The sequence below is a fragment of the Gaetbulibacter sp. PBL-D1 genome (assembly GCF_050509525.1).
Classification (GTDB): domain Bacteria; phylum Bacteroidota; class Bacteroidia; order Flavobacteriales; family Flavobacteriaceae; genus Gaetbulibacter_B; species Gaetbulibacter_B jejuensis.
This window is the reverse complement of record NZ_JBNWKB010000002.1, coordinates 1-57,671: the sequence shown is the minus strand read 5'-3', so window position 1 is coordinate 57,671 and position 57,671 is coordinate 1. Positions and strand designations below refer to the sequence as shown.

44 protein-coding genes (1 of these 44 running past the window's edge) are annotated in these 57,671 nt (G+C 34.7%); 30 read left to right on the top strand and 14 right to left on the bottom strand.

The genetic code is table 11. From position 1 onward, the window contains the following. Together ACQ0RB_RS02230 and ACQ0RB_RS02225 are read right to left on the bottom strand one after the other, a co-directional pair. Positions 1-1,438: the 5' portion of a M16 family metallopeptidase gene (locus ACQ0RB_RS02230; RefSeq protein ID WP_430496188.1), read on the bottom strand. The gene continues 620 nt to the left of window position 1, outside the view; the window shows 1,438 of its 2,058 coding nt (coding positions 1-1,438); the start codon lies at positions 1,436-1,438; its stop codon lies off the left edge, out of view. 22 nt (positions 1,439-1,460) lie between these two features. Continuing rightward, complete coding sequence (locus tag ACQ0RB_RS02225) at positions 1,461-2,789, bottom strand: M16 family metallopeptidase (RefSeq protein ID WP_131506474.1); 1,329 nt, start codon at positions 2,787-2,789, stop codon at positions 1,461-1,463. Positions 2,790-2,976: 187 nt separating this feature from the next. Here ACQ0RB_RS02225 and ACQ0RB_RS02220 point away from each other — a divergent pair, with 187 nt between their 5' ends. The 6 genes from ACQ0RB_RS02220 to ACQ0RB_RS02195 all read left to right on the top strand — a co-directional run bounded on the left by ACQ0RB_RS02220 (position 2,977) and on the right by ACQ0RB_RS02195 (position 10,212). Next, the gene (locus ACQ0RB_RS02220) at positions 2,977-3,432 is read left to right on the top strand and encodes a DUF4199 domain-containing protein (RefSeq protein ID WP_430496186.1); all 456 of its coding nucleotides are present in this window, start codon (positions 2,977-2,979) and stop codon (positions 3,430-3,432) included. Between the two features lie 82 nt (positions 3,433-3,514). Next, positions 3,515-4,180 (top strand): 50S ribosomal protein L21, encoded by a 666-nt coding sequence (gene rplU, locus ACQ0RB_RS02215; RefSeq protein WP_262733549.1) that lies wholly within the window; start codon positions 3,515-3,517, stop codon positions 4,178-4,180. Between the two features lie 42 nt (positions 4,181-4,222). Further along, positions 4,223-4,483 carry a 50S ribosomal protein L27 gene (gene rpmA, locus ACQ0RB_RS02210; protein ID WP_129759897.1) on the top strand — a complete coding sequence of 87 codons (261 nt, stop codon included), beginning with the start codon at positions 4,223-4,225 and terminating at the stop codon, positions 4,481-4,483. A 141-nt stretch (positions 4,484-4,624) separates the two neighbouring features. Beyond that, on the top strand, positions 4,625-6,199 hold the full coding sequence (locus ACQ0RB_RS02205) for a tetratricopeptide repeat protein (RefSeq protein WP_430496183.1): 1,575 nt from the start codon (positions 4,625-4,627) through the stop codon (positions 6,197-6,199). Positions 6,200-6,356: 157 nt separating this feature from the next. Beyond that, on the top strand, positions 6,357-9,194 hold the full coding sequence (locus ACQ0RB_RS02200) for a TonB-dependent receptor (RefSeq protein ID WP_430496181.1): 2,838 nt from the start codon (positions 6,357-6,359) through the stop codon (positions 9,192-9,194). Between the two features lie 4 nt (positions 9,195-9,198). After that, entirely contained in the window at positions 9,199-10,212 is a 1,014-nt protein-coding gene (locus tag ACQ0RB_RS02195; protein ID WP_430496179.1) for a phytase, read from the top strand. 64 nt (positions 10,213-10,276) lie between these two features. Here the strand turns inward: ACQ0RB_RS02195 and ACQ0RB_RS02190 are convergent, their stop codons facing one another. The 8 genes from ACQ0RB_RS02190 to ACQ0RB_RS02155 form a co-directional block, all read right to left on the bottom strand. Then, positions 10,277-12,049, bottom strand: coding sequence for a MutS-related protein (locus tag ACQ0RB_RS02190; RefSeq protein WP_430496177.1), 1,773 nt, complete (start codon positions 12,047-12,049; stop codon positions 10,277-10,279). Between the two features lie 107 nt (positions 12,050-12,156). Beyond that, positions 12,157-12,903 (bottom strand): succinate dehydrogenase/fumarate reductase iron-sulfur subunit, encoded by a 747-nt coding sequence (locus tag ACQ0RB_RS02185; RefSeq protein WP_129759902.1) that lies wholly within the window; start codon positions 12,901-12,903, stop codon positions 12,157-12,159. An 8-nt stretch (positions 12,904-12,911) separates the two neighbouring features. Continuing rightward, positions 12,912-14,924 (bottom strand): fumarate reductase/succinate dehydrogenase flavoprotein subunit, encoded by a 2,013-nt coding sequence (locus ACQ0RB_RS02180; protein WP_418512477.1) that lies wholly within the window; start codon positions 14,922-14,924, stop codon positions 12,912-12,914. Between the two features lie 10 nt (positions 14,925-14,934). Then, positions 14,935-15,609, bottom strand: coding sequence for a succinate dehydrogenase cytochrome b subunit (locus ACQ0RB_RS02175; protein ID WP_430496175.1), 675 nt, complete (start codon positions 15,607-15,609; stop codon positions 14,935-14,937). 102 nt (positions 15,610-15,711) lie between these two features. Next, positions 15,712-16,581 carry a hypothetical protein gene (locus ACQ0RB_RS02170; RefSeq protein ID WP_430496173.1) on the bottom strand — a complete coding sequence of 290 codons (870 nt, stop codon included), beginning with the start codon at positions 16,579-16,581 and terminating at the stop codon, positions 15,712-15,714. 47 nt (positions 16,582-16,628) lie between these two features. Continuing rightward, complete coding sequence (locus ACQ0RB_RS02165) at positions 16,629-17,843, bottom strand: alpha/beta hydrolase-fold protein (protein ID WP_430496171.1); 1,215 nt, start codon at positions 17,841-17,843, stop codon at positions 16,629-16,631. Between the two features lie 101 nt (positions 17,844-17,944). Further along, entirely contained in the window at positions 17,945-18,787 is an 843-nt protein-coding gene (locus ACQ0RB_RS02160) for a helix-turn-helix domain-containing protein (RefSeq protein ID WP_430496169.1), read from the bottom strand. Further along, complete coding sequence (locus ACQ0RB_RS02155; protein ID WP_430496167.1) at positions 18,787-21,630, bottom strand: VPS10 domain-containing protein; 2,844 nt, start codon at positions 21,628-21,630, stop codon at positions 18,787-18,789. The genes ACQ0RB_RS02160 and ACQ0RB_RS02155 overlap by 1 nt, the downstream gene beginning before the upstream one ends. A 267-nt stretch (positions 21,631-21,897) precedes the next feature. Between ACQ0RB_RS02155 and ACQ0RB_RS02150 the strand changes: the two genes are divergently transcribed. Further along, the gene (locus ACQ0RB_RS02150; protein WP_430496165.1) at positions 21,898-23,190 is read left to right on the top strand and encodes an aminopeptidase P family protein; all 1,293 of its coding nucleotides are present in this window, start codon (positions 21,898-21,900) and stop codon (positions 23,188-23,190) included. 27 nt (positions 23,191-23,217) lie between these two features. Here ACQ0RB_RS02150 and ACQ0RB_RS02145 read toward each other — a convergent pair whose 3' ends face one another. Further along, entirely contained in the window at positions 23,218-24,546 is a 1,329-nt protein-coding gene (locus tag ACQ0RB_RS02145) for an aspartate kinase (protein ID WP_430496163.1), read from the bottom strand. Between the two features lie 107 nt (positions 24,547-24,653). Here ACQ0RB_RS02145 and ACQ0RB_RS02140 point away from each other — a divergent pair, with 107 nt between their 5' ends. Next, positions 24,654-25,310: a hypothetical protein gene (locus ACQ0RB_RS02140; RefSeq protein WP_430496161.1), complete on the top strand. Its 657-nt coding sequence runs from the start codon at positions 24,654-24,656 to the stop codon at positions 25,308-25,310. On the opposite strand, the gene ACQ0RB_RS02135 is transcribed toward ACQ0RB_RS02140, so the two are convergent. After that, positions 25,307-26,425 (bottom strand): glycoside hydrolase family 26 protein, encoded by a 1,119-nt coding sequence (locus tag ACQ0RB_RS02135; protein ID WP_430496159.1) that lies wholly within the window; start codon positions 26,423-26,425, stop codon positions 25,307-25,309. The two genes, ACQ0RB_RS02140 and ACQ0RB_RS02135, sit on opposite strands and share 4 nt — an antisense overlap. Before the next feature lie 80 nt (positions 26,426-26,505). On the opposite strand from ACQ0RB_RS02135, the gene ACQ0RB_RS02130 reads away from it, so the two are divergent. The 3 genes from ACQ0RB_RS02130 (at position 26,506) to ACQ0RB_RS02120 (ending at position 27,913) form a co-directional block, all read left to right on the top strand. After that, on the top strand, positions 26,506-27,282 hold the full coding sequence (locus tag ACQ0RB_RS02130) for an alpha/beta fold hydrolase (RefSeq protein ID WP_430496157.1): 777 nt from the start codon (positions 26,506-26,508) through the stop codon (positions 27,280-27,282). A 60-nt stretch (positions 27,283-27,342) separates the two neighbouring features. Further along, positions 27,343-27,603 carry a DUF1660 family phage protein gene (locus ACQ0RB_RS02125; protein WP_134198240.1) on the top strand — a complete coding sequence of 87 codons (261 nt, stop codon included), beginning with the start codon at positions 27,343-27,345 and terminating at the stop codon, positions 27,601-27,603. A 76-nt stretch (positions 27,604-27,679) separates the two neighbouring features. Continuing rightward, positions 27,680-27,913, top strand: a complete 234-nt coding sequence (locus ACQ0RB_RS02120) for a hypothetical protein (protein ID WP_430496154.1) — start codon at positions 27,680-27,682, stop codon at positions 27,911-27,913. Here ACQ0RB_RS02120 and thiL read toward each other — a convergent pair. Further along, the gene (thiL, locus tag ACQ0RB_RS02115) at positions 27,897-28,949 is read right to left on the bottom strand and encodes a thiamine-phosphate kinase (protein ID WP_134198239.1); all 1,053 of its coding nucleotides are present in this window, start codon (positions 28,947-28,949) and stop codon (positions 27,897-27,899) included. The genes ACQ0RB_RS02120 and thiL overlap by 17 nt on opposite strands. Positions 28,950-29,125: 176 nt before the next feature. Between thiL and ACQ0RB_RS02110 the strand changes: the two genes are divergently transcribed. From ACQ0RB_RS02110 to ACQ0RB_RS02055, 12 genes are all read left to right on the top strand, one after another. After that, entirely contained in the window at positions 29,126-29,455 is a 330-nt protein-coding gene (locus tag ACQ0RB_RS02110) for a HesB/IscA family protein (RefSeq protein ID WP_129759923.1), read from the top strand. 21 nt (positions 29,456-29,476) lie between these two features. Beyond that, positions 29,477-30,925, top strand: a complete 1,449-nt coding sequence (gene sufB, locus ACQ0RB_RS02105) for a Fe-S cluster assembly protein SufB (protein WP_262733567.1) — start codon at positions 29,477-29,479, stop codon at positions 30,923-30,925. 17 nt (positions 30,926-30,942) lie between these two features. Beyond that, positions 30,943-31,368: a hypothetical protein gene (locus ACQ0RB_RS02100; RefSeq protein WP_262733568.1), complete on the top strand. Its 426-nt coding sequence runs from the start codon at positions 30,943-30,945 to the stop codon at positions 31,366-31,368. A gap of 3 nt (positions 31,369-31,371) precedes the next feature. Further along, on the top strand, positions 31,372-32,124 hold the full coding sequence (gene sufC, locus ACQ0RB_RS02095) for a Fe-S cluster assembly ATPase SufC (RefSeq protein WP_430496151.1): 753 nt from the start codon (positions 31,372-31,374) through the stop codon (positions 32,122-32,124). A 66-nt stretch (positions 32,125-32,190) separates the two neighbouring features. Beyond that, on the top strand, positions 32,191-33,504 hold the full coding sequence (gene sufD, locus ACQ0RB_RS02090; RefSeq protein ID WP_129759927.1) for a Fe-S cluster assembly protein SufD: 1,314 nt from the start codon (positions 32,191-32,193) through the stop codon (positions 33,502-33,504). A gap of 6 nt (positions 33,505-33,510) precedes the next feature. Next, positions 33,511-34,728, top strand: coding sequence for an aminotransferase class V-fold PLP-dependent enzyme (locus ACQ0RB_RS02085; RefSeq protein WP_430496149.1), 1,218 nt, complete (start codon positions 33,511-33,513; stop codon positions 34,726-34,728). Positions 34,729-34,782: 54 nt separating this feature from the next. Beyond that, positions 34,783-35,601 (top strand): META domain-containing protein, encoded by an 819-nt coding sequence (locus ACQ0RB_RS02080; RefSeq protein WP_430496147.1) that lies wholly within the window; start codon positions 34,783-34,785, stop codon positions 35,599-35,601. A 46-nt stretch (positions 35,602-35,647) separates the two neighbouring features. Then, on the top strand, positions 35,648-36,070 hold the full coding sequence (locus ACQ0RB_RS02075; RefSeq protein ID WP_129759930.1) for a SufE family protein: 423 nt from the start codon (positions 35,648-35,650) through the stop codon (positions 36,068-36,070). A gap of 1 nt (position 36,071) precedes the next feature. Then, positions 36,072-36,395 carry an SUF system Fe-S cluster assembly protein gene (locus ACQ0RB_RS02070; RefSeq protein WP_129759931.1) on the top strand — a complete coding sequence of 108 codons (324 nt, stop codon included), beginning with the start codon at positions 36,072-36,074 and terminating at the stop codon, positions 36,393-36,395. 14 nt (positions 36,396-36,409) lie between these two features. Further along, complete coding sequence (locus ACQ0RB_RS02065; protein ID WP_430496144.1) at positions 36,410-38,245, top strand: ABC transporter ATP-binding protein; 1,836 nt, start codon at positions 36,410-36,412, stop codon at positions 38,243-38,245. 53 nt (positions 38,246-38,298) lie between these two features. Continuing rightward, entirely contained in the window at positions 38,299-38,811 is a 513-nt protein-coding gene (locus tag ACQ0RB_RS02060) for a DUF2480 family protein (protein ID WP_335972755.1), read from the top strand. Between the two features lie 73 nt (positions 38,812-38,884). Continuing rightward, the gene (locus ACQ0RB_RS02055; protein ID WP_430496142.1) at positions 38,885-39,823 is read left to right on the top strand and encodes a DUF3078 domain-containing protein; all 939 of its coding nucleotides are present in this window, start codon (positions 38,885-38,887) and stop codon (positions 39,821-39,823) included. A 48-nt stretch (positions 39,824-39,871) separates the two neighbouring features. On the opposite strand, the gene hflX is transcribed toward ACQ0RB_RS02055, so the two are convergent. Then, positions 39,872-41,092, bottom strand: a complete 1,221-nt coding sequence (gene hflX / locus ACQ0RB_RS02050) for a GTPase HflX (protein WP_129759935.1) — start codon at positions 41,090-41,092, stop codon at positions 39,872-39,874. 99 nt (positions 41,093-41,191) lie between these two features. Between hflX and ACQ0RB_RS02045 the strand changes: the two genes are divergently transcribed. The 7 genes from ACQ0RB_RS02045 to ACQ0RB_RS02015 form a co-directional block, all read left to right on the top strand. Next, positions 41,192-42,130 carry an endonuclease/exonuclease/phosphatase family protein gene (locus ACQ0RB_RS02045; RefSeq protein ID WP_430496140.1) on the top strand — a complete coding sequence of 313 codons (939 nt, stop codon included), beginning with the start codon at positions 41,192-41,194 and terminating at the stop codon, positions 42,128-42,130. Positions 42,131-42,362: 232 nt separating this feature from the next. After that, positions 42,363-47,909 carry a gliding motility-associated C-terminal domain-containing protein gene (locus ACQ0RB_RS02040; RefSeq protein WP_430496138.1) on the top strand — a complete coding sequence of 1,849 codons (5,547 nt, stop codon included), beginning with the start codon at positions 42,363-42,365 and terminating at the stop codon, positions 47,907-47,909. Between the two features lie 25 nt (positions 47,910-47,934). Continuing rightward, positions 47,935-48,840 (top strand): PorP/SprF family type IX secretion system membrane protein, encoded by a 906-nt coding sequence (locus tag ACQ0RB_RS02035; RefSeq protein WP_131506506.1) that lies wholly within the window; start codon positions 47,935-47,937, stop codon positions 48,838-48,840. Between the two features lie 20 nt (positions 48,841-48,860). After that, positions 48,861-50,768 carry an OmpA family protein gene (locus tag ACQ0RB_RS02030; protein ID WP_262733578.1) on the top strand — a complete coding sequence of 636 codons (1,908 nt, stop codon included), beginning with the start codon at positions 48,861-48,863 and terminating at the stop codon, positions 50,766-50,768. A gap of 46 nt (positions 50,769-50,814) precedes the next feature. After that, on the top strand, positions 50,815-55,113 hold the full coding sequence (locus tag ACQ0RB_RS02025) for a choice-of-anchor L domain-containing protein (RefSeq protein WP_430496136.1): 4,299 nt from the start codon (positions 50,815-50,817) through the stop codon (positions 55,111-55,113). 25 nt (positions 55,114-55,138) lie between these two features. After that, on the top strand, positions 55,139-56,044 hold the full coding sequence (locus ACQ0RB_RS02020) for a PorP/SprF family type IX secretion system membrane protein (RefSeq protein WP_131506506.1): 906 nt from the start codon (positions 55,139-55,141) through the stop codon (positions 56,042-56,044). Positions 56,045-56,064: 20 nt separating this feature from the next. Then, the coding region (locus ACQ0RB_RS02015; RefSeq protein WP_430496134.1) for a carboxypeptidase regulatory-like domain-containing protein at positions 56,065-57,671 on the top strand (1,607 nt) is incomplete at its 3' end.

The window sequence follows — 57,671 nt, the reverse complement described above, 5'->3', positions numbered from 1 at the left end:
GCATTGCTATATCATAGTTTGGTTTTTCAACAGGGTTTGCATATGCATCGTAATATTTAATTGGAATACCTGTTTTTTCAAGGTTTTCTAAAACATCACTTCCTTTACCTACAACTACTACACGAGCATTTTCAGTTTTAAAGTATTTGTTAGATACTCTTTGTACGTCTTCAACAGTTACATCGTTGATTTTTTGAAGATAAGTAGTATAAAAATCTTTAGGTAAGTTGTTTAACTTAATGTTTAAAGCATAGTTAGCCACAGTTTGTGGTTGCTCTAATCCCATAATAAAGTTACCAACATATTTTGCCTTAGCGTCTCTAAGTGTTTGTGGGTCTACAGGTTCAGTTTTAATACGATTGATTTCTTTTAATGCTTCAACTACAGCACTATCAGTTACCATGTTTCTAACTTTAGCAGAAGCGTTGAAACGTCCTAAACCATATCTGCTAGCTCCAAGACTAGAGTAAGCTCCATAAGTATATCCATGCTCTTCACGAAGGTTTTTAAACAAATAACCTTCTCCACCACCACCTAAGATGTTGTTTGCAATTAAAGCTGCATGATAATCTTTATCATTCATTTTTAAATCAACATTGTTAGTTACAGTAATGCTTGATTGTGTAGCTGTTGGGAAATCTACAAAATTGATTTGAGTGTATTGCGCATTTGGAGCAGCAGGAAGGACTTTATTAGAAACGTCAATAGATTTTTCCCATCCATCAAAGTGAGCTTCAATTTGCTTTTTAATAGTTCTGTAGTCAATATCACCTATAACAACTAAATAAGCGTTGTTAGGATTAAAATACTTTTCATAAAAAGCAACTACATCTCCAAAAGTTATATTGTTAATAGTTTCTTCAGTTATGTATTCACCATAAGCATGATTTTTTCCATAAGCTAGTACGTTACGTACACGACTACTAATAGCGTCAATACTTTTTTCTTCTTGTTTTAGGCTTTCAATTAGTTTTACTTTTTCTTTTTCAAACTCCTCTTCAGTTAATAAAGGATTAATTGCAGCATCTGCCATTAATTCTAAAACACGATCAGAGTATTTTGATAAAGAGCTAGCGAATCCACCACTAAACCCAAAGTTAAGACTAGCACCTAAAAAGTCTATTTCTTCATTAAACTCATCTTTAGAAATAGAAGTAGTACCATTTCCTAACATGCTCCCTAAGATGCTTTCTACACCTGCTTTTTGACCAGTAGCTATTGGGTTGTTGTCAATACGTAATGAATACGATACTCTTGGTAATTTATGATTTTCAACAACCAATACTTTTAATCCGTTTTTTAATTCAAACTCACTAGGAACTTCCAACGAAATTTTTGGTTCTGGTCCTGCTTTAGGTGGTTTAGAACGGTCAATTTGAGCAGTAACACTTACTGTCACAAAAAACAGTACAATTAATACAGATAGTTTTGTTTTCATGTTATTATATATCGTTTTCATCTTAGTTTTCGTCTTTTTGAGGTAAGTATTCCAATTCTACACGCTGATTAGGGCTAAGATATTTTTTTGCCACATCACGAATTTCTTCTCTAGTAATTGATCTGTAAATATCAATTTCTTTATTGATTAAATTTACATCTCCATAAAGTAAGTAGTAGGTAGCTAATGAGCTTGCAATACCTGCAATACTTGAGTTAGAGTTTACAAATTGATTTTCAAATTGATTGATAAGTTTTTGGTAATCACGCTCAGAGATTAATTCAGTTTGCATTACAGCAATTTCCTCATCCATTTCAGTTAAAAGTGTTGTTAAATCAACTTCTCCTAATGGAATAGCAAATAAAGCAAATACACTGTAATCCATTTGACCAAGGTTTACAGCTTGTACAGCTAAAGCTTGTTTTTGTTCGTCAACCAACTTTTTGTACAACACAGAACTTTTCCCTCCACTTAAGTAAGAAGAAATCATGTCTAAAACATAAGCATCTCTTGTTCCAAAACCAGGAGTTCTGTAAGTAGCTATAATTGCTGGTACTTGAATGTTTTTGTCAAATGCTTGAGCTTTAATAGTTTCAGTAATTGGAGTTTCTTTAGGGAAGTTTCTTACTACTTCAGGACCTCTTTTTACTTCACTGAAATAATCGCTAACCATTTTCTTGGTTTTATTAATGTCAATGTCTCCAGCAACAACTAAAACCGCATTATTTGGTCCATAATAATCTTTGAAATACTGATTAAACTCTTCTAATGTAGAAGCGTCTAAATCTTCCATGTAGCCAATATTAGGGTCTTTGTATGGGTGAACTTTAAACAAGTTTGATCCAATAGCCTCTAAAATTCCACCATAAGGAGCATCATAACGTTGGCGCTTTTCTTCTTTTACAACTTCGTTTTGAGTATCAACACCTACTTGGTCAATAACTGGGTGAAGCATTCTTTCAGACTCTAACCATAATCCTAACTCCAATTTGTTTGAAGGAAAAATTTCATAGTAGTACGTTCTGTCTTGAGAAGTATTAGCGTTAAATGTACCACCATTTGCAGGAATAATTTTCATAAATTCCCCACGCTCAATGTTTTCAGACCCTTCAAATAAAAGGTGCTCAAAAAAGTGTGCAAACCCTGTACGAGGTGCATCAGGAGTTCCTCCAACATCTTTTCCACCTACGTTGTACATAACTGAGGTGATAACAACTGGAGCAGTATTATCTTGATGCAAAATAACGTGCAATCCGTTATCTAGATCAAATTCTTCAAATTCAACTTCTTGTGCAGATGTAGCAAAACCAGCCAATACAAATGCAGCTAAAGTAAATAAGCTTTTTTTCATTGTGAGTTTGTTTTTAGTTTATAATATAAATTGTAAGTCTTCGAGTTGCGAAAAATGTTACAAGTTTCACAAAAATAGTAAATCATACCACGCATTGTGTGAAATAAATGTAAAAAAGAGATATAAAATTATTTATATACGCAAATTTTCACGAAATTTAAAGGACTTGATTTCAAACATTTATATTATGAAAACATCTTTTTCGGTAGCATTAAAATATGGAATTTTTATTGCGGTAACTTTAATAGCCTATTTTTTGTTTGTAAGATTGTTTAATCTTCATGAGAATATTTGGTTAAGACTTTTTAATGGGCTTATTATGGCCTCGGGTATTTATTACGGCATAAAATATTATAAGTTATCTGTTAGTGACAGCTTTACTTATATTGACGGTTTTAAAACAGGATTAATTACAGGTTTTGTAGGAACAGTTTTATTTACAGCTTTTATGGCTATTTACATGTTTCATATTGACCCAAAATTTACTGAAGCGCTTTTAGGAGAATGGTTTAGTAACTATGGAGAAGGCACTGGAATTTTAGTGTTTATTATCTTAATTGAAGGATTGGCTTCAACCGTTGTGCTCACCTTAACATTCATGCAATTACTCAAAAAAAGCTATAATATCTCTCAAAAAGCATAAAAGGTTTGTAGATTAAAGATTTAGGCGTATATTTGCACTCATTTTTGAGTAAAATTATTAACACAAACTTAAACGTTACGCTATGTACGCAATTGTAGAGATAGCAGGGCATCAATTTAAAGTTGAAAAAGACCAAAAAGTTTTTGTTAACCGTTTAGCAACAGAAGAAGGTGAGAAAGTTTCTTTCGATAACGTTCTTTTAATTGGTGATGGTAACAATGTAACTGTAGGCGCCCCAGCTATAGACGGAGCTCAAGTAGGAGCAAAAGTCGTTAAGCACCTAAAAGGTGATAAAGTTATTGTTTTCAAAAAGAAAAGAAGAAAAGGTTACCGTGTAAAAAATGGTCACAGACAAGCCTTATCTGAAATCGTTATTGAAAGCATCGTAGCTTCAGGAGCTAAGCCAGCTAAAAAAGCTGAGAAAGCTGCTCCAAAAAAAGAAACTAAAAAAGCTGAACCTAAAGTAGAAGCTAAAGCTGCACCAAAAAAAGCAGCAGGAAAAGCTGACGATTTAAAGAAAATCGAAGGTATTGGTCCAAAAATCGCTGAAACTTTAATTGAAGCTGGTATTGCAACTTATGCAGATTTAGCAAAAGCTAAACCTGAGCAAATTTCAGAAATCATCGCAGAAGTTCGTGGTAGTCATGTACCAGACACTTGGCCAAAGCAAGCTAAATTAGCAGCTGATGGAAAATGGGATGAATTAAAAGAATTACAAGACAAATTAGATGGTGGTATAGAAAAATAATTTCTGTATCATTTAATATTAACAATATAAAACCTTAATACAATGGCTCATAAAAAAGGAGTAGGTAGTTCCAAGAACGGTAGAGAATCAGAATCGAAACGATTAGGTGTTAAGATTTTTGGTGGTCAAGCTGCTGTAGCTGGAAACATCATCGTAAGACAAAGAGGTACAGCTCACAATCCAGGAGAGAATGTGTATGCTGGGAAAGACCACACTTTACACGCTAAAGTAGATGGTATTGTAAAGTTTGAAAAGAAAAAAGGTGGTAAATCTTACGTTTCTGTAGAACCTTTCGAGGCTTAAGAAACAGTTCTTTTAAAAAATTAAAGCGGCTAGATGTATTTCTAAGCCGCTTTTTTATTTCATAACATTAATATCATACAAACAATAAGTTTGGGTAACACTTGTAGCGTTTCTTTATAGGTTTATAAAATAGTTTGCATTTTGTCTACTTATAAACAAACCATTACAATATTTGCTTTTTTTATATCTGTGTCTCTTTGTGCTCAAATGTCAATCAATACTACAAATGAGATCGACACTAAGTTATATGATTTAAAAAAGGAACTTGAGTTGGCTAAAACCAGTTCCAACACTTCAAAAACAGCACAAGTGCATGTTAAACTAGGAGATTTTTTTAGTCGCTTAGAACTCTATAGTGAAGCGATAAAGAACTATCAAGCGTATCTTAATATTCATAAAACTAAAGATTCAGGACTGGTTTATATTCAAAATGCACTTTCAACAATAAACCTTGATTTAAAAAAGTATAGTGAAGCCAGCAAGTATGCGTACAATAGCTTAACAATTTCTGAAGACATAAATTACTCAAGAGGAAAAGCACAAGCAAATGCATTATTGGGTAGTGTAGCTGAAAAACAAGGTAATTATGAAAAGGCTTTAGAATTTCAAAAGTTAAGTCTTTCCATTTTTAATGTGCTAAACGATAGTACAGGTTTAGCAAGCACCAATGAAAATATTGGTAGCATTTATGAAGACTTAGAGCAGTATGACTTAGCATATCAATATTTTAAAACTGCAAATACATTTGCTAAGAATAGTGAAACCGACCTTCAAATTAACATCATTAATAACCTTGGTGATGTCAATCGTAAAACAGGTAATTATAGTAAAGCGCTTGGGTATACTGAGCAAGCTTTAATGCTAGCTCAAAAAACTAATAATGAATCTCAAATAGAAAGTGCTTTAAAAGATTTAGCAAGAACTTATGCTGATTTGGGAGATTATGAAAAAGCATACAGTTACCTTAATAACCAAAGCATAGTTAACGAACAAGAACTTAGACAAAACAATGCCGAAATAGTAAGTGCAATGCAAGTATTATATGAGGTAAAAGAAAAGGAAGCCGAAGTTAAACTTCTAAACAAACAAAACCAGATTAATAAAGTAAGACAGTATATTATCTTAACTATTACTGGAGCCATTATTTTAGCGCTTATAGTTGGGTTTTTGTACTGGAAAAAGAGACGAAAACACGAGAAACATATTTTAGAATATCAACAACAGTTACTACAAGCCGACTTAGACAAAAAAACAGCCGAAGAACAAGCTCTAAAACGCGAAATAGATATAAAAGTGTCTTCGTTAACTAATTATAGTTTACACATTGCGCATAAAAACAAAATGCTTTCTGATGTTTCAAAAACACTTACCAAATTAAAAGGAAGAAATAGTGAGCTAGTAAAAACCAAATTACAAGAACTAGCAAGTGAAATTGAAGCTGACTTAAACAATAATAATGAGTGGACAGAACTTATGGGTTATTTTGGTCAAATTCATCCAGCGTTTTTTAAAATTTTAAAACAATCGGCTTTAGAAAAGTTGTCGTCTTCTGAAATGCGCTTATGCTTATTACTAAGATTAAATTTATCATCTAAAGAAATCGCAGAGATACTTCGTATTACTTCTGATAGCGTTAGAATTGCTCGATACAGACTAAGAAAAAAATTGCCGTTAGACTCCAAAGACGATTTGCAAGCCTACTTACTCAATTTATAGGAAATGTTTTCCAAATCTTTATCGAGTGTTAAGTAATTGTAAATGTTGCTATGTTTTATAGGTGTTTTTCAAGGGTTAGTTACTATTTGTTAACACATTCTAAAGCTACAAAACATGGCTTAGGTCTAGTTTTGTCTAAAACAAAATTAACCTATCAATGAAACATTTATTTACTTTACTATTATTTATATCTGTACCCTTTTATGGGTTTTCTCAGTCAGGAAATCTACAAGGTATTATAACAGATGACAACGGAATTACAGTTCCAGGAGCAACTGTAATGATTGAAGAGCTTAAGAAAGCTGTCGTTTCCGATTTTGACGGTAAATTTACTATGGTAGATATACCTGAAGGAACGTATAACCTTTTAATTAAATATTTGGGTTATGCCGATTTTAAGAAAGAAGTAACAGTGACTGCTTCTCAAACAACAGAATTGAACATTACACTAACATCAAAAAGTACTGAGCTTGATGAAATAGAAGTAGTGGCTTATGGTTTTGGAAGTCAAGCCAGAGCACTAAACACTCAAAAAAATAAAACAAACATTACCAATATTGTATCAACTGATCAAATTGGGAAATTCCCAGATGCCAATATTGGTGATGCTGTAAAGCGTATTCCTGGTATTACAATGCAGGTTGACCAAGGTGAAGCGCGTAACATTATTGTTCGTGGTCTTTCTCCTCAATTAAATTCAGTAACATTAAACGGAAGTAGAATTCCTTCGGCTGAAGGTGATAACCGTAACGTACAAATGGATTTAATTCCTTCAGACATGATCCAAACTATTGAAGTAAATAAAGCGGTTACTCCAGATATGGATGGGGATGCTCTTGGTGGTTCGGTAAACCTTATTACTAAAACGTCACCTCAAGGATTCCGTTTATCTGCAACAGCAGGTTCTGGTATTAACTTTATTACTGACAAGAGAATTTTAAACGGATCTTTCTTAGTTGGAGACCGTAGCAAAAACAATAAGTTCGGATGGATGGTTTCAGCATCTATCAACGATAACGACTTTGGAAGTGACAATGTCGAAGCAGAGTGGACTGATGAGTTTGAGTTTAACAATGGAGATGAAGATAACCTTGAAGAAGTTGACGTAAACCCTTATGCAAACGTATTTGAAATTAGAGAGTATTTAGTACAACGTGTGCGTAGAAGTTTTTCAGCTAATTTAGATTATAAGTTAGATAAGAATAACACAGTTTACTTTAAATCTATCTATAACTGGAGAGACGATAGAGAAAACCGTTTTAGGTTAGAACACGAAATTTTAGATGGTGAAGATATTGGAGCAGGAGATTTTTCGGTTGATGCTAATGGAAACTTAACGATGTTTCCTGTAGAAGCTAAGCGTCAATCAAAAGGAGGAATTGACAGCAAGCGAAATAAAAATGCAAGATTAGAAGACCAACGTATGCAAAACTACAGCTTAGGTGGTGAGCACTTGTTTGGTAAAGTTCAAATGGATTGGATGGCTTCGTTTTCAAAAGCTTCAGAAGAACGTTTAAATGAGCGTTATTTAGAGTATGAAAGTGAATATGCAGTTAACTTTAATAATAATCAAGACAAACCATTGTTTTCACCTGTAAGTGCAACTGATGCTAATTATGAAGATTTTGAGTTTGGTGAATTAACTGAAGAAAACCAATATACAGAAGAAAAAGACTTTAACTTATTTGTTAATGCACAAGTACCAATGTCTGTTGTAAACGGTAGGGATGGATTCTTAAAATTTGGAGCAAAAACCAGATTGAAAAACAAAAATCGTGAAAACGACTTTACAGAATATGGTGACGAGACTGGAGCTTTGGAGTTTTTAGGAATGGTACCAACAAGAAACTATTCTGATTCTGATTTTCTTGCAGGAGGTCAATACCAAGTAGGTAATTTTGCAAGCCCTGAATTTTTAGGAGGTCTAAACTTAAATGACTCTAACTTGTTTGAAGCTGAAAACCTTCCAGAAGAATATATTACTGCAAACTTTGATGTAAACGAAAACGTATATGCTGGTTACGCAATGTTAAACCAAGATTTATCAGATAAGTTAAGCGTACTAGCAGGTGTAAGATTGGAGCATACTTCTATTGAAAGTGAAGGAAATGAACTTGAGTTTGATACTGAAGGAGATGTTTCAGGGATTAACGTTGTAAAAGACAAAAACTCATATACTAATATTTTACCAGGTGTTCATTTTAAGTATAACCTTAACGACAACACAATATTACGTTTTGCGTGGACGAATACTTTAGCTAGACCTAATTATGTTGATTTAGTACCTTATAGAGAAATCAATAACGAAGACGAAGAAATTTTCTTAGGAAACTCTGAGTTAGACCCAACAACATCTATGAACTTTGATGTTATGGCTGAGCACTATTTTAAATCAGTAGGTATCATTTCAGGAGGATTATTCTATAAAGATATTCAAGATTTTGTGTACACTTTCCAAAGTGAAAACGAAGATGGATTCGAAGTATACCAGCCATTAAATGGTGACGATGCATCAGTATTTGGAGCTGAGGTTTCTTTTCAACGTCGTTTAGATTTCCTTCCAGGATTTGCAAAGAACTTTAGTGTTTACTTAAACTATACGTACTTAACATCTAGTACAGATGGTATTCGTAATGAAGATGGTGAAGAGCGTACAGACTTAGATTTACCACAAACAGCACCTAACATGTTCAATGGTTCTTTAGGGTATGCAGGTAAAAACTTTAGTTTACGTTTATCAGCTAACTATTCTGATGCTTACATTGATGAAATTGGTGGAAATGCGTTTGAAGATAGATATTATGATGAGCAACTTTTCTTAGATTTTAATGCAAATGTTGCTATCAACAAAAACTTGAGTTTATACCTTAACATCAACAACATTACCAACCAACCATTACGTTATTATCAAGGTGTAAGTAGTAGAACTATGCAAATGGAATACTACGAAAAGCGTTTAACATTTGGTTTAAAGTATGATTTGTTTAAGAAGTAAGAAGATGAAGAACACATTTATATTAGGCACTATTGCTTTAGTACTGTTTTCTTGTGGAAACGGATTGCCAGAAGTGGCGCCAACACTAAAAACCGAAAAACTACCACACGATAGTGATGATCCAGCAATATGGATAAATCGTGAAAACCCTGAGCAAAGTATTGTATTTGGTACAGATAAAGATGAGGTAAATGGAGGTGTATATGCTTTTGATTTAGATGGGAAAATAATTAAAGAAAAATCTATAACAGGCGTAAGCTATCCTAATAATGTTGATATAGAATATGGTTTTAAATTGACTGATTCTACTGAAACAGATATTATGATGTTTACTGAAAGAGAGAAAAACCAAATCCGTTTATACTCAGTTCCAGATATGAAACCTTTAGATAATGGAGGTTATAAAGTGTTTACTGATGAAACTAATATAGAAATGAAAAGACCTATGGGAATTTCAATCTATAAAAACCCAAAAACAGGTGAAGTTTCAGCTTTTGTAAGCAGAAAAGCAGGACCAACTCAAGGTTATCTTTATCAATATGCTTTGGTAAGTGATTCATTGGGAGTACATGCTAATTTATTGAGAAATCTAGGGACTTTTAGCGGACAAAAAGAAATTGAAGCTATTGCTGTTGACGATGCTTTAGGATATGTGTATTATTCTGATGAAGGTGTTGGAATTAGAAAATACCATGCTGATCCAAAACAAGGAGATAATGAAATAGCATTGTTTGGTAGTGAGTATTTTAAAGATGATATTGAGGGTATTGCTATAGCAACTTACGGTGGAGATAATGGATTTTTAATTGTGTCTAACCAGCAAGATCACAGCTTCAATATTTTTAAAAGAAGTGATAATAGTTTTGTTAAAACGATAAACTTAGGAACGATAGAAACCGATGGTTGCGATGTAGTAACAGAATCCCTTGGTGAAAAATTTCCAAACGGATTGTTTGTATCTATGAATGACCAACAAGATTTTTTCTATCATGCCTTAGATTCTCTAAAGTTAAAATAATCGCTGAGTTATTTTTTTAAATTGATTAAGAGCCCTTTCCTAATTTTTTGGAAAGGGTTTTTTATTAAACAATTTCCATCTTCTTCAACAGGAAACTCGCGTTCATGTTTTGGCAAACGCCTTTCTTAAGTTTGTAGTCAAAAAAGAGTTCGTCGTTTTTAATTTCAGCATCAAAGAAGTAGTTTTTTACAGCTTCTAATTCGGTTTCAATTTCGGTAAGACTTAAATCGTGCGTTGCAATAATTCCTGTTGCTTTTTGGCCAACTAATTTTTCTACAAACTTTCTTGAGCCAATGGCTTTATCAGTAGAATTGGTACCTTTTAAGATTTCATCTAAAATCACAAAATAGTTTTTATCTTCAGCAATAGTGTCTACAATAAATTTTAGTCGTGTTAATTCACTAAAAAAGTATGAACTATCATCTGTCAACGAATCTGTAGTACGCATACTTGTAATGAGTTTAATCGGCTTGTATTTGCTTTTCTTCGCACAAATAGGCAAACCAACATTTGCCATAACAATATGCAATGCAACCGTTCTTAGAAATGTACTCTTACCAGCCATATTTGCGCCTGTAACGATGAAAAACTGCTCTTGTAACAATTCTAAATCGCTATCAATTCGTTTTTCAGCATTTAATAAAGGATGTCCTAAACTTTCGGCTTTAATCGTTATGTTCTCTGAAGTAATTTTAGGATAACTAAAGTCTTGATGATTGTAGGCATAGTTACCCAAAGTGTTGTACGCATCAAAAAACGTAACGACCTCAAACCAATCTTCAACCTTGTGCGCATACTTGCTAATCCATTGCTCTATGCGATACGTTTGCCTTATATCCCAAAGTAAATACCCATTTCCAAAAATGGCTGAGATGAAGTTATTTCGGTTATCTAAAGCGTCTAAAGCTTTTGAGAATTTTGTAAATATCTGTGAGGCTTTTTCACCTTCAGACTGTATTTTTTGTTGCTGTTGTTGCAATAACTCAGACTGAAATTCTTTCTGTTCAATTTCTTTCAGTAATAAAGCATATTGCCTAAAAGTGTCTTTAGCTTTTTCGGTGTTTTGGGCAACATTATTGATTGATTTTAAAAATCTTCCAGTAATCACTAAGCCTAAAAGCAACCAATATCCAGCATATTTTATTGGAATAATTTCAGTAAATCCTAAGACCAAAAGTGCTACTGAAGCAACACTAAAACCAATTGTTAACCAATATAATGTTGCGTTTAAAAATGGTTTATAATCCTTTAGCCATTCAATAATAGATTTTGCAGAGTGCTCCACTTTTACACCTTGCGCTACACCAGAATAGTATTGCCTCCATTCGGGCTCATCAGCTAATTCTTTAATCACATTTTGTCTTGCTTCAATATTAGTAATATCGTTTGCCAACAAACAATTAACAAGCGATTGCGTGCCTTCATTTATAGTTGTTCTATTTATGTACTGAAAGAAAGAACCTCTTCCAAACAAATCGATATCTAAACTATAGGCATGAGCAGGATTTTGAAATACTTTTCCATCTGCTCTATCATAAAAATCACCTGAAGCTATTTTAATTTCATCTTCATTAATAGTGGCTAATCGTTTGTGTAGTTCGCGTTTGGTTTTAAGATCTGTATGTCTGGATAGTAAAAACAGAAACACAGCAATGCCAACCACAGCTATAATTGCTGCAACTTGCCAATTTTGATAGGTTAGATAGATACCAAAGCCAGCCAACAAAAATACAGCAAGCCTAAGCACACTGTATAATCCCATTTGTTTATAAATGCGTTTTGATTCTGATTTATGATGCTCTAAATGAGTTCTGTAAAATTTATTTGGGTCTTGCATTTAAATTTTTATTCAAAATAAAATCCCAAGATATAAATTTACCTTGGGATTTTTTGATTTTATATAAGTTTGCAGACTTCGACAAGCTAAGTCTGACAGCTTCAGTTTTAGCCTTTAAAAGCCGCTTTTAAATATTCGCGGTTCATACGAGCAATGTTTTCAAGAGAAATACCTTTAGGACACTCCACTTCACATGCACCTGTATTAGTACAGTTACCAAAGCCTTCTTCGTCCATTTGCTTCACCATGTTTAGTACACGATCAGTTGCTTCAACTTGACCTTGTGGTAATAATGCAAACTGCGACACTTTAGCTCCAACAAATAACATCGCAGACGAGTTTTTACAACTCGCTACACAAGCACCACAACCAATACATGTTGCAGCAGCAAAGGCATCATCTGCATCGTGCTTATTTACAGGAATAGCGTTAGCATCAATCGTATTACCAGAGGTATTTACAGAAATAAATCCTCCTGCATGTTGTACACGATCAAAAGCACTTCTATCTACAACTAAATCCTTAATTACAGGGAAAGCTGTAGCTCTAAATGGCTCTATAGTTATAGTATCACCATCCTTAAACATACGCATGTGTAACTGACATGTTGTTACACCTCGATCTGGTCCGTGAGCTTCACCATTGATATATAGAGAACACATACCACAAATACCTTCACGACAGTCATGATCGAAAGCTACAGGTTGCTCACCTTGCTCAATAAGTTGTTCGTTTAAAACATCTAACATTTCAAGGAAAGACATATCTGGTGAAATATCACTTACTGGATAATCTACCATTTTTCCTTTATCGCTTGCGTTCTTCTGACGCCAAATTTTTAACGTTAAATTCATAGTCTTTCTTATTTATATGAACGTTGTTTTAATTCAATATCTTTAAATTCCAAGTCTTCTTTATGAAGCACTGCATCTTTAGGTTCTCCTTTGTATTCCCAAGCTGCTACATACGTAAAGTTTTCGTCATCACGTTTTGCTTCACCTTTTTGAGGACCATCTTCTTCAACAGATTCTTCTCTAAAGTGACCTCCACAAGATTCTGTTCTATGTAAAGCATCTTTAGCAAATAATTCTCCTAACTCTAAAAAGTCTGCTACACGACCTGCTTTTGCAAGTTCTTCGTTGTATTCATCAGCTGTTCCTGGAACTTTTACATCTGCCCAGAACTCTTTACGAAGTGTTGAAATCTCTTCAATAGCTTCTTTTAATCCTTTTTCGTTACGAGACATTCCTACTTTGTTCCACATGATTTTTCCTAATTTCTTATGGAAGTAATCTACAGAATGTGATCCGTTGTTGTTGATTAAACTTGCTATTCTATCTTTTACATTTTTCTCTGCTTCTTCAAACTCTTTAGTGTCTGTAGAAATAGGTCCTGTTCTAATATCATCAGCTAAATAATCTCCAATGGTATATGGTAACACAAAGTAACCATCAGCTAAACCTTGCATTAATGCCGAAGCACCAAGACGGTTAGCGCCATGATCAGAGAAGTTAGCTTCACCAATTGCATATAATCCAGGTACGGTTGTCATTAAGTTATAATCTACCCAAATTCCTCCCATTGTATAGTGTACCGCAGGATAAATCATCATTGGTGTTTCGTATGGGTTTTGATCTACGATTTTTTCGTACATCTGGAATAAGTTACCATACTTAACTCTTACAACTTCTTGACCTAATTTTTTAACCAGAGCAGCATCGTTTTCATCTAAACCTTTAATGTGCGCTTGCTCTTTTCCGTAACGTTGAATTGCCGAAGCAAAATCTAAATAAACAGCTTCTCCAGTTGCATTTACTCCGTAACCAGCATCGCAACGCTCTTTAGCTGCACGAGAAGCAACATCACGAGGTACAAGGTTACCAAACGCTGGATAACGACGCTCTAGGTAATAATCTCTATCTTCTTCAGCTATTTGTGTTGGTTTTAATTTACCAGCTCTAATAGCTTCTACATCTTTCATGTGTTTTGGTACCCAAATACGACCATCGTTTCTTAAAGATTCAGACATTAACGTTAGTTTAGACTGATGATCTCCAGAAACCGGAATACATGTTGGGTGAATTTGTGTATAACAAGGGTTAGCGAAGTAAGCACCACGTTTGTGAGCTTTCCAAGCTGCAGTAACATTACTTCCCATCGCATTAGTTGATAAGAAGAATACGTTACCATAACCACCTGTTCCTAAAACAACAGCGTGCGCTGAATGTCTTTCTATTTCTCCTGTAATTAAGTTACGTGTTATAATTCCACGTGCTTTACCATCTACGATAACAACATCTAGCATTTCGTGACGGTTGTACATTTTTATTTTTCCACGACCAATTTGGCGGTTCATAGCAGAGTAAGCACCTAATAATAACTGCTGACCTGTTTGACCTGCTGCATAAAATGTACGCGATACTAATACACCACCAAAAGAACGGTTGTCTAAAAGTCCTCCATACTCACGTGCAAAAGGCACACCTTGCGCCACACATTGGTCAATAATATTTGCTGAAACCTCAGCCAAACGGTATACGTTTGCTTCACGAGAACGGTAATCACCACCTTTTACAGTATCGTAAAATAATCGGTATGTAGAATCACCATCTCCTTGATAGTTTTTTGCTGCATTAATACCACCTTGAGCCGCAATAGAGTGCGCACGTCTTGGTGAATCTTGAAAGCAAAATGCTTTTACATTGTAGCCTAGCTCTGCTAAAGTTGCAGCAGCAGAACCACCTGCTAATCCTGTACCAACAACAATAACATCAATAAGACGCTTGTTTGCTGGGTTAACAAGATTGATATGATTTTTATAATTTGTCCATTTGTCTGCAATTGGACCTTGAGGTATTTTAGAATCTAAAGCCATATTAGATATTTTAATGTCCTGTTAAATGATGAAACAATGCAATAAAGATGAATCCTGCTGGAATACCTATTGCATAAATTTTACTAAATGTTTTCAATCCTTTTGTGTACTTGTTGTTAGCACCAACCGATTGAAATGCCGAATTAAAACCATGCAGTAAGTGCAATGCTAAAAACACAAATGCTACTACATAAGCTCCAACACGAAGTGGACTATGGAATTTTTCTACTAATTCGTGAAAGTATCTGAACTCACCATTGTGCATACCAGACATATCACCAACAATATATTTTGTATTAATCTCCGGAATCCAGAAATCAATAAAGTGAAGCACTATAAATGCTAAAATTGCTAAACCACTCCAAATCATGTTACGGCTCATCCATGATGAATTTGCAGCTCCATTGTTTTTAGCGTAGCTTATTTGTCTTGCTTTGTTGTTTTTAATTTCTAGTACAAAACCCATCACAAAGTGAAAGATTACACCAAAAATTAATACAGGTTGCAATAAATACTGTACAGCCCAAAATGTTCCCATAAAATGAGAAGATTCGTTAAATGCGTCTGCACTAAAAACAGAAAGAATATTAATTGCAAAATGCTGTAATAAGAAAATCATAAGGAAGAATGCCGAAAGTGCCATGGCAAATTTTCTTCCAATCGAAGAATTTAGAATTCCGCTCATTGTTGAAGTTTAATTTTTATCCCAACAAAGATAAGCTACATTGCTGTTTTAGACAAAGCTCAAACGTTATAATTGTGTATTTAGAATGATTTTAAACAGAAATTAATTTGAAACCATAGGAATTAACCCACGAAGTCCCATATCAACCACTTGCTCTCCAGCACTTGGTTCGTATTTTCCATCAGCGTTAACTTCGGTCCATTCAAAACTGTTGTTTATTGAAAATGATAATGTTACTACAATATCTTGGGTTTCATTTCCTGTTATGGTAAATCCATTTTCAAACTCACCAGTAACCACACAAGACCCTTGAGGTATAGGTGATGAGTCAAATAATGGGTTTGGAACTGTTGTAGCACCTTCTGGAGCTTGCCCTTGGGTAACAAACCCTTCGGCTTCAAAAGCCCAAAAACCTTGTAATCTGTTTCCGTTTACGTCTATGGTTTCACCATTCAAATCAAAAGATGTGATGTAGGTATTGTAGCCTACAAAACTACCTAAGGTACCAGTATAATCTGTACCATTTAATAGAAAATCAATTTCTCCTTCTTGGTAAGCTAATGAAACACGAACCCACTCATAAGTTCCTGCTGTGATATCACTTAGAGGCATAGTTAAAAAGGTTTCATTGTCACCAGCAAACTGAGCATTTTGGAAGTTAATTGCATTGTTTCCTCCAGCAGTTGTTTCGTCTCCTGAAAAAATAACTTCACCATCACCAAGCGCTGTAAATGCTCCAGGAGCCAATTCAATATAGTTGGCACTCATACGGTTTACGTTTGGCGACTGTGCAGCATTTCCTGATGGAATAGTTGCTGGTTCTCCAATGTTGTTTAATCGTTCTTGGTTTGGGTCAAATTTTAGTTTTATGACTAAATTAGGGTTGTTTGCTTGTTGGTTGTCATCATTATCTTCACTGCAGGCAAACAATAGTAGACACATTAAACAAGTAAAAAGATTTAGAGTTTTCATAAGATTTGGTTTTTCTTTATAACTCTAAAATACTAAGAAAAGTACGTTTAATCCAATTTTTTTAAATGCTCTGTGAACGTTTCAAGATAAAAGGCATAGTCTTCAGGATGCAATGTTGCTTTATTTTTTTCTAGAACGTTTAAGGCTTTTTTGTAGTATAATTTTGCATTTTTTAAGTCTCCGTTTTTTTCATAAGCTTCTGCTTTACTATCATGTAAGTTTGCATCATTTGGATAGAGATTTAAAGCCCAATCAAAAACCTTGAGAGCAGCTTTTGGATCTTTATTTAAGCAATCATAACCAAACATATTAGCTTCATCAACAGTGGGCAAAACTTCAAATCCTGCCCAATTGGACAAGTCAGAATAAAATGCTTTAAGATGACTTAAAAAGCTTTGTTTATCATCGTTTAAATAATTTTGTTTTTGAGTTTCACTCATTACCCAAAGGTCACCAAAAGCCATCAGTCCTTGTGATATTGTTGGTAAAGGTGAAGTAGAGTGGTTTTCATCTTGAAAGACTTTGTAGTTGTATTTAAGACCTTTTGGTTTATGATAGGAAATAACATCATCTAATTTTTTTAATGATGCAGCAAATCTATTTTCCATATTTCCAACAGTTCCAGCGCTTACAAAAATGAATTTGTTGAGCGTGTCGTGAGTTTTGAAATAAGCATCAAATCGATGCACTAATTGCTCATAATCGTAGGAAACGTTTGGACTAATTGCAATAATGCCTTTGAACATTTCGGGATGCGATAATATAGAATTCAGCACAAAAGTTCCGCCTAAAGAATGACCTATAGCTAAACGCAAAGGCTTTATTCTATATGACGATTCAACAAGCGGAAACACCTCTTGTAGTAAATAATTTTCCAATAGGTAAGCTTTACCAATTTCAGTGTTTTCCCAATCGGAAACAGTGCGTTCATCGATACTTTTTGGTGTAAACTCTCTAGGTCTATGTTTGGTTTTAATACCAACAATTATAAACTCGGTAAGTTCACCAATTTGAGCCAAATAATCTGTAATACCACTAGTCATATCAAACATGGCATCAAATTGTGCGTCAAATAAATAAATTGTAGGATAAGTTTGTTCTTGCGATGCGGTGTATGAATAGGGTAAAAACACTCTTATTTCGCGAGCGTCTTCAAAAACTTTAGATGCGATTGAATGTGTTTTTGAAGTTCCTGAATATTCTTGAGCTACTGTTGAATGGCTTAAAAAAAGCACGATAATAAATGTAATTGTTCGTTTCATTGATGGGATGAGTTTTATAATCATAAAGCAAAACTAGCAGTTGTTATGATTAAAAAATTGTAGAAATGGGACAATGCCTTAATCTTTAAATCTTGAAATGTTTACGAATTTAAAATAGTCCAAAAGGTATCTTCAGTACCAAGGTGAGATAGATTGCCAAAAAAGGCTTTTGGGTTAAACCCTGTTACTTTTTTAAAGTGTTTGATAAAATCGGCTTGATCATAATAGTCGTTTTGATAAGCCAAATCGGTTAAAGCTGGTTTATGCTTTTGATAAATGTCAATAGCTTTTCTAAATTTTATGAGCGTAGAAAACGCTTTAGGAGAACAATTTAGGTGTTTTTGAAATAAACGCAACAAGGTTTTTCGGTTGATTCCTAAAGTATTTGAAACCTCTTGTATGTTTAACTCTGTTTTAAATAGTAAATCAACAGCTTTTAAAAATAACTCGCCTTGAAAATCAGTAATTTTAGAGCTGAAAAAAGTGTCTAATAGTTTTGTTTTTTCATGAGTTGAATTAGTGCTGTAAACCTGAGTTAGTACTTGCTCAAAGTCTTTTCCGAAATAATCAAAATTCACTTTTGGAGTCTCTGTGACAACTGTTGATAAGGGTTGTGACAAAAAATGATTCAACCCTAGAGGTTGAAATACAATTCCTATTTTATCAAAAGGCGCTTCTATAATTCCTGATCTTGCAGTTAAATGAATACCAGTATAAATAATCTCAAAAGACTGTTTTGCACAAGGTGTTACTCTTGACTCTGAACCAGAGAAACTAATTTTAGATTGCTTATATACTGTTATAGCATTTCTATAATGTGGATAAAAAATATACGACTTAACAAAACCTTCAGTATTAGAGGTGTTAAAATAATAATATGCAATGTATTGCTGTAAAGCCTTATTATTTGGTTTTACAGTAAAATAGTGTTCGTTTTCATGCATTATTTTATTTCAAACTTAGTACTTGTGCCATCAATTTGAATAGTATAAGTTCCTTTTGGTAAATAGTACTTTCCATTTTCAGATTTGTTAATGTCTAAGCTAGAGTTTTCTTTTTCTAATGCTTTTTTGCCTCTTTCGGTTATAGTTAAATCGTAGCTAGCGTAATTGAATCCTTTACTTGAAGTGACTTTAATAGTATTTAATTCAGAATTATTTTCTGATACAATTTTTATGTTCTTAGGTTCAGATGAGTTTGAATAAAATGCAATTTCAATTTCAGGTTCAAAAGTATCGTACCATTGTCCCCAAGAACTTCCCCAACGCGAAGAGTGTCTTACATCGTTTACATCAAATAAGGTGATAGCATTGGTTTGCATTTTAGAATTCATTTGCTGTAAATGCGCAATATTGGTTTTATAGATGCTACGACCATGCGTTCCTAATAGTAAATCATTTGCTTCAGGTTGAATAACAATATCATGAACAGCAACATTAGGTAAGCCATTACTAAACGCTTCCCATGAGCTTCCCATATCAAAAGAGACATAGGCTCCATTATCGGTTCCTAAGTACAGGATGTTTTCGTTTTTAGGATCTTCTTTAATAACGTTTACTGGAGAAGCAGGAATGTTTGAACCAATATTTCTCCAAGTTTTTCCATAGTCGTCACTCATATAGGCATACACATTAAAGTCGTCCCAACGATAACCATTCAACGTAGCATAAACACGTTCTTTTTTGTGTTGCGAAGCAATAACACGACTTACCCAAAGGTCTTTAGGGAATGTGCTTGATATGTTTTGCCAACTTCCGCCAGCATCTTTAGTGATTTGCACTAGACCATCATCACTACCTGTATAAATTAGTCCGAATTGAAAAGGAGACTCGCTAATAGTTGTTAAGGTTCCGTAGGCAACATTTCCTTTTTTTCCACCATTAGTTAAATCACCACTTATGGCTTGCCAATCGGTTCCTTGATTCATGGAGCGCATTAACTTGTTTCCTCCTAAATACAAGATGTCTTGATTGTGAGGTGATAGTAAAATAGGCGTTTGCCAGTTAAAACGATAAGGGTTTTCTCCTAATTCGTGTTTTGGTTGAATGTAAGCTTGGTCGTTAGTTTCTAGATTCAATCTAAAATAGTTTCCAAATTGATAACCAGTGTAAACGATGTTGTGGTTTCTACTGTCAATTTGTACTTGCATACCATCTCCTCCCATGATACTTTTCCATGGATATTGACCACTTTGATGCCAACTTTTATCTTCTCTTGCAGTATGAGACCCAACCCAAACACCATTGTCTTGCAATCCTCCATAAACGTTGTAAGGACTTGCATTATCTACATTGATAGTGTAAAACTGGCCTACTGAATTTACATTGAGTTTTTCCCAACTTTCACCATCGTCATAGCTCATGTTTAAACCACCATCATTACCATTAATTAAATGACCAGATTTTTTAGGGTTTACCCAAAGTGCTTGGTGATCGCTATGAACGTTTTCCGCACTAATAGATTTAAAAGTTGCCCCACCATCTTTTGATTTTAAAATTGGTACACCTAAAATGTAAATACTATTTACATCTTGTGGGTCAACACGTATTTCTCCAAAATAATAACCATAACTATAGTATAAATCGTCAATATAATCTTTGTGAGTTTTTTTCCAAGTTGCTCCACCATCTTCACTTTTGTAGACTTCAGCTCCAACAACAGGAGTGTCAAATAACATGGAGTTAGCATCTTCAAGATATCTTGCTAAGTCAATTGGTTTTACAGTACCACTGCTTACCAGTTGCTTTACGTTTTGTGCTCTGTACTTTTCTTGAAAACCGTTGGTTTTTAAATACTCGTTTAGCTTTTTGTCGTCAAGTTTTAAAAATGCATCAGTGGTCATGGTTTTAAAATCGTCTTTTGAAAGCGTGTTTGAAGTTTCTTTTTTAACTTCAGAAGCTCGTCGGAATTGATTGTCATGCAATGCATAAACGACATTGTCATTAAACACAGCTAAACCAATTCTACCTACTCCAGTTCCTGTTGGGAAACCACTTTTTTCAGTTGAAATTTTAGTCCAGGTTTCTCCAGCATCAGTACTTTTATATATTGCAGAATTATTTCCGCTTCCATCAAAATTCCACGCTTTTCTGTCTTTAGTCCATGATGCAGCATACATTATATTGAAATTGTTAGGAGAATGTTGAACATCAATAATTCCACTCATATCGTCAACAAATAATTTTTGAGACCATGTATTTCCACCATCAGTAGTTTTGTAAATTCCGCGTTCTTGATTAGGAGAATATAAATGTCCTGTAACACCAATAATAACTTCGTTAGGATTATTAGGGTTTATAAGAATTCGCCCTATATGATGAGAATCTTTTAAACCTACATTGGTCCAGTTTTTACCATTATCAGTCGATTTTAAAATTCCAATTCCAGCATAAGATGAACGAGAGCTATTATTTTCTCCTGTACCAACCCATATAGTTTTGTTGTTCCAGTCTACTGCAATATCTCCAACGTTTTGTGTGTTTGCATTATCTAGAATTGGTGTAAAGGTTGAACCGTTGTTTGTTGTATGCCAAACACCTCCTGAAGCATAAGCCACATAAAACTCGGTTGGGTCATTAGGGTTGACATCAACATCAGTAACACGACCACTCATTACAGTAGGTCCAATGTTTTCAAAAACAATGTTTTTAACCAATGAGTTTTGAGTTAATTTGTTTTTTTGTTGAAGCGCTTTTTCAACAACATCAGCATTGGTTGAAGGTTGTTGGCTAAAGCAAAAAAGAGAAAAAAAGGCTGTGCTTAAGAAGAGCGTGTTTTTAAATTTCATGATGTTGGTTTTCTTGGAATGAAAATTAACGATAATACTGCTAGTTGCAAAATTTGGATTAAAAGTTTAACAGAATATCATAACATGCTTGGGCTTGCGTTTTTGTTTGCTTATTTTTGAAAAAATGAAACGTTATTGTCTAGTTGAACTTGTCGAAGCTAAAGCTTTAATCTAATAGAAAAATAGTTAGATAAACTCAGCGTGACTGATAACTAAATATTAATAAGATTCCCATTTTCAAGGGAATAAAAAAAATAAATTTTTCTTATGAAATATCATCCAATAGATAGTAAACTTTTTATAAAAAACCGTAAAAATTTTATGTCACAAATGAAACCAAGTAGTTTGGCGGTTTTTAATAGTAACGACATCTACCCAGTAAGTGCAGATAGCACGATGCCTTTTGAGCAACATAGAGATATTTTTTACCTCAGTGGAGTAGATCAGGAAGAAAGTATTTTAGTGCTTTTCCCTGATTGTCCAAATCCTAAACATCGTGAAATGTTATTCTTAAAAGAAACCAACGCGCATATTGCAGTTTGGGAAGGTGAAAAACTAACTAAAGAAGCCGCTTTTACAACTAGCGGAATCAAAACCGTGTATTGGTTACAAGACTTAGAGAAAATTATGTTCGAAGTCATGACGCAATGCGATACCGTTTACATAAATACTAATGAACATTACAGAGCCAATGTAGAAACCGAAACACGCGAAGACCGTTTTACTAAATGGCTTAAAGACAAATATCCTGCACATTCAGTAGCCAAGAGTAATCCTATTTTACAGCGTTTACGTTCGGTAAAAGACCCAATAGAAATTGAACTCATGCAACAGGCTTGTAATATTACCGAAAAAGCGTTTCGTAGAGTATTAGGTTTCGTAAAACCTGGTGTTTGGGAGTTTGAGATTGAAGCTGAAATGATGCACGAATTTTTAAGAAATCGCTCTAAAGGTTTTGCATATACACCAATTATCGCTTCAGGAAACAATGCCAATGTGTTACACTATATTGAAAACAACCAACAATGTAAAGATGGTGATTTAATTTTGTTTGATACTGCTGCTGAGTATGCTAATTATTCAAGCGATTTAAGTAGAACCATTCCTGTAAATGGTAAGTATACCGAACGTCAAAAAGCAGTTTACAATGCGGTGTTACGTGTAAAAAATGAAGCGACTAAACTATTGGTTCCTGGAACTATTTGGGCAGACTACCATGTGGAAGTTGGTAAACTTATGACCTCTGAATTATTAGGTCTTGGACTATTGGATAAAGCTGATGTACAGAACGAAAATCCTGATTGGCCAGCGTATAAAAAATACTTTATGCATGGTACCAGTCACCATATTGGTTTAGATACGCATGATTATGGTTTGCTGCACGAACCAATGCAAGCCAACATGGTATTTACCGTAGAACCTGGTATTTATATTCCAGATGAAGGGTTTGGTATTCGTTTGGAAGATGATGTAGTGATACAAGAACAAGGAGAACCTTTTAATTTAATGGGTAATATCCCAATTGAAGCAGAAGAAATTGAGGAGTTGATGAATTCATAAACAAAAAAACGGCAATTTGCCGTTTTTTTAATTTAATATCACTTCTGTTTCGAAAACATATCGATTTAACTTCCGTAAGGTTTCTTGTTTATCACTTGTATTAATCAACAGCGATATATTATTATTACTTCCACCATAGGCAATCATACGCACATTAACGTCTTGTAATATCTGGAACAGTTTAGGTGTATCAGGATGAAACACAATGTTGTTGCCTACTAAACAAACAATAGTTCTGTAGTCGTCTATTTCAACTGAGGCAAATTTTTGTAATTCTTCAGAGATGTGTTGTAGGTGAGAGGTGTCGTCAATAGTTAACGACACTGCAATTTCAGACGTGGTAATCATATCAATTGAAGTTTCGTATTTTTCAAAAACCTCAAAGACTTTTTTCAAAAATCCGTGAGCTAACAACATACGAGCCGATTTAATCTTTATAGCAGTAATACCATCTTTAGCTGCTATGGCTTTTATACCTTCACCATGAATGGTATTTGTAATTAAAGTACCATGAGCTTGTGGAGCCATAGTGTTTTTTAAACGCAACGGAATGTTTTGCTCTCTAATTGGCATAACCGTTTGCGGATGCAATATTTTAGCACCAAAATAAGCCAACTCAGCAGCTTCATCAAAAGACAAGTTTGAGATGGCTTGCGTGTCTTCAACATAACGTGGGTCGTTATTATGAAAACCGTCAATATCTGTCCAAATTTGTACTTCTGTAGCATTAATTGCAGCTCCAATAATAGTTGCAGTATAATCGCTTCCACCACGTTGTAGGTTGGCAACTTCACCTTCAGAATCCAAACAAATAAAACCTTGTGTAATGTAAATGTCTGCTTGTGGTAATTGCTCAATACAACGAGTTAAGTTTTGTTTGATGTAAAAATTATCTGGTTCATGGCTTTTATCGATACGCATAAAATCGAGCGCTGAAATCAACTGTGCATTAATACCTTCCTGTTGTAAAAATCTACTAAACAAAAAAGTAGATAAAAGCTCGCCTTGAGATACGATTTTGTTATACAAAAGTTCAGTGTGAGTTTCTTTAGCCCAAAGACTCAAAGATTTAAAAACGGATTGAACATAAACTTGAGCTTCATTATGCAATTGCAAATCTTGTAGTAAGCCATTAACTACATCCACATATTTTAAACGTAAATTCTCAATAAGTTGAGGTGTTAGGTTGACATTATTCTGTTTTATTGCTTCAGAAATCGCTACAAGCGCATTAGTTGTTCCAGACATTGCTGAAAGTACTACTATCTTTCTGTTGCCATCATTAATGATGTTTTTTACGTTGGTCATATTTTCAATAGACCCAACTGATGTTCCGCCAAATTTTAAAACTTGCATAGTCTTGTTCAATTAATTTTGAAGCAAAGCTATATTCAAAACATTTTAAACACATGAAATTTAAAAAATTAAACTAAATTTGCACACACTGTTAAATAATTAACAAAATGAAAACTATTGCAGCTTGTGTTGAAGAGCTTTTAGTAGCGCAACCTTTTTTAGAAGAAGCCTTGTCTAGAAATATAATTAACTATTCCGCTTTGGCAGAAGAATTGGCAGATCCTGTAAGTGAAATGCTTAGAAAGCCTGTAAAAACAGGAGCGATAATGATGGCGTTAAGACGTTATAGTCCACCAAAAGATCTAGGAAATTCACCACGATTAAAACGCGTTATAGAAAGTTTGGGAGACATTACTGTGAGGTCTAATTTAAGTGATTTTACATTTCAAAATTCTAAAACACTTATACTAAGTCATTCTAAAGTTTTGCAACATATTGATGCGCAAAGTAATGTGTTTTATGCGTTTACTAGAGGAATTCTAGAGAGTAATATTATCATTTCGAGTTCTCAAAATGCTTATATAAAAGAAAATTTTAAAGATGAAACCTTGCTAGGTTTAAAAGAACATCTTTCAGCAATAAGCATTAGTCTTCCTGAGAACAATTCAAAAGTTACTGGATTATACTACCAGATTTTTAAGCGATTAGCTTGGGAAGGTATCGCATTGTACGAAGTTGTATCGACTACCAACGAGTTTACTGTTTTGGTGGAAGACGATGTGGTTGACAAAGCCTTTTCGGTAATCAAACGTCTAAAAAGTTAGTCGTACATCTTTTTAAGGTCGTTTTCAAACAGTGTAAACTCATCGTTGTAAAAAGCTTTAAAATTTTCTTCGCTTACTTGTCCAGGAAATGGTGCATAGTAATGTGTAGGACTGTTTTCGTCGTTTCTCCACACAAGTACATAAGACAGCTCTAAGCCGTTCGTTTTTAAAAGCTTTAGTAAGGTATCTGTCCACCAAGTCGTGTTAGGAATAGATTCTAATCCTGTTTCGGTAAAAGCAGCTAGTTTGTGTTTCTTTTTAGCGTAATCCGAAACAATTTTCAGTTTTTTGGCAGCAATTTCCAAATCATATCTATCGCGACCTAAATCGGCATAGTTATCCATTCCAACCATATCTACCCATTCATCACCAGGATAACGTTCTAAAAATTCTTCTTCGGTAGTAAATCTGTTATCAGGAGAAAAAGCATAAATAAAATTATGAACACCCAATTCATCCCTCAAGTAACTAACGGTAAATTGCCATAAACTAATAAATTCTTCTTTTGAGCAATAAGGTTTTCCCCACCAAAACCAATCGCCATCAAACTCATGGAAAGGTCTAAAAATAACAGGAACCGATTTTCCATCAGCTCCTTTCAGGTTGTTTGCCCAATACCCAATTCTTTTAAGGATATTTTTATACTCATGATGTGCTTCACCACCAGGAATAATATATTTTACAGCAGGTTTTGAGATAGAATCCTTCCAATAAAAACCACCTCCAGAAACAGGATTATTAAAATGCCATGCAATTGTGGTAATTCCTCCTCTGTTATAAGTGTCTTCTACATTTTTTTTCAAATCGTACATTGCTTGTTGAACTTTTCGTTCACTAATTCCTGATACATTGTAAAAATCAACACCTATAACTGCTGGATGAGAACCCACAACAGATTTTACATCACTTCGGTTCTTGTCACCTTTCCAGCCATGACCATATTCAGTGGCATGTTGGTGTCCAAAGAGAATGTGTTTTTTAGAAGTTTCTTTTAAATTATTAAAAAGATTTATGGTTTCGGCAGTAGCGTTTTTGTCTATTAAATGATTGGTTGGTTTTTTTGAACAACTAAACATTAATAATGATAAAAGAACAAATAGCGAAAGTGATTTCATAATAAAATAAGGTATAGGTTCAAAATTAAAGGTTTTAAGTATTCTCCCATAACACTATCTTTGCATTTCTTTATAGAATAATGACAATAAAATATAAGAACATAAATTTATACTTTACTGATGAAGGTAAAGGCGAGGCAGTAGTCTTGTTACATGGTTTTTTAGAAAACTCTACTATGTGGACTAATTTAGTTCCTGAGATTTCCAAAAACCATAGAGTTGTGACCATAGATTTACTGGGTCATGGACAAACAGATAGTATCGGTTATACCCATACTATGGAAATGATGGCTGAAGCAGTAAAAACTGTATTAGAACATTTGCAGATTGAACAAGCAAAATTTGTTGGTCATTCAATGGGTGGATATGTTGCTTTAGCTTATGCAGAAAACTACACTAGTGATGTTACAGGTTTGTGTTTAATGAATTCTACCGCTCAAGAGGATAGTGACGAACGTAAGCTAAACAGAGACAGAGCTATAAAAGCAGTTAAACAAAATCATAGAGCCTTTGTGAGTATGTCTGTTGCCAATTTGTTTGCTCCCGAAAATCGAGAAACGTTAAAAGAAGCAATTGATTTTGTTAAAGAACAAGCTTTGGAGACTTTGCTTCAAGGTATTGTTGCAGCATTAGAAGGCATGAAAACGCGTAAAGACAGAACACGGTTTTTTAATTCGCTTCCTATAAACAAAATGCTTATAGTTGGACGTAAAGATCCTGTTTTAGAGTTTAATACAACGGTATCTCATGTTGAACATTCTGATGTAAAAATTGTTGAATTTCCTGATGGACACATGAGTCATATCGAAAACACGAAAGAATTAACTTACAATATTTTGCATTTTATCGAAAATTAGAGCTTTTAAACAGTTTTTATTTTGTTTTTTTCTAAGTTAACAGTCCCAAATCTCGATAACATGAAAAAAACTACAACTAACCCAGCCTCTAAACTTGTTTGTGATATAGTTGGTCACAAATATGAAGTATCAAAAAAAGTAACTTCACATGTAAAAGAATATACGTGTAAACGCTGTAAAAAGCAACTTACCACAAATAGCAACGGAAATTTAACTGAGCTTACGCCTAAGTACAAAGAAATCAATACTATCCTTGAAGAGATTTACACAAGAAGGATGATACGTTTAAAGTCAAAAACACTCAGTTCATCGATATATTAACAATTGCTTGTAAGTTTTTACTTGATTTTCATATATTTAGAAATCCTCTAAAGTAATAACTAAAATAGCAAGTCAAGTGAAAAATCTCTACTGTTCTTTATTTGGTCATGAGTACAAAATAGCTAAAAAAGTTACGTATCATGTAAAAGAATACAAGTGCAAAAACTGTAATGCACAAACGACCATTAATGGTAAAGGAGAAATGATTCCTTTAACACCAAAATACAAAGAAATAAATTCGGTTTTAGAGCGTATACACAACCGAAGAGTTCACAACAAAAAACAAAAAGCGCTTATTCCTGATTATTAAGAGCGTTCCAACCCTTAGCAACTATTGGAATTTTAGCTTCTGCTCTAGTTACCAAATGCATTCCGCTGCTTTTTTCTGTAATAAATCCTATAACGCTCAAATTTGGGTTTGCTTTAATTTTAGGGTAATCGTCTTGAGAAATCGTCATTAAAAGTTCATAATCTTCTCCGCCATTTAAAGCTACAGTTGTACTGTCTATATCAAACTCTTCGCAAGTTGAAATTACTTGAGGGTCTAAAGGTATTTTGTTTTCATACAATTCAACACCAACATCGCTGTGTTTGCACAAATGAATAATTTCAGAAGACAAACCATCGCTTATATCAATCATAGATGTAGGTTTTACTTCCAAGTCTTTTAGAAGTTTTACTATGTCTTTTCTAGCTTCAGGTTTTAATTGACGTTCAATAATGTACGTGTACATGTCCAAGTCTGGTTGGTTTTGAGGGTTCACTTTAAACACTTCTTTTTCGCGTTCTAAAATTTGTAAACCCATGTATGCGCCACCTAAATCACCAGTTACAACAAGTAAGTCGTTAGGTTTTGCTCCTGATCTATAAACCACTTCATCAGCTGCAACTTCACCAACAGCAGTAACCGAAATAATTAAACCAGTAGTTGAAGAGGTGGTGTCACCACCAATAACGTCAACACCATAAACAGCAGCAGCAGTTTGAATACCACTATACAACTCTTCGAGCGCTTCAACAGGGAATCGATTAGAAACAGCAATAGAAACCGTAATTTGTGTTGCATTGGCATTCATAGCATACACATCAGAAAGGTTGACCATTACACTCTTGTAACCTAAATGTTTTAAAGGCATGTAGCTAAGATCAAAATGCACATTTTCAACTAGCATATCGGTTGTAAGCACAATTTGTTTAGACTTAAAGTCTAGCACAGCAGCATCATCACCAATACCTTTAATGGTTGATTTATGTTTAACATCAAAGTGTTTTGTTAAATGATCTATAAGTCCAAATTCTCCTAATTCTGAAAGTGGAGTACGTTGTTGGTTTTTATCTTCTATCATGCTGCAAATTTAAAGATTATGAAGTAAAAACTTATGCCATTTTATAAATTAATGAGCAAGCAGCTGTGTTATCTGTTTAGCTTATGCAACTATTTGCTAATATAATGTTAGGTTGTATGGTAAAACCCTTCTTATATTGTATATTTGCAGTCAATTTAGACGTAATTAAAACAATTATGATTAAAGTATCAGATACAGCTAAAAAGAAAGTTGTAGAGTTAATGACCGAAGATGGTTTCAACTCAGCAACAGACTTTGTTCGTGTAGGTGTTAAAAGTGGAGGTTGTTCGGGTTTATCATACGATTTAAAGTTTGATAAAGCACAGAATGAAGAAGACAAGGTTTTCGAAGATAATGGTGTAAGAATAATTGTTGATAAAAAAAGCTTTTTATACCTTATAGGAACAACTCTTGAGTATTCAGGAGGTTTAAACGGAAGCGGATTTGTATTTAACAACCCTAATGCTAATAGAACATGTGGTTGTGGTGAATCATTTTCACTGTAATTTTTTGAAGCGAGATAACTAATGAGTAAGTATACCGAAGACGATTTAAGAGAAGAGTTAAAAACCAAGGAATATGAGTACGGATTTTATACAGATATAGAATCTGATACTTTTCCTGTAGGTTTAAACGAAGATGTTGTTCGTGCTATTTCTAAAAAGAAAGAAGAACCAGAGTGGATGACTGAATGGCGTTTAGAAGCCTTTAGAGTTTGGGAACAAATGGTTGAACCAGAATGGGCAAATGTAAACTACGAAAAACCAGATTTTCAAGCCATATCTTATTATTCAGCACCTAACAAAAAGCCTAAATACGAAAGCTTAGATGAGGTTGATCCTGAATTATTAGAAACGTTCAATAAGCTAGGGATTTCTTTGGATGAGCAAAAGAAACTTGCAGGAGTAGCAATGGATGTTGTTGTTGACTCAGTTTCTGTTGCAACAACCTTCAAAAAAACATTAGCAGAAAAAGGTATTATTTTCTGCTCAATTTCTGAAGCAATTAAAGAACATCCAGAACTTGTAAAAAAACACATAGGAACGGTTGTTCCAAAAACCGATAATTTTTACGCAGCGTTAAACAGTGCAGTGTTTAGTGATGGGTCGTTTTGTTACATTCCTAAAGGTGTACGTTGCCCAATGGAATTATCAACCTATTTCAGAATTAACCAAGCAGGAACAGGACAATTTGAAAGAACACTTGTGGTTGCAGACGAAGGTAGCTATGTAAGTTACCTAGAAGGTTGTACAGCTCCAAGTAGAGATGAAAACCAGTTGCACGCAGCAGTTGTTGAGCTTATTGCGATGGAAGATGCTGAGATAAAGTATTCAACAGTTCAAAACTGGTTCCCAGGAAATGCCGAAGGTAAAGGAGGCGTTTTCAATTTTGTAACCAAACGTGGATTGTGTGAGAAAAACTCAAAAATTTCTTGGACGCAAGTTGAAACAGGAAGTGCTGTTACTTGGAAATATCCAAGCTGTGTGTTAAAAGGAGATAACTCAGTAGGTGAGTTTTATTCTATTGCTGTAACTAATAATTTTCAGCAAGCAGATACAGGAACTAAAATGATTCACTTAGGAAAAAATACTAAGTCAACCATTATTTCCAAAGGTATTTCAGCAGGAAAATCTCAAAACTCTTACAGAGGTTTAGTTCAAATAAGTTCTCGTGCAGACAATGCTCGTAATTTTTCACAGTGTGATAGTTTGCTAATGGGTAATGAGTGTGGAGCGCACACATTCCCATATATTGAAGCTAAAAATAAATCGGCTCAAATAGAGCACGAAGCAACAACCAGTAAAATTGGTGAAGACCAGATATTTTACTGTAACCAACGTGGTATCGATACTGAAAAAGCAATCGCCTTAATCGTAAACGGTTTTAGCAAAGAAGTATTAAACAAGTTACCAATGGAGTTTGCTGTTGAAGCACAAAAGTTATTAGAAATAAGTTTAGAAGGCTCAGTTGGATAAACACTAAAAACAAACAGATGAAAAAAATCTTTTTAGCACTTTTAGTATCTGCAGTATTGTTTTCATGTAAAAACGATTCTAAGAACGACACAAGTTCTACCGAAACAACTACCGAAAATGTTGATGGTAAAACAGCAAAGCAAAATGATGGATTGACGCTTGTGGTTGGGGAGTTTGTATACTATGCTGATGCTGCTGTTATTCAAACCAATACTACAGTGTATGGAGTTGTTATCGATAAAAAAATGCATGAGCTAAACGATGTGGCTCAACAATACAAAAAAGAAGCTACAGATTATGTGACTGTTGAGGTTAGAGGAAAAATAATTCCGAAACCACAAAATGAGGAAGGTTGGGATTACAGAGTCGAAATTAAAGAAATACTAAAAGTTTCTGCTTCTAAAGCAGATGAGAATAACGTTATAAAATTAGGAACAAAATAAGATATGTTAAAGATAGATAACTTACACGCAAGTGTTGAGGACAAAGCAATACTAAAAGGAATTAACCTAGAGGTTAAAGCAGGAGAGGTACATGCTATTATGGGACCAAATGGTTCAGGTAAAAGTACTTTGGCATCAGTAATTGCTGGAAGAGAAGACTATGAAGTTGAAGAAGGTGAAATCATTCTTGAAGGTGAAAATATCGATGAGCTAGCTGCTGAAGAGCGTGCACATAAAGGTATTTTCCTATCCTTTCAATATCCTGTTGAAATACCAGGTGTTTCGGTTACCAATTTTATGAAAACAGCCATCAACGAAACACGTAAAGCAAAAGGACTTGAAGAAATGCCAGCTAATGAAATGCTGAAATTAATTCGTGAAAAATCTGAGCTTTTAGAAATTGACCGTAAGTTCTTATCACGTTCATTAAACGAAGGTTTTTCAGGTGGAGAGAAAAAGCGTAATGAAATTTTCCAAATGGCAATGTTAGAACCTAAATTGGCTATTTTGGATGAAACCGATTCTGGTTTAGATATTGATGCTCTTCGTATTGTTGCAAATGGAGTAAACAAGTTAAAGAATAAAGACAATGCTGTAATTGTTATTACGCATTACCAACGTTTATTGGACTATATCGTTCCAGATTATGTACATGTTTTACATAACGGACGAATAGTAAAATCAGGACCAAAAGAATTAGCTCATGAGCTAGAAGAAAAAGGTTACGATTGGATTAAAGAAGAAGTTGGCGCATAAATGCCAGTAATCAGTTAACAGTAAGTGGTAGTTGATATCACAAACTGAAACTGCAAACTGTAAAAAATGGAATTAAAAGATAAATTAGTCTCATCGTTTTTTGCTTTTGAAGATCATTTAGAAGATGCTTCTCCAATTCATGATATAAGAAACGAAGCTATAAAAACATTTGAGCAAAAAGGATTTCCTACTAAAAAAGAAGAAGCTTGGAAATATACTTCTCTTAATAGTGTTTTAAAACACGATTACAGCCTTTTCCCAAAGACTGAAAACACTATTGAGTATAAAGATATCAAGCCTTACCTAATTCATGATATTGATAGTTATAAAATTATTTTTATAGATGGTAAGTATTCTTCACACTTGTCTCAAACCACACACGATGGTATTGACGTTTGTTTAATGTCTGCTGCTTTGGCTAAGCCTAAATACAGATTAGTTATTGAAAACTATTTTAATAAAGCTGCAACAAAAGACAGTTTACCATCACTAAATACAGCATTTTCTAGTGAAGGAGCATACATTCATATTCCTAAGAATAAGTTGGTTGAAAAACCAATTCAAATCGTGCATTTTTCAACAGGAAATGAAGCCGCTTTAATGTTGCAGCCACGTAATTTAATTGTTGTTGACGAAAATTCTCATGTGCAAATCATAGAACGTCATCAAAGTCTTACAGATAACCCTGTATTAACCAATTCAGTAACTGAAATTTTTGCAAACAAGCGTGCCATTGCTGACTATTATAAAATACAAAACGATAATCAAAACGCTTCATTAATTGATAATACGTTTATCAAGCAAAAGCAAGAAAGTCATGTGTCTGTACATACGTTTTCATTTGGAGGAAAACTAACAAGAAACAATCTTAATTTTTACCAAAATGGCGAGCGTATAGATTCTACTTTAAAAGGCATCACAATTATTGGAGATAAGCAGCATGTAGACCATAATACTTTAGTGCATCATATAGAACCAAATTGCGAAAGTCATCAAGATTACAAAGGTATTTTTGGAGATAGTGCTACAGGTGTGTTTAACGGTCAAGTTGTTGTTGAAAAAGAAGCACAAAAAACCAATGCTTACCAGTCTAACAACAATATTTTAGTTAGTGACAAAGCAACCATCAACTCTAAACCTCAATTGGAGATTTTTGCTGATGATGTAAAATGTTCACATGGTTGTACTATTGGTCAATTAGATGAAAGTGCTATGTTTTATATGCGTTCAAGAGGAATACCAGAAAAAGAAGCTAGAGCGCTTTTAATGTATGCATTTAGTAACAATGTATTGAATTCGGTAAAAATCCCAGAAATAAAACAACGCATTACTAAGCTTATCGCTAAAAAATTAGGCGTTAATATTGGGTTTGATTTATAACGGTTTATGTCTTTAAATGTAGCTGACATACGAAAAGACTTTCCAATACTTTCAAGAAAAGTCAATGGCAAACCATTAGTGTATTTTGATAACGCTGCAACTTCGCAAACACCACAACAGGTAATTGATTGTATTGTTGATTATTACAGTGGCTATAATGCTAATATACATAGAGGTGTTCATACACTAAGTCAGGAAGCAACTGACAAATATGAAGAAGCTAGACTGAAAATACAAGCGCATTTTAATGCCAAAACATCTCACGAGATTATTTTTACTTCTGGTACTACGCATGGTATTAATTTAGTAGCTAATGGGTTTTCATCACTATTAAAAAAAGGTGATGAAATTATTGTTTCTGCCTTGGAGCACCATAGTAATATTGTACCTTGGCAAATGTTGTGTGAACGCACAGGAGCAACGCTAAAAGTCATTCCAATGAACCAAGATGGTGAGTTGGTTATGTCAGAATTTGACAAGCTATTATCTCAAAACACCAAATTGGTATTTGTTAATCATATTTCAAATGCTTTAGGAACCATTAATCCTATTGAAACTATCATTAAAAAAGCGCATCAAGTAGATGCAGCAGTTTTAGTTGATGGAGCTCAAGCGTGTCCACATATTAAACCAGATGTTCAGGCTTTAGACGTTGATTTTTATGTCGCTTCAGCGCATAAAATGTGTGGTCCAACAGGAGTTGGTATTCTTTACGGAAAAGAAAAATGGTTAAACCTGTTGCCTCCATATCAAGGTGGTGGCGAAATGATTGCTGAAGTTACTTTTGAAAAAACAACTTATGCCGATTTACCTCACAAATTCGAAGCAGGAACACCAAATATTTGTGGAGGCATTGCTTTTGGAGCTGCAATTGACTATATGAATGCAATAGGTTTTGATGCTATTGCAAACTACGAGCATGAGTTACTTGAGTATGCTACTGAAAAGTTACTAGCTATCGATGGACTTAAAATTTACGGAACTTCTAAGCACAAAACATCAGTTGTTTCTTTTAATTTAGAAGGAATTCATCCTTATGATGTAGGTACTATTCTAGATAAACTAGGTATAGCTGTTCGTACAGGTCATCATTGTGCACAACCTATTATGGATTTCTACAAAATTCCTGGTACTGTTAGAGCTTCATTTGCATTTTATAATACTAAAGAAGAGATTGATGCTTTAGTAGAAGGTGTCAAAAAAGCACAAAAGATGTTGTCTTAACAACTTTGGCTTCTTTTTTGTATTATTAATGGTCTAAACCAAAATACAATCAAGATGAAATTAATTTTACTCATATTAAACCTAGTACTATTGAACTCTTGTGGAGCATCTAAACAAGAGTCGCTAACAAATAGTAATGAGAATGCTATAAATAGAGAAAAAGTCATGTTATCAGGGGCTTATAAAATAGTAGCCATTGATGAAAACGATACATTACCTGACGATTTGACCATTTCCTTTGATAATAAGACAAATAAAGTATCAGGATATTCTGGTTGTAATCAATTTATGGGTGATTATACGTTTGAAAATGATTCAATTACCTTTGGACCTCTAATGTCTACAAAACGATTTTGTATGGACAGTATTAATACAATTGAACGAAAAATATTAAGTGCATTATCTAAAACCCAAACATTAGTTTTTGCAAATGAAGAGTTGAGTTTTATGAGTGGAGACACAGTGGTATTAAAAGCTTCTAAAACCGAAACAAAGTCTAATAAAGTTGCACAAGAAAGCGATTATATAATTGAGTACTCTGCAACTACAAGAGGATTTCATAATTCGTTAAAATTTCAAAATGGTATTATGACAACTCTTAAAGGAATGGATTTAAAAGAAGCTAAAAAAACGTGTTCTGAAGAAGACTTAGCTGCTTTAAATAAATTGATTCAAGAATTAGATTTAGAAAAATTAAACACACTAGAAGCACCTTCAAAAGCACATCAATATGATGGTGCTCCAATAGGACGATTAATGATTGAATATAAAGGAAAAACCTATCAAACACCTGTGTTTGATGCTGGAAATCCTAATAAATATGTTGCACCTTTAATTGAGAAATTATTGGTAATTGCCGAAAAGGGTAAATAATTGAAAAGCTGTATAACTATTCGTATTTTTGCATAAAAGAAAGACTGTGACAATACAAGAGATACAAAACGAGATTATAGACGAATTTTCAATGTTTGATGATTGGGAAGAACGTTACCAATACATGATAGATTTAGGTAAAACACTTCCACTAATTGATGCACAATACAAAACCGACGATTTTATTATAAAAGGTTGCCAAAGTAAAGTTTGGGTACATGCCAATTTAGATACAGATAAAGTTGTTTTTACTGCAGATAGTGATGCTATTATTACCAAAGGTATTATCGCTATTTTAATTCGTGTATTCTCAAACCAACATCCAAAAGATATCATAGAAGCTAATACAGATTTTATTGATGAGATTGGACTAAAAGAACATTTATCGCCTACTAGAGCTAATGGTTTAGTAAGTATGATAAAACAATTAAAAATGTATGCAGTTGCGTACCAAACACAATTAAATTAATATGGAAACCACAATAGATACAAATGCTTTGGGCGAAAAAATAGTAAAGGTTTTAAAATCTATTTTTGATCCTGAAATTCCTGTAGACATCTACGAATTAGGTTTAATTTATGACGTTTTTGTTAACGAAGATTATGATGTAAAAATCCTAATGACTTTAACAACACCTAATTGTCCTGTTGCCGAAACATTACCTATGGAAGTTGAAGAAAAGGTGAAATCAATAGACGAAGTAAAATCTGCTGAAGTAGAAATTACTTTTGATCCGCCTTGGAGTCAAGATTTAATGAGCGAAGAAGCCAAGTTAGAACTTGGTATGCTTTAATAAGGTTTTTATAAATGCCAAGACGTACGCCTACTTCATTAAAAGACGATAAAAAAACTAATCTTAAGTCGTCTTTTAATGCGCTTGTTTACATTCCAAGGTTTTTTAGAGAAATCTGGAACGTAAACAAAAAACTTTTTTTACTTGCTGCCTTTTGCAGATTAATTGGTGCATTGCTTCCTGTTATTATTTTATGGGTTGGAAAACTCATTATAGATGAAATTATTCTTCAAACCTCATTAGAGGTTACAGATTACACCCAACTTTGGACCTATGTTGCTGTAGAATTTACGCTAGTTATTTTATCAGATTTGGTAAGTCGTGCTATTTCACTAACTGATGGTTTACTTGGCGATGAATATAATATTGCAACTTCGGTTACTATTATAAAAAAGACCAATCAAATTAACATTAGTCTGTTAGAGGATGCCGATTTTTACGATAAGCTAGAACGTGCCAGAACTCAAACCACAGGTCGTGTTGGTCTTATGTCTAACGTGTTAGGACAAGCACAAAGCGCCATTTCTATTGCAACACTTGTGGCTGGTTTAATTTATTTTGAACCGTATTTAATCATCTTGTTGGTGTTGAGTATAATTCCGTCGTTTATTAACGAAGTTCGCTTTAGTCAACAACAATATTCATTGGCTAGAAGCTGGACAGCAGAACGCAGAGAATTAGATTACTTACGATTTATTGGTGCCAATGATAAAACAGCAAAAGAAATAAAGCTTTTTGGACTTACAGATTTTGTTGTAAATCGATTTAAAAACCTTTCAGAAGAATACTATGAACTCAACAAAACCCTTGCTATAAAACGTTCGGCTTTAGGTTTTGTGTTTAACGTTTTGGGTTCATTAAGTTATTATGGCGCTTATGTGTTTATCATTTATCGTGTGCTTTCTGGCGCTATTACACTAGGTGAACTTACGTTTCTTTCTGGGTCTTTCAATAGGCTTATGAAAAACCTTCAAGACTTCTTTTCAAAATTCACACGTATTTCTGAAAGTGCTTTATACCTTAAAGATTATTTTGATTTCGTTGATATTTCTGTAGCTTCAAAAACCAAAGAAGATGTGCCATTACCAAAACAGATTAAACAAGGTTTTGAGTTTAAAGACGTGCATTTTTCGTATCCAGGTTCTGAAGTTGAAATATTAAAAGGCATTTCGTTTACATTACAAGCTGGTGAAAAACTAGCGTTTGTCGGTCAAAATGGTGCAGGAAAAACCACATTAACCAAACTATTATTACGTTTTTACGAACCAACTTCTGGAGAAATTTTGTTAGATGGTATTAATATAAATCGCTTTAATAAAGCCGAATACCAAGAGTTTTTTGGAGTGATTTTTCAAGATTTCTTTAAGTATGAATTTACTGTAAAAGAAAACATTGCTATTGGTGATATTGACGAACTGAACAATCAAGAAAAAATTGAAAATGCTGCCGAATTAAGTTTAGCAAATGATGTGATTTCAGAGTTAAAACACGGTTACAACCAACAATTAGGAAAACGTTTTGTAAACGGCATGGAACTTTCTGGTGGACAATGGCAAAAAGTAGCTTTAGCAAGAGCGTATATGAAAAATGCCGAAGTAATGATTCTAGACGAACCTACATCAGCACTTGATGCCAAAGCCGAAAGTGATGTGTTCACAAGGTTTATTGGGCTTACCGAAGGAAAAACAAGCATTATTATTTCACATAGATTTAGTACAGTTAGACAAGCCGATAGGATTTTGGTTCTAGAAGAAGGTCGTGTTCTTGAAATAGGAACTCATGAAGCGTTAATGGCAAACAAATCGTTATATGCTGAATTATTTACACTTCAGGCAGAAGGTTATCAATAGCTTTCAACATATTAAACACTCGATTTTCGAGTAAAACAATTTATCTTTGTAGTATGGCAGAAGAAATTATAAACAGAGTCGCAAATAGTAAACTTGTTACTATAGATTTGGAAGACTACTATCCAAAAGGGCAACGCGTGTTATTTGATATAAAAGACTGGTTGTTTCAAGAGCTTATTTTAAAAGAATCTGATTTTAGAGCTTTTGTTAAGGAACACGATTGGTCACAATACCAAGATGCTTATTTAGCATTAACGTGTTCTGTAGATGCGATAATTCCTTCTTGGGCGTATTTACTTATTACATCGCATGTTTCGGCTTATGCCAAAAAAATTGTAGTTGGTGATTTGGTGACTTTAGAAACAGCAATTTATCAAGATATTATATCGCAATTAGATGTTTCAGACTATTCTGAAAAACCTCTTATTATAAAAGGATGTGCCAACAAACCTATCCCTGAATCTGCTTACACATTGCTTATTTCAAAATTACAACCTATAGCAAAATCTATTATGTATGGTGAAGCTTGCTCAACTGTACCTTTATATAAGAAAGGTAAAATGTGACTTTTGTAATAAAGTTGAGTCTAAGAAAAAGACTATTTTTGTACAGTAAAAATTTGATTTAAAAAGAAGTATAATGAAGAAACTATTATTTACAATTGCTTTAATTACAGTAGCGTTTACAACTAACGCTCAAACAATGGAAGAACTAAAGGCTGAACAAGCAGCAAAAAAGGATTCGATTGTAGCTATACAAGGTAGAGTTAATGCTCTACAAGCTCAAATTGATGCGCTTCCAGGATGGAGAGTAGGTGCTTTTGGTACAATTGGAGGAAGCATTTCTAACTTTAACAATTGGTATGCACAAGGAACACCAAATAACTCATCGGGTAGTATAGGTGTGTCTTTTAACGGTTATGCCAATTTAATTCAAGAAAAATATTTCTGGAGAAATGCATTAACTGCAAACCTTAACTGGATTAAACTTGATGATAAGGATACTGATTTAGATGATGATGATTTTAACCCAATAACAGACGTGTTTAACCTATCATCTTTATATGGTAGAAACATCACCAACAAATTAGCAGCTTCTGCATTATTAGAATACAGAACGACACTTTTAAACAACTTTAACGATCCTGGATATTTAGATCTAGGTGTTGGTTTTACTTGGACTCCTGTTGATAATTTAATAGTTGTTGTTCATCCTTTAAACTACAACTTTGTATTTGCTGATAATGATGCAATTTTTGATTCATCACTTGGTGCTAAAATTGTAGCAGATTATACAAGACAAATAGGGGCTGTAAACTTTAAATCTAACTTATCAATGTTCCAAAGCTACAAGAGCTCAGACCTTTCTAACTGGACATGGACAAACTCTTTTGGTTACACACTATGGAAAATGATTGGTGTTGGTTTTGACTTTGGATTAAGAAGCAACAAACAAGAAGCGTTAAACTATGCTTTAGGTAATTTTGATCCTTTATCTGGAGATGACGAGCCTTCTTTTGGTAATGTAGATAATGATTTACAAACCTATTGGACATTAGGATTAAGCTATAAATTCTAATTGAAATAGAATATAATATTAAAAAGCACGCTAACTAGCGTGCTTTTTTTATGATTCAAAATCTTCGTTGGAATAATCTGGATACAAAAAGTGATTGTAAGGGAAGCGTGTGATATGAATTTTTCTAACTTCATCATAAACACGTTTTCTAAAGTCTTCTAGGTTCTCTTTATTCAATGCTGAAATAAACAAAGCGTAATCACCTATTTTATTCATCCAAGTGGTTCTCCACTCTTCAAGAGAGTAATGTGCTTTAGTGCGTTCTTCCATTAAATCGTCTTCATCAAATGGTTCGGCTTCATAGGCATCAATTTTATTAAACACCATTATAGTAGGTTTGTCAGAGCTATGAATTTCATCTAATATTTTATTTACCGATTCAATATGCTCTTCAAAATTAGGGTGCGAAATATCAACCACATGAAGTAATAAATCAGCTTCTCGAACTTCATCTAAAGTACTTTTAAAACTTTCAACTAATTGAGTTGGTAGTTTTCTAATGAATCCTACTGTGTCAGTCATTAAAAACGGAAGGTTTTGAATAACTACTTTTCGTACAGTAGTGTCTAGCGTTGCAAATAGTTTGTTTTCGGCAAATACTTCACTTTTACTTACAACATTCATTAAGGTAGATTTTCCAACATTGGTGTAACCTACAAGTGCAACTCTAACCATTTGACCTCTGTTACCTCGTTGCACAGACATTTGTTTGTCAATGGTTTTTATCTTGGCTTTAAGCAACGCAATTTTATCACGTACAATACGTCGGTCAGTTTCTATTTCGGTTTCACCAGGACCACGCATACCAATTCCTCCTTTTTGTCGCTCAAGGTGAGTCCACATTCCTTTAAGTCTAGGTAGTAAATATTCGCATTGAGCAAGCTCAACCTGTGTTCTTGCATAACTGGTTTGTGCACGTTGTGCAAAAATATCGAGAATTAAATTGGTTCTGTCCAAGACTTTGCAGTTAAGTATTTTACTTATGTTGCGCTCTTGGGCTGGAGATAATTCGTCATCAAAAATTGCGGTACCAATTTCATTTTCATTAATAAATTCTTGTACGTCATTCATTTTACCAGACCCAATAAAAGTTTTTGGGTTTGGCATATCCATTTTTTGGGTAAAACGTTTTACCACTTCGCCACCAGCAGTATAGGTTAAAAACTCAAGCTCATCGAGATACTCTTTGGATTTCGATTCGTCTTGTTCTTTAGTAATTACACCTATTAAAACTGCTTTTTCTAACGTTATGTCCTTTTTTTCTAGCATATATTAATTTAAAGCACAAAGTTACACAATTGTTTGCAGTTTAATTTTCTTATTTTTAGAGCTTCCTTTAGTCTATTCTTTTAAGCAAAACCACATTCAATGCAATACACGATAGCGTTTTATAATATTGAAAATTTATTCGACATTCATAATGATCCATTTACTAATGATGATGATTTTTTACCAACTTCGGATAAAAGATGGACTCAAAAAAAATACGATAGGAAAATTTACAAAATTGGATCGGTAATTTCACAGATTGGAACTGATGAGAATACTACACCTCCAGCAATTATTGGTTTAGCTGAGGTTGAAAATAAGCGTGTATTAAAAGATTTGCTTGCGAGTAAAGATTTGCAATCCATTAATTACGATTATGTGCATTATAATTCACTTGATGAACGAGGAATAGATGTTGCTCTTATATATAATAAGGATGTATTTACTGTAAACTCTTCTGAAACCTTCAATGTTTTCATCACAGATGAAGATGGTGAAATAGATTTCACTAGAGATGTTCTTTTGGTTTCTGGTATGTTGGGAGGAGAGGAAATACATATTATAGTTAACCATTGGCCATCAAGAAGAGAAGGTGAAGAAGCATCATCATATAAAAGAGTGTTGGCTGCTCAAAAGAATATTGAAGTTGTTAACCGTTTAAAACAAGAGAATCCAAATTCAAAAATTATTGTTATGGGCGATTTTAATGACAACCCAAATGATGATAGTGTTGAAGAGTTAGTGGCAGGTGCAAACCTTTATAATCCAATGCAAAATTTAAGAAGCATTGACAAAGGAAGTCTTAATCATGATTTTAATTGGAATGTTTTTGACCAAATAATGGTATCGATAAATTTTCTTGAGACTAAACCAAATACATTAAAATTTTCTGACGCCAATATTTTTGACTCAAAATTTTTAACACAATATAATGGTAAGTATAAAGGTCAGCCTTACAGAACTTTTGTTGGAAAAAAATACAAAGGCGGATTTAGTGATCATTTTCCAGTATTTATTGAGTTAAGAAAAACAGATTAAAAAAGTGCTTAATCATTTTATCGGAGATAAATGCATTTAATCTATTATCATAATGTTAATGGGTTGTTAAGATACTTTTTTTTTATCTTCGGTAGCTTATCAGGTATTGCTTAAATACTATGATTGTTTATAACCCCAGATTAATTTTTATAAACATAGTATTAAGGTATTAACAATCAATATCTTGAGATTATATAAAATAATTTGTTCAATTATTAACTGCTAAAACCAAATGAAAAAAATTACTATTTGGCTAAGTTTAAGCTTTTTGTTGGCATTTTGCCAAACATCAATAGCGCAATTTAGCTGCGATTCCCCTATTATGATAACCGATGGTTATACAGCTGACGGGATAACTACACCAGGAACAGCTGGAATTGAAGATTGGAATGACCCAAATCCAGATTCATGTACTTCAAATGCATTCTACTGGGATGATGATGTGTACCTTTTTGGGTATACCGCTGGAGCTAACGATGAAGAAATATCTATGACTATTTTTACCAGAAATGGTTGGAATGGTATTGGGATCTTTTCTGATTGTAATGGTACTGCTCTAGAAGGGTGTTTAGCATCTGCAAGTTCAACAACAGGTAATGTGTCTCAGACAGTTTTAGCAAATGTTGGAGCAGGTGAAACCGTTTACATTGCAATTGGGCAATGGGGATCACCAAATGACTTAGATTTTGATGTTACAGCGTTTAATGCTGTAGAATTAGTAGACCCTCCATCTTGTTCTACTTTTACCACTCCAGTTGACGATTCGATTGATGTACTTGAAGATACAGCTATCAATTGGACTCAAGCTACTGGTGGAGCAACAGGATATAGAATTTCTATAGGAACATCTACAGGAGGTGTCGATATTGTAAATGACCTAGATTTAGGAAACGTGTTAACTTATACACCAAGCACTCCGTTAGCTTATAGTACTGAGTATTTTGTTAATGTAACACCATATAATTCTAATGGAGATGCTCAAGGATGTGCTGAGTTAAGTTTTACAACTAGAGAAGAGCCACCAGCAGGTTCTATTTGTAGCAACCCAATAATGGTAACCACACCATTACCTTATGTAACAACAGATGATACTTCTAATTATGGAGATGATTACACTGGAGGACCAGGAGCTAACTGTGGTTCAACTTCAGGATATTTAGGAGGAGATGATGTTGTGTATTCATATACATCAGCAGTTGATACTTCAATTGATATTGCATTATCAGGTGTAGGTACTTATACAGGTATCTTTGTATATACAGATTGTGCTAACATAGGTTCGCAATGTGAAACAGGAGCTGTAAATGGATTTGCCGGAGGAGATATGCTGATAGATAATTACACTGTTACAAGTGGAACAACCTATTATATAGTAATTTCAACATGGCCATCGCCTCAAAGTACACCATATACATTAACAATTACTGAAAACACTTGTGTAGACGCTGAGGCAATATTTTCAACGGTTAGCGATTGTGCTAATGGTGATCAATTTTTAGTAGAAGTTGATTTAACTAGTTTAGGTTCAGCAGGGACAATTACAATTAGTGACGACCAAGGTAGTACACCACAAACAGTTGATGCAGTAGGAGTTTATACTTTTGGCCCATATGCACACGGTACACCAGTTATTATGACAGCAGCAAATGATGATGATTCAAACTGTACATTGGTAAGTACTAGTTTAACTGAGAACTATTGTTTAGACAATATCGTAGATTGTGCAGTAGGACCAGTAAATACGACATTCTGTTACTTTAATAATATTGACGACGATCCATCAGTAGCAACTTTTAGTTATACAAGTACAGATGGTAGCCAATTGAACCTGACGATAAATGCAGGTCAAATGGAAAGTTGTTGTGATGAATTAGTTGTAATAGATTCAGATGGGACAATACTATACAACCAAAATACACCAAACCCAGCAGGATTGACATTCCAATCTTCTGGAGATACAATATCATGGTATGTTAATTCAGATGTCTCAGTAAGTTGCGAAAGCAATGGTTATACACCATTTGATGTAACAGTTGCTTGTGCAACTTGTGAAAATCCAGAAGCTACTTTTTCAACGGTTAGCGATTGTACTAATGGAAATCAATTTTTAGTAGAAGTTGATTTAACTAGTTTAGGTTCGGCAGGAACAATTACAATTAGTGACGACCAAGGCAGTACACCACAAACAGTTGATGCAGTAGGAGTTTATACTTTTGGTCCATATGCTCATGGTACACCAGTAATAATGACAGCAGCAAACGATGATGATTCAAACTGTACATTGGTAAGTGCTAGTTTAACTGAGAACTATTGTTTAGACAATATCGTAGATTGTGCGGTAGGACCAGTAAACACAACATTCTGTTACTTTAATAATATAGACGACGATCCATCAGTAGCAACTTTTAGTTATACAAGTACAGATGGTAGCCAATTGAACCTGACTATAAACGCAGGTCAAATGGAAGGTTGTTGTGATGAATTAGTTGTAATAGATTCAGATGGAACAATACTATACAACCAAAATACACCAAACCCAGCAGGATTGACATTCCAATCTTCAGGAGACACAATATCATGGTACATTAACTCAGATGGTTCAGTAAGTTGTGAGAGCAATGGTTATACACCATTTGATGTTACAGTTGCTTGTGCAACTTGTGAGAATGCAGAAGCTACTTTTTCAACGGTTAGCGATTGTACTAATGGAAATCAATTTTTAGTAGAAGTTGATTTAACTAGTTTAGGTTCAGCAGGAACCATTACAATTAGTGACGACCAAGGCAGTACACCACAAACAGTTGATGCAGTAGGAGTTTATACTTTTGGTCCATATGCACACGGTACACCAGTTATCATGACAGCAGCAAACGATGATGATGCTAACTGTACATTGGTAAGTGCTAGTTTAACAGAAGAATATTGTCTAGATAATATTGTTGACTGCGACTTAGGGCCAGTAAACACAACATTCTGTTACTTTAATAATATAGACGATGATCCATCAGTAGCAACATTTACTTATACAAGTTCAAATGGACTACCTCTTAACCTTACAATAAATGATGGTCAAATGGAAGGTTGTTGTGACGAGTTAGTTGTAATAGATTCAGATGGAACAATACTATACAACCAAAATACACCAAACCCAGCAGGATTGACATTCCAATCTTCTGGAGACACAATATCATGGTACATTAACTCAGATGGTTCAGTAAGTTGTGAGAACAATGGTTACACACCATTTGATGTAACAGTTGCTTGTGCAACATGTATAAATCCTCAAGCAACCTATCAAGTAGTTGATGATTGTGATAATGGTGATCAGTTTTTAATTGATGTTAACGTAACATCTTTAGGAGACGCTAACTCATTAACTATTAGTAATAACATTGATGCAACAACTGTTTCAGTGCCTTCAGAAGGAGTATACCAAATTGGACCATTCCCTTTCTTAGTTGATGTTGTGGTAACTGTAAGTAGTGATGATGATGTTAATTGTGTAATTAATAGCTCACCAATTCAGTTATTGGCTTGTCCACCTGAAAACGACAACCCGTGTAATGCTATAGTGGCTAATGTAAATGAGGACAATTCATGTGATTTAGTAACAGCAGGAACTATAATAGAAGCAACACCTTCTGGAGTTCCAGATGGCGAATGTGGTGGTGACCCAGACGATGATGTTTGGTTCCAATTTACAGCATTAAACGAAGTTCAGCTGATTTCAATTACAAATATCACAGGAGGAACCACAAACTTAGATCATGGACTTTACGAAGGAACATGTGACGGTTTAACCGAGTTATATTGTTCAGCAGACACAGCAAGTGTAACACCTGAATTAGTTGTAGGAAATACATACTATATTAGAGTATTCTCAGGAGGTTCTGTAGGAGAAACAAGTACTTTCGATTTATGTATTAAAGATGCTCCAACAAATATAATCTGTGAAAATGCTGAAAACTTCTGTCAAGAAGGTGGAGCATTAGTAACTTCAAATATTATAGGAATTCCAGACCCTAACGATATTGCATGTTTAGGATCTGCACCAAACCCTACATGGAACATCATTCAAATTGGAGATCCAGGATTAATAGAAATTGAAATTTCTCAAGTAGATGATAATGGTAATGGTATCGATGTAGACTTTGTACTTTGGGGACCATTTGAATCAGTTGCAGATTCTTGTACTGAAATAGCTTTTGAAGATTGTCCTTCTTGCCCAAACAATACAAGTAACCCTGACTTTTACCCATTTGGTAATATAGTTGATTGTAGTTACTCTTTTGTTTCAGTAGAAAACTTAACAATTGATAATGCTCAAACAGGAGAAATATACATATTACTAGTTACTAATTTCTCTGACGATCCAGGAACAATCTCAATTAGTCAAACTAATGGAGGAGATGATGGAGACGGTAACGTCACAGCTGAAATAGAAGTAGATTTAGGACCAGATCAAAGTTTCTGTGGTTTCCCTTCTTACGATTTAGTTGCAGACTCTCCATTTGCTGATAGATATGAGTGGTATTGTGATGGATTCATAATAGAAGGAGAAGAATCTTCTGTTTTAACAGTTACTGAGTCTTGTACTTATACTGTTATTGCTTATGATGATCAATGTGATGCACAAGCTCAAGATCAAGTAACCGTTATTTTCGGATTAGAGCCTGTTGCTAACCCTGTAGATGATATTGTAACATGTGACGATGCTTCAGGAGACGAAATCGAAGACTTTGATTTAGAAATGCAAACTGCAGGAATATTAGGAGCTCAAGATCCTAGTTTATTTAATGTAACGTATCACTTGACGCTTACTGATGCTCAAACTGATACAGGCGCTTTAACATCTCCATACACTAACATATCTAACCCGCAAACTATTTATGTAAGAGTAGAAGATGCAAATCCAGATGCTTCTTTCTGTTTTGCGACAACAAGTTTTGATTTAATAATATCAGGACCAACACCAACAGCAACAAGTATAGATATAGAAGCATGTGATGATAATTCAGGTGATGGTATTGAGGATTTCGATTTAGCAGCTTATGATGCTGATATATTAAATGGTCAAGACCCAACGGAGTTTACAGTTACTTATCATGAAACTGAAGCAGATGCTGAAGCAGGTCAAAATGCTATAGATACTTCTTCACTTTACACAAGTGACTCTCAAACTATTTATGTAAGAGTTGAAAGCAATTCAGCATTTGATTGCTACTCTACTACTAGTGTAAATTTAATTGTGCTTCCTATTCCTGTTGCAACATTTAACACGGCAGATGTTGATTATGAGGTTTGCCCTAACGCAACAGTTCCAATAGAAATAGCATTAATCCCTCAAGGGTATTCTGAGTCAGATGTTACTGTTGAATGGTATCAAGATGGAGGTCTTATTAGTGGTGAAACAGGATTAACCTTACCTGTTTTAACACAAGGTCTTTATACAGCAATTATTACTTATAACGATTCTACTTGTACTTACGAAGTATCAGAAACAGTTATAGAATTAGAGAGTTGTGTAATACCAGAGGGTATTTCCCCAGGAGTAAGTCCAGGACAGAACGACACATTTGATTTAAGTAGTTATGGTGTAACACGATTAGAGATATTCAACCGTAATGGTGTATTAGTATATTCTAAAGATAACTACACAAATGAGTGGTATGGACAGAGCAATAGTGGAGATGAGTTACCAGTAGGTACTTACTTCTATACGATGATCTATGAGAATGGAGCAAAGAAGCGTAGTGCTTGGGTATACATCAACAAATAAGACTAACCGAAATTAATCTAAGAACATGAAAAGACTCACAATACTAATACTAACGCTCGTAGGCTTTCAGGTCTTTGGGCAGCAGGATCCACAGTACACACAGTACATGTATAATATGAACGTCATTAACCCAGCTTATGCAGGCTCAAGGGAGAATCTAAGTTTTGGTTTACTGTATCGTACGCAGTGGACAGGATTAGAAGGTGCACCAAAGACAGGAACATTCTTTGGTCACCTTCCCGTAGGCGAGAAAGTAGGATTAGGGTTATCGATTATATCAGATAACATAGGACCAGTAAACGAGACCAATGCTTATGCGGATTTCTCGTATACACTTCGATTAGGAGGCGAACACCGCTTGGCGTTTGGTGTTAAGGCAGGCGCAACGTTTCATGATATAGGACTCACAGGTCTTGATGTCGTGGATCCCAACGATCCTTTCTTCTCGGAGAATATCAACAGTGTGACACCAAACATAGGCGCAGGAGCATTTTATTATACAGACCATTACTATTTGGCAGTATCTGTACCGAATATTTTAAATTCGGTACACCTTGATGCCAATGGTTTTGAGTTAGGCTCAGAAGTTAGCCATTACTTCATAACAGGAGGATATGTGTTTGACTTATCACAAAATACCAAGTTGAAGCCATCGTTTTTGGTTAAGTCAGCCTTTGATGCACCAACCTCTTTTGATGTAAACTTAAATGCGTTGTTTTATGATAAGTTCGAGATAGGAGCCTCTTATAGGCTTGATGATTCATTTTCAGGGCTTATCAATTTTGCGATTACCCCATCGCTACGTATAGGTTATGCTTATGATAGTGTTACTTCAGATATAAAGAGGTATGCACCAGCATCGCATGAGTTCATGTTATTGTTTGACCTTAACTTTCCTAAGAAGGTATCACGATCACCAAGATATTTCTAACCATTCAAGCCAAACCAAAGATGAAAAACATACAAAAATATTTATTGATAACCTTGCTGAGTGGATTAAGTGTAACAGCTCAGAACAAGGACACCAAGAGAGCAGACAAGCACTTCAACAGGTTTGAGTTTGTTGAGGCAGCAGAAGAATATTCAAAGTTAGTAGAAGACGGAAAAGGCGACAGTTATGTATACGGTCAATTAGCCGAGTCCTATTACAATGTATTCAATACAGAGGAAGCAGAACGCTGGTACGCCAAGGCACTGGAGAGCAGTGACAACCCAGAGATGATTTTTAAGTATTCTCAAATGCTTAAGGCCAATGGGAAGTACGAAGCGTCTAATGTACAAATGGCTAGATTTGCAGAGATGCGTCCAAGTGATGATAGAGCCATTGCTTATAAGAAGAATCCAGACTATCTACCAAAGATATTAGAAAAAGGCAAGAAGTTCAACATCCAAAACATGGGCTTTAACAGCAAGTATTCTGACTTTGGAGGAACGCTACAAGATGGTAAGCTGTACATTACATCAGCAAGAAACACCTCACGTAGAACCTATGGATGGAACGAAGAGCCATTTTTAGATATTTATGAAATGTCAAAGAATGCAGATGGAACCTATCTAGCAGCAGCATTAGTAGAAGATAAAGTAAACACAAAGTATCATGAAGGAGTAGTATCATTTTCACCAGATGGAAATACGATGTACTTTTCAAGAGAAAGTTTCTTTGAGAAGATGTACGAGAAAGACTCTATCACCAAAAACAGATACAGTGTACTGCAATTGTTCAAAGCAACTAAAGAAGGCGATAAGTGGAGCAATGTAGAAGGCTTTGCAATCAACAGTGAGAATTACTCGGTAAAAAACCCATCAGTAAGCGCAGACGGAAAGACATTATACTTTGCATCTAATATGCCAGGTGGCTATGGTCTTTTTGATATCTACAAGGCAAGCATCAACGATGATGGTACATTAGGAGAAGCAGAGAACCTAGGACAGAAGGTAAACACGCAAGGACAAGAGATGTTTCCTTATATAAGCAGTAACGGAACGCTGTACTTCTCATCAAACGGTCACTTGGGCTTAGGAAACCTAGATGTATTCCATACCAAGGAGATAGACGGTAAAATGGCACCAGTTAGAAACATAGGAGTGCCAATCAATAGTAATGCTGATGACTTTGCATTTAGATTAGATGAAGAAAGCGGAGAAGGCTTTGTCTCATCAAACAGAGAAGGCGGAGTAGGAAGCGATGATATTTATGCTATTAAGAAACTACAACCATTATGTGATGTACTTATCACAGGAACAGTAACCGATTCAAAGACAGGTAACCCAATTAACGCAGCATCAGTAACGATGTATGATAGTAAGGGGAATAAAGTATTGTCAAAAGTAACCGATTCGGACGGTACTGTAGAGTTCATTGTAGAGTGCGGAGAAGGTTCAGCCCTTGAGGTGTCTATGGACGGATATGAGAGTAAAAGAGTAACAGTAGAAGGCTCAGAGGAAGAAGAAGTAGCAGTAGCTATAGCACTAGATCCAATAGAAGAGATAGTGGCAGTGGACAGAGTAAACTTAGACCCAATTTATTTTGATTTTGACAAGTCTAACATTACCTCACAAGCAGCATTTGAGTTGGATAAGCTGGTACAGGTAATGCAAAAGTATCCAGAGATGGTTATCTCAGTATCGTCACATACAGACAGTAGAGGATCAGCATCATACAACATGGCCTTATCGGACAGGAGAGCAAAGACAACAGTATCTTATGTAGTCTCTAAAGGGATAGACAGATCAAGAATAACAGGATCAGGAAAAGGAGAGAGTGAGCCTAAGGAAGACTGTGGATCAGGATGTACAGAGGAACAACACCAGATGAACAGAAGGTCGGACTTCATCATAGTTAGTGGTGGGCCTATGTAATATTGCTTTGAAAAATAAAGCTTAACTAATATAAAACACTAGCCTAATGAGAAAAATTACATTATTTGTTTCGTTTTTCATTATTTGCTTGTCAATGCAGTCGCAGACTTATTTGCAAGAAAATTTTGATACAGAAATACCAGCAACCTGGACAATTACAGATGGAGGAGCTGCAACAGGAGATTCTTGGGTATCTGGATTACAGGGAGGTTTTAACAGTTTAGATGGTTCAAATGGAGCTATTGTAGACAGTGATGCTAACGGAAATGGAACGTTGCTTCAAGAGACATTGACCTCACCTGTTTTTGATAGTTCAGCAGCAACAGGACTGTTTTTAGATTTCCAGCAGTACTTTAATAGTATTGGAGGAGATGCTGCTATTGTAGAAGTTTATGACGGTTCTGCATGGGTAGAAGTATTAAACCAAACAGCAGACGTAGGAACTTTTGCTACACCAGATGAACAACATATAGATATTACAGCCTATGCAAATGCTAATATGCAAATTAGGTTTTACTATGATGATGGAGATGTTTGGGCTTGGTATTGGATGATAGATAATGTACATGTTTATAATTCTACATGTAATAATCCTTCAGGTTTAGATGCATTAGTTAATGCAACAACAGTAGATTTAAGTTGGATTGAAGGAGGAACCGAAGATGCTTGGGAAGTTATTAATCAAGTTGCAGGAGGACCAGTGCCAACTGAATCTGACTCAGGAGTTTCTGTAGGAACTAACAGTTTACAAATAACAGATTTAACCGAAGGTACTGATTATGAGTTTTATGTTAGGGCAGATTGTGGAGCAGATGGATTTAGTATTTGGGCAGGACCATTTGTTTATAGAATTAGTGGACCTGGAGAAACATGTAGTAACCCAATAATGGTAACCACTCCATTACCTTATGTAACAACAGATGACACTTCTAATTATGGAGATGATTATACTGGAGGACCTGGAGACGATTGTGGTGTAGGTTTTGGTTATTTAGGAGGAGATGATGTAGTATATTCATATACACCAGCAGTTGATACGTCAATTGATATATCATTATCAGGAATTGGGACTTATACAGGTATTTTTGTATATACAGATTGTGCTAATATAGGAACACAATGTGAAACAGGAGCTGTAAATGGCTTTGAAGGAGGAGACATGTTAATTGATAACTTCTCTGTTACTGGAGGAACAACCTATTACCTAGTAATTTCAACATGGCCATCACCTCAAAGTACTCCTTACACATTAACAATTACAGAAAACACTTGTGTAGATCCAGTGGCGACTTATGAAGTAGTTAGTGATTGTATTAATGGACCACAATTTTTTGTTGATGTAAACTTAACCGATTTAGGATCGGCAGGAACAATTACAATAAGTGATAACCAAGGCAGCACACCTCAAAATGTTGATGCCACAGGTATATATACTTTTGGACCATTTGCTAATAACACTGGAGTTGAAATTTCTGTTGTTAATGACGATGATGCCAATTGTGCTCTTTTAAGCCCAAGTTTAACCCAAGAAATTTGCTTGGATTATGTAGTAGACTGTACAGCTGGTCCAGTAAACTTTGTGTACTGTTATGAAAATAACGATACCAACGTATTTACTTTTACTAGTAGTGACGGAACACCGCTTAATTTTGTAATTAACTCAGGACAAGTAGAAAATGGTTGGGATGAATTACATGTTTATGATACTGATGGAACCGAGTTAACACCACCAGATTTTTATGGAAATAATGGAGATGTTTCTGGAGTAAACTATCAATCTTTAGGAGATACAATTTCATTTACAGTAACTTCTGACGGCGTATTTAGTTGTGAAACCGAAGGATATACACCACTTGATATAACTGTTAGTTGTGCTACATGTATTAACCCACAAGCAACTTATGCTATAGTTGATGATTGTGATAATGGAGATCAGTTTTTAATTGATGTAAATGTTACCTCTATGGGTGATGCAACATCATTAACAATATCAAACAATATAAATGCTGATACAGTTCCTGTAAACGCAGTAGGAACTTATCAAATTGGACCATTCCCTTTCTTACAAGATGTGGTAGTAACAATAAGTAATGACCAAGATTCAAACTGTGTAATTAATAGTCCAGCAATACAGCAATTAGCTTGTCCACCAGACAATGACAATCCATGTAATGCTACAGTTGCTTCAGTTAATACTGATGATTCTTGTACAGTTGTAACTCCAGGTACAGTGCTAGCAGCAACAGACTCAGGTGTGCCATCTGGAACATGTGCTGGAAACCCACATGATGATGTATGGTTTGAATTTACAGCTAATAGTGAAGCACAAATTATTTCTCTCGCTAATATTACAGGAGGAACATTTAATTTAGATTTTGGTGTTTATGAAGGAACATGTGATAATTTAACTGAATTATATTGTACAACTGAAACCGCAGGAGCGGTAACAAACTTAGTTGTTGGTAATACATATTATGTAAGAGTATTTTCTTTTGATGGAGAAGATAACACAACAACGTTTGATTTATGTATAAGACCTTCCCCAGGTAATGTTTTGGTTGATCAAACAACTTATACTATAGAAGAGTTAGTGCTAGATGTTTTAATTGATAGTCCTTGTGCTCAAGTAACAAACATTACATACTCAACAGGAACAGATTATGGTGATGTAAATGGAATAGGATATTTTTACAGAGAAAGTGACGGATTTCCGTTCGAAAATGGAATCTTACTAACTACAGGAGATGCTTCTTTAGCAGCAGGACCTAATCAAAATGCAATGAGCGATGGTTTATTAGCATGGTTAGGAGACCCAGATTTAGATGCAGCTGTAGGTATACAATCTAGTAATGCTACTGTAATTGAGTTCGATTTCGTTCCTCTAGATGATGAGCTTAGTTTTGATTTCATTATGGCATCGGAAGAATATAACGGAAGTACAGGTGGAACCTTTGAATGTACGTATTCTGATGCGTTTGCATTTTTATTAACTGATGAAAATGGTGTAACAACAAACTTAGCAGTATTACCAGGAACAAATACACCGATTTTAGTAACAAACATTCATCCAGATAACCCTGGTTGTTCAGCTATAAATGAAGAGTACTTTGGAGGATATACACCAAATAACTTACCACCTACATCTTTTGATGGAAGAACTACTGTATTTACAGCATACTCAGAAGTTAACATAGGAGAAACATATCACATAAAATTGGTAATAGGAGATGATTCTAATGGTGGGTTTGATACTGCCTTAGATTCTGGAGTATTCCTTAAAGCAGGAAGTTTTGATATTGGAGAAGTAGACTTAGGTGTTGATATAACAATTGATGCTGGAACTGCAGTTTGTGATGGGCAGCCTGTTGTTTTAGACACTCAAGCACCTCAAGTAGATCACGTTTGGTATAAAGACGGATTTTTAATTGAAGGAGCAACAACTTCTATATTAGAGGTAACTGAAGCTGGAGAATATACAACTCAAATTATTTTCTCCCCTCAATGTATCATTTCTGACACAATTGTAATAGAGTTTTTACCAAACCCTGAAGTTGAAAGTACTCCTTCCGATTTAATTGCTTGTGATGAATCAGGTTTTGGAGAGTTTTATTTATATGAAGCTGATACTGAAGTTTTAGCAGAAGGTCAAAACCCAGATGATTTTACAATATCTTATCATTTAACTGAAGCAGATGCTATTGATAATGTAGGTGAGTTATCAAGTCCTTATACAAATGTGTCAGACCCACAAACAGTTTATGTGAGAGTGACTAACAATGCAACACAGTGTTACTCTACTACTAGTCTTAATTTAGTTGTTGAAGACCCATTATTTACATCTTTCCCAACAGATTTTGACTATGAGGTTTGCCCTAACGCAACAATACCAATAGAAATAACAGCAATTCCTGAAAACTATCAAGAATCTGAAGTAACAATTAATTGGTATCAAGATGGAGGTCTTATTGATGGTGAAAACGGATTAACTATACCAGTATTGATTGCTGGATATTATGAGATTGAAGTTATTAATAATACAACAACATGTAGTTATATAGCAGGTATTGATATCGTTGAATTAGAGAGTTGTATAATACCAGAGGGTATTTCCCCAGGAGTAAGTCCAGGACAGAACGACACATTTGATTTAAGTAGTTATGGTGTAACACGATTAGAGATATTCAACCGTAATGGTGTATTAGTATATTCTAAAGATAACTACACAAATGAGTGGTATGGACAGAGCAATAGTGGAGATGAGTTACCAGTAGGTACTTACTTCTATACGATGATCTATGAGAATGGAGCAAAGAAGCGTAGTGCTTGGGTATACATCAACAAATAAGACTAACCGAAATTAATCTAAGAACATGAAAAGACTCACAATACTAATACTAACGCTCGTAGGCTTTCAGGTCTTTGGGCAGCAGGATCCACAGTACACACAGTACATGTATAATATGAACGTCATTAACCCAGCTTATGCAGGCTCAAGGGAGAATCTAAGTTTTGGTTTACTGTATCGTACGCAGTGGACAGGATTAGAAGGTGCACCAAAGACAGGAACATTCTTTGGTCACCTTCCCGTAGGCGAGAAAGTAGGATTAGGGTTATCGATTATATCAGATAACATAGGACCAGTAAACGAGACCAATGCTTATGCGGATTTCTCGTATACACTTCGATTAGGAGGCGAACACCGCTTGGCGTTTGGTGTTAAGGCAGGCGCAACGTTTCATGATATAGGACTCACAGGTCTTGATGTCGTGGATCCCAACGATCCTTTCTTCTCGGAGAATATCAACAGTGTGACACCAAACATAGGCGCAGGAGCATTTTATTATACAGACCATTACTATTTGGCAGTATCTGTACCGAATATTTTAAATTCGGTACACCTTGATGCCAATGGTTTTGAGTTAGGCTCAGAAGTTAGCCATTACTTCATAACAGGAGGATATGTGTTTGACTTATCACAAAATACCAAGTTGAAGCCATCGTTTTTGGTTAAGTCAGCCTTTGATGCACCAACCTCTTTTGATGTAAACTTAAATGCGTTGTTTTATGATAAGTTCGAGATAGGAGCCTCTTATAGGCTTGATGATTCATTTTCAGGGCTTATCAATTTTGCGATTACCCCATCGCTACGTATAGGTTATGCTTATGATAGTGTTACTTCAGATATAAAGAGGTATGCACCAGCATCGCATGAGTTCATGTTATTGTTTGACCTTAACTTTCCTAAGAAGGTATCACGATCACCAAGATATTTCTAACCATTCAAGCCAAACCAAAGATGAAAAACATACAAAAATATTTATTGATAACCTTGCTGAGTGGATTAAGTGTAACAGCTCAGAACAAGGACACCAAGAGAGCAGACAAGCACTTCAACAGGTTTGAGTTTGTTGAGGCAGCAGAAGAATATTCAAAGTTAGTAGAAGACGGAAAAGGCGACAGTTATGTATACGGTCAATTAGCCGAGTCCTATTACAATGTATTCAATACAGAGGAAGCAGAACGCTGGTACGCCAAGGCACTGGAGAGCAGTGACAACCCAGAGATGATTTTTAAGTATTCTCAAATGCTTAAGGCCAATGGGAAGTACGAAGCGTCTAATGTACAAATGGCTAGATTTGCAGAGATGCGTCCAAGTGATGATAGAGCCATTGCTTATAAGAAGAATCCAGACTATCTACCAAAGATATTAGAAAAAGGCAAGAAGTTCAACATCCAAAACATGGGCTTTAACAGCAAGTATTCTGACTTTGGAGGAACGCTACAAGATGGTAAGCTGTACATTACATCAGCAAGAAACACCTCACGTAGAACCTATGGATGGAACGAAGAGCCATTTTTAGATATTTATGAAATGTCAAAGAATGCAGATGGAACCTATCTAGCAGCAGCATTAGTAGAAGATAAAGTAAACACAAAGTATCATGAAGGAGTAGTATCATTTTCACCAGATGGAAATACGATGTACTTTTCAAGAGAAAGTTTCTTTGAGAAGATGTACGAGAAAGACTCTATCACCAAAAACAGATACAGTGTACTGCAATTGTTCAAAGCAACTAAAGAAGGCGATAAGTGGAGCAATGTAGAAGGCTTTGCAATCAACAGTGAGAATTACTCGGTAAAAAACCCATCAGTAAGCGCAGACGGAAAGACATTATACTTTGCATCTAATATGCCAGGTGGCTATGGTCTTTTTGATATCTACAAGGCAAGCATCAACGATGATGGTACATTAGGAGAAGCAGAGAACCTAGGACAGAAGGTAAACACGCAAGGACAAGAGATGTTTCCTTATATAAGCAGTAACGGAACGCTGTACTTCTCATCAAACGGTCACTTGGGCTTAGGAAACCTAGATGTATTCCATACCAAGGAGATAGACGGTAAAATGGCACCAGTTAGAAACATAGGAGTGCCAATCAATAGTAATGCTGATGACTTTGCATTTAGATTAGATGAAGAAAGCGGAGAAGGCTTTGTCTCATCAAACAGAGAAGGCGGAGTAGGAAGCGATGATATTTATGCTATTAAGAAACTACAACCATTATGTGATGTACTTATCACAGGAACAGTAACCGATTCAAAGACAGGTAACCCAATTAACGCAGCATCAGTAACGATGTATGATAGTAAGGGGAATAAAGTATTGTCAAAAGTAACCGATTCGGACGGTACTGTAGAGTTCATTGTAGAGTGCGGAGAAGGTTCAGCCCTTGAGGTGTCTATGGACGGATATGAGAGTAAAAGAGTAACAGTAGAAGGCTCAGAGGAAGAAGAAGTAGCAGTAGCTATAGCACTAGATCCAATAGAAGAGATAGTGGCAGTGGACAGAGTAAACTTAGACCCAATTTATTTTGATTTTGACAAGTCTAACATTACCTCACA

Bases quoted from the DNA above. Each gene is read 5' to 3' on its own strand.
- thiL (WP_134198239.1), bottom strand. From the start codon at position 28,949: ATGATAGAAGATAAAAACCAACAACGTACTCCACTTTCAGAATTAGGA.
- ACQ0RB_RS02040 (WP_430496138.1), top strand. From the start codon at position 42,363: ATGAAAAAAATTACTATTTGGCTAAGTTTAAGCTTTTTGTTGGCATTT.
- ACQ0RB_RS02035 (WP_131506506.1), top strand. From the start codon at position 47,935: ATGAAAAGACTCACAATACTAATACTAACGCTCGTAGGCTTTCAGGTC.
- ACQ0RB_RS02030 (WP_262733578.1), top strand. From the start codon at position 48,861: ATGAAAAACATACAAAAATATTTATTGATAACCTTGCTGAGTGGATTA.
- ACQ0RB_RS02020 (WP_131506506.1), top strand. From the start codon at position 55,139: ATGAAAAGACTCACAATACTAATACTAACGCTCGTAGGCTTTCAGGTC.
- ACQ0RB_RS02165 (WP_430496171.1), bottom strand. From the start codon at position 17,843: ATGAAACGAACAATTACATTTATTATCGTGCTTTTTTTAAGCCATTCA.
- ACQ0RB_RS02100 (WP_262733568.1), top strand. From the start codon at position 30,943: ATGAAAAAAATCTTTTTAGCACTTTTAGTATCTGCAGTATTGTTTTCA.
- ACQ0RB_RS02025 (WP_430496136.1), top strand. From the start codon at position 50,815: ATGAGAAAAATTACATTATTTGTTTCGTTTTTCATTATTTGCTTGTCA.
- ACQ0RB_RS02055 (WP_430496142.1), top strand. From the start codon at position 38,885: ATGAAGAAACTATTATTTACAATTGCTTTAATTACAGTAGCGTTTACA.
- ACQ0RB_RS02135 (WP_430496159.1), bottom strand. From the start codon at position 26,425: ATGAAATCACTTTCGCTATTTGTTCTTTTATCATTATTAATGTTTAGT.
- ACQ0RB_RS02195 (WP_430496179.1), top strand. From the start codon at position 9,199: ATGAAGAACACATTTATATTAGGCACTATTGCTTTAGTACTGTTTTCT.
- ACQ0RB_RS02170 (WP_430496173.1), bottom strand. From the start codon at position 16,581: ATGAAAACTCTAAATCTTTTTACTTGTTTAATGTGTCTACTATTGTTT.
- ACQ0RB_RS02185 (WP_129759902.1), bottom strand. From the start codon at position 12,903: ATGAATTTAACGTTAAAAATTTGGCGTCAGAAGAACGCAAGCGATAAA.
- ACQ0RB_RS02160 (WP_430496169.1), bottom strand. From the start codon at position 18,787: ATGCATGAAAACGAACACTATTTTACTGTAAAACCAAATAATAAGGCT.
- sufD (WP_129759927.1), top strand. From the start codon at position 32,191: ATGGAATTAAAAGATAAATTAGTCTCATCGTTTTTTGCTTTTGAAGAT.
- sufB (WP_262733567.1), top strand. From the start codon at position 29,477: ATGAGTAAGTATACCGAAGACGATTTAAGAGAAGAGTTAAAAACCAAG.
- ACQ0RB_RS02175 (WP_430496175.1), bottom strand. From the start codon at position 15,609: ATGAGCGGAATTCTAAATTCTTCGATTGGAAGAAAATTTGCCATGGCA.
- ACQ0RB_RS02200 (WP_430496181.1), top strand. From the start codon at position 6,357: ATGAAACATTTATTTACTTTACTATTATTTATATCTGTACCCTTTTAT.
- ACQ0RB_RS02070 (WP_129759931.1), top strand. From the start codon at position 36,072: ATGGAAACCACAATAGATACAAATGCTTTGGGCGAAAAAATAGTAAAG.
- rplU (WP_262733549.1), top strand. From the start codon at position 3,515: ATGTACGCAATTGTAGAGATAGCAGGGCATCAATTTAAAGTTGAAAAA.
- ACQ0RB_RS02150 (WP_430496165.1), top strand. From the start codon at position 21,898: ATGAAATATCATCCAATAGATAGTAAACTTTTTATAAAAAACCGTAAA.
- ACQ0RB_RS02140 (WP_430496161.1), top strand. From the start codon at position 24,654: ATGAAAACTATTGCAGCTTGTGTTGAAGAGCTTTTAGTAGCGCAACCT.
- ACQ0RB_RS02220 (WP_430496186.1), top strand. From the start codon at position 2,977: ATGAAAACATCTTTTTCGGTAGCATTAAAATATGGAATTTTTATTGCG.
- ACQ0RB_RS02060 (WP_335972755.1), top strand. From the start codon at position 38,299: ATGGCAGAAGAAATTATAAACAGAGTCGCAAATAGTAAACTTGTTACT.
- ACQ0RB_RS02155 (WP_430496167.1), bottom strand. From the start codon at position 21,630: ATGAAATTTAAAAACACGCTCTTCTTAAGCACAGCCTTTTTTTCTCTT.
- ACQ0RB_RS02085 (WP_430496149.1), top strand. From the start codon at position 33,511: ATGTCTTTAAATGTAGCTGACATACGAAAAGACTTTCCAATACTTTCA.
- rpmA (WP_129759897.1), top strand. From the start codon at position 4,223: ATGGCTCATAAAAAAGGAGTAGGTAGTTCCAAGAACGGTAGAGAATCA.
- ACQ0RB_RS02045 (WP_430496140.1), top strand. From the start codon at position 41,192: ATGCAATACACGATAGCGTTTTATAATATTGAAAATTTATTCGACATT.
- hflX (WP_129759935.1), bottom strand. From the start codon at position 41,092: ATGCTAGAAAAAAAGGACATAACGTTAGAAAAAGCAGTTTTAATAGGT.
- ACQ0RB_RS02065 (WP_430496144.1), top strand. From the start codon at position 36,410: ATGCCAAGACGTACGCCTACTTCATTAAAAGACGATAAAAAAACTAAT.
- ACQ0RB_RS02110 (WP_129759923.1), top strand. From the start codon at position 29,126: ATGATTAAAGTATCAGATACAGCTAAAAAGAAAGTTGTAGAGTTAATG.
- ACQ0RB_RS02080 (WP_430496147.1), top strand. From the start codon at position 34,783: ATGAAATTAATTTTACTCATATTAAACCTAGTACTATTGAACTCTTGT.
- ACQ0RB_RS02145 (WP_430496163.1), bottom strand. From the start codon at position 24,546: ATGCAAGTTTTAAAATTTGGCGGAACATCAGTTGGGTCTATTGAAAAT.
- sufC (WP_430496151.1), top strand. From the start codon at position 31,372: ATGTTAAAGATAGATAACTTACACGCAAGTGTTGAGGACAAAGCAATA.
- ACQ0RB_RS02125 (WP_134198240.1), top strand. From the start codon at position 27,343: ATGAAAAAAACTACAACTAACCCAGCCTCTAAACTTGTTTGTGATATA.
- ACQ0RB_RS02190 (WP_430496177.1), bottom strand. From the start codon at position 12,049: ATGCAAGACCCAAATAAATTTTACAGAACTCATTTAGAGCATCATAAA.
- ACQ0RB_RS02225 (WP_131506474.1), bottom strand. From the start codon at position 2,789: ATGAAAAAAAGCTTATTTACTTTAGCTGCATTTGTATTGGCTGGTTTT.
- ACQ0RB_RS02130 (WP_430496157.1), top strand. From the start codon at position 26,506: ATGACAATAAAATATAAGAACATAAATTTATACTTTACTGATGAAGGT.
- ACQ0RB_RS02180 (WP_418512477.1), bottom strand. From the start codon at position 14,924: ATGGCTTTAGATTCTAAAATACCTCAAGGTCCAATTGCAGACAAATGG.